This window comes from Stenotrophomonas sp. Ste86, from assembly GCF_024519465.1.
Taxonomy (GTDB): Bacteria; Pseudomonadota; Gammaproteobacteria; order Xanthomonadales; family Xanthomonadaceae; genus Stenotrophomonas.
Genome location: NZ_JALJRW010000028.1, coordinates 1 through 47,570, shown reverse-complemented (window position 1 = coordinate 47,570; position 47,570 = coordinate 1). Strand labels below are relative to the sequence as shown.

Here is a 47,570-nt window from a genome sequence, read left to right as displayed (position 1 = left end):
CGCGTACTTCTTCCTGAAGATCCGGGCGGCCTTCCCCGGAGTTGGGTGAAGAACCAAAAAAAACGCCCCTCTTCCAAGGGGCGTTTTCCAGTCGCGTCATGACTGCGTCGTGCGGTTTACTGCTGTACGAAGCCGATCTTCTTCATCTGAGCATTCTTCGCGGCAGCCAACACCTTGGCCATCACGTCGTACTCGGAGTCCGGGCTGGCGTCGATGCGCAGTTCCGGCTGGTTCGTCGGGTCCTTCTGGACCTCCTGTTCCATCCGCTGCTGCAGCTCGCCGGTCGCGACCGGGCTGTTGTTCCACGAGACCTGGTTGCTGGCGTCGATCTTGAGTTCGATCGGCGGCGGCGGCTCGACCAGCTGCGGCGGTGGGTTGAGCACGCGCTGCGGCAGGTCCACGGCGATCGGGTACGTCATGATCGGCGCGGTGACGATGAAGATGATCAACAGCACCAGCATCACGTCCACGAGGGGCGTGACGTTGATGTCGGCCATGGGGCCTTTATTACCACCAGTACTGAACGCCATGGCTTACTGCCCCTTCTCTTTGGTGGCAACGAAGCCAACGTCGAGCATGCCCTGTTCCTGCGCGATCTTCGTCATCTCGTTGATGACGCGCATCTTGGTGGTGCGGTCACCACGCAGGTTGAGGGGCGGCTGCGGAGTCTGCTGGGCGGCGGTCGACAAGCGGGACTCGAGGGTCTGCTTGTTGATTTCCTCGTCGTTCCAGTAGATCGAGCCGTCTTCCTTGACTGCCAAGGTGATCGGGCCCGAACGCTTCTCAGCGTCTTCCGGGTTCTGCACCAGGTTGGCCTCCGGCAGATCCACCTTGACCTTGTGGGACATCAGAGGCGCCGTGATGATGAAGATGATCAGCAGCACCAGCATCACGTCCACGAGGGGCGTAACGTTGATGTCGGCCATGGGGCCGCCGCTGTTACCACTACTGAAAGCCATAACGGGCTCCGTCTAGATCGTGTTGACTACGTTCTCGCTCGGTGAAGCGCGTCGCAATTAGCGGACGCGCGAACCGGTGGCGAAGAAGTCGTGCAGGTCGTGAGCGAACGTATCGAACTTGCTGATCGTGGCGCTGTTGATCTTGCTGAAGAAGTTGAAGGCGAACACGGCCGGGATAGCCACGAACAGACCGATGGCGGTCATGATCAGTGCTTCACCCACCGGGCCGGCAACGGCGTCGATCGAGGCGGAACCGGTGGCACCGATCTTGATCAGCGCGCCGTAGATGCCCCACACGGTACCCAGCAGACCGACGAACGGAGCGGTTGCACCGACGGTGGCCAGCAGGGTCATGCCCGACTGCAGGTTGTTGCTTTCGCGGGTCACGGCCTGACGCAGGGCGCGATCGACGAATTCCGAACGGCTCAGGTTCTCACCCAGGCCACCGGTTGCGCCGCCTTCGGCACGCTGGTGGTGGGCAGCTGCCTGGGCAGCGTCGAGCGCGATCTTGGAGAACGGCTCGGAAGCCGGCTGTTCTTCCATGGCACGGATGGCATCCTGCGCGTTCGGGGTATCCCAGAACAGGCTCACGACCTTGTCGGCCGCGCTCTTCAGGCGGGTAGCACGGAAGATGTTGATGACGGTCCAGTACCAGGACATGGCCGACATGACGATCAGGGTCAGCAGCACGACCCAGGAGACGGCGAAGTCACCCGGCTGGGTGGTCATTTCGTGGATCAAGTGCTCGAAGCCCATCTGCGAGAGGGCGTTCGACGGGTTGCCCCCAGCAGCAGCGGCGATGAAGAGTTCCTGCAGCATGACGCTTACCTTTGTTGTGTGTGGTGATGAATGGTGTTGCTACAAATAACCGACGGGGCGGTGGCCGGCGGGCCACCGCGAACCATCAGTTCAGCGCAAAGTTGACCGGGACGCGAACGCGACCTGCGACCTTCTTCCCGCCCGACTCCGCAGAACGGAAGCTCCACTTGCGAGCTGCTTCCATTGCGGCGCGGTCGAGGTCACGGTTACGGCTGGACCGTTCGACCGACACATTGGTGACGTTGCCATTGGCATCGACATCAATGATCAGGATGACTTCACCCTGGATACCTGCACGGAAAGCGGCCGGCGGGTAACGCGGGGGGTTCATGTTCTTCGAGGAGATATCGACACTGGCCTCGATCGTGCTCGGCGGCGCGGGCGGCGACGGCGGGCTCGGAGGAGTGACGATGTCGTTCGCACGCGGTTCCGGCACGTCGACCACAGGAGCCTGCGGCGGTGGCGGCACCGGCGACGGCTTCGGCGGCGACAGGTTCTTGACCGGCGGCGGCGGCGTTTCAGTCGGCGGCGGCGGCGGCGGCGGCGGTGGGGGCGGCGGCGGAGCGTCGACCAGGGTCACCATGATGTTGCGTTCCTTCTCCGCAGCAGCCTTGGGGGCCACGGCGGGGATCAGAAGCATCATGAAGGCGGTGAGATGCAGTGCGATTACAAAAGCGATACCCACGATCCGCGGCCAGCTGAAGCCGGTGTCATCGCGTTGTTCGTACCTGTGAACGACTAGTTGTTCCGTCATGCGCCAAGAGCTCATTAGTGGGGCCGGGATACCCGGGGACAGGTAGCCCATGATCAGCGGTGCATGACACCGCAGGAACCTCCAAGCTTATACCAATCCTGAGCGCCTGCGCATCACTGTGGCAGGCATTCAGGCGTTATTCCCACTTACTTCAGGTTGATGATTTTGTCAGCATCCTTGGGGTTCTTCACGCCCTTGGCTTTCGCCTGGCGCGCCGCTTCCTTGGCCTGCGGGATACGACCTTCCTGATACAGCACCTTGGCCAGGTTCAGGTAGGTTTCACCGTCCTTGGAAAGCGGGGCGGCGTTCTGCCACGCCTGGATGGCCTTGTCCGTCTGTTGCGGATCGGAGTAGTAGTACGCCTGGGCCTGGGCCAGGTACACCTGGTAGTCCGGCTTCAGGATGCCCTTCTGCAACCCATCATTGATAACGGCAATTACGTCCTTTTCTTTGCCCTCGGTGTTGGCATAGATCGAATACAGCTGCTTGTACTCACGTTCGTCGGTGAGCTGACCGGCCGTGTACAGCTTGCCCATCACCGCGCCGGCCTTGTCCATCTGGTCAGCCTGCATGTACATGCTGGCCAGATTGAGCTGGGCCTTCTTGTCGGTCGGGTTCTTGGTGGCCAGCGCTTCGGCCTGCTTGACCGCTTCACCGGTCTGGCCGGCTTCGGACATGGCCGCCATCAACAGCTGGTTCCAGTTGTCCTTCGGCTCGGGCGAGCCGGCGATGGCCTGCTGCAGCACCGGGATGGCGTCGGCGTAGCGCTCGGCCTGGTACAGCGCCTAGCCCTTGATGATCAGTTCTTCCGGCTTGGTCGACTTGCTTTCGGCCAGGTACTTGTCCAGCGTGGCCAGGCCCGCGGCGGTCTCGTTGTCCTGCAGCTGCAGCTGGGCCAGCATCAGCATCGACTGGAAGTGGCCGTTGTTTTCCAGGCCGTTGAATTCCAGCACCTGCTGCAGGTACTTCTTGGCCGCAGCGGAGTCGTCGGTGTTGTAGGCGGCCTGGGAGCCCAGCTGCGCGGCCAGCGACTTGTCGTAGGTGTTGGCGGCGGGGTTGGCCAGGATTTCATCGGCCAGGGCCCGGGTTTCCGGGAACTTCTGGTCGTTGTAGCTGTCAATCAGCTTCTGCAGCTTGCTGCCGAGCTTGGCCGACGCCTTGAGGTTCGGCTCCTGGCGGGTCGCGTTCGGGTAGAGCGCCTCGGCCTTGGCCTGCTTGTTGCCACCGCTGCGGCCACCACGCTCGGACGAGCGGGAGGACTGGGCGAAGGCATCGGTGACCACGGCGCCACCAATGGCGGTCGCGATGAGGACGGAAAGGACGGCTTGCTTGTGATTGCTGAAAATCATCTTTCACCTCGATCGAACCGCCGCAGCGGCATCAAAACGGACTGTCAGAAAAATCTGAGCCGCCAAACGTATCAGAAACTGATGGCGTGAGAAATCGTTTCCGATGCTGCAATACAGCATCTTTTGCGCTGATCACCCGCACTTCGGCTTCCGTCCCGCTGCCTGCGCCTGCTGGTACACCCCGGCGAGGGCCGGCGCGTCGCGCTGCAGTTCGCGGATACGGTTGGCCGGGTCCGGGTGGGTGGACAGCCATTGCGGGGAGCGCCCGCCACTGGCGGCCATCATGTTCTGCCACAGGTTGACCGCCTGGCCGGGGTCGAACCCGGCCTCGGCCATCAGCCGTTGACCGACCACGTCGGCTTCGCTTTCCTGGGTTCGCGACCCGGGCAGCAGGAAGGCGGTCTGCGCGGTCATGCCACCCAGTTGGTTGACCGTGCCGGCAGCGCCTTCGCCGTAGGCCGCACCGGCCAGCGCGCCAAGTACGGCCAGCCCCGTCTGCGCGCCCAGCTGTCGGGTCAGTCGTTCCTCGTGGTGCCGCGAGATGACATGGCCGATCTCGTGGCCGATCACCGCCGCCAGCTGATCCTGGTTCTTGGCCACGGTGAAGATGCCGGTATTCACCCCGACCTTGCCGCCTGGCAGCGCAAAGGCATTGGGTTCCTTGTCGACGAACACCGCCGTCTCCCACCGTACGCCACGGTACTGTGGCGGCAACTGGGCGACCAGCGCGTTGACCACGCACTGCACATAGCCGTTCTGGCGGCCATCGGTGCTGATCGTTTCCTTCTGCTTGGTCTCGGTAAACGCCTGCGCGCCCAGTTGGTCGAGTTCGGCCTGCGACACACCGCCCACCATCTGCCGGCGCCCGGTGGGCGAGGTGGTGGTGGCGCAGGCACTGACCAACAGCGCAAGCGCAACGCCGAACAGCACTGGTTTCATCGCAGGTCCCCCGTGTTCATGTGCCCAGTGTGTAGGGGCCGGATGTAAATTTTCGTCAAGCGGACGCGACGCTCAGTGAAGGCCAAGGAACACCAGCGCAGCCAGCGCGATCGCGTTGTTGAGTCCATGCGCCACGATCGGTGCCCATAGCGTGCCGGTGCGCTGGTACAACCACGCAAACGCGGCGCCCATGCCGCCGTAGACCAGCCACAACTGGGCGATTTCCCAGGGGCCATTGGCGCTGGTGCCGGGAATTTCATGGATGAGCGCGAACGCCAGACTGCTCAGCAGCATGCCCAGCCACATGCGGCCGGCCTGCCACAGGCGCCCGAACAGGACGCGACGGAACAGCAGTTCTTCGTAGGCCGGCGCAAGCACAACCGCAAACAGCGCGAGGAACCACGGGAAGCGGGTGAGGGCCTGTTCCATCAGCGCCAGGTTGGTCGGCACCGGTTCGATTCCGGCCTGCTTGGCCAGATAGGCGATGAGGTTGCTGCCGATCACCACGCCGGTGGCGACCAACAGCGTCCAGCCCCAGGTGGAGGGACGGCGTGCGGCCTGCAGCGAGGCGTTGCGTTCGCCGGCATCAGCACGGCGGCGCAGGAAATACAGCAGCAGCGCAGTACCGCCGGTGGCGACCAGCGCCATGACGATCTGCGCCAGAGCACCGGGTTGGCCCAGTTGCTGGGCCAGGGCGCTGGCGTCGATCGCGTTGCCTTGACGTGCCGCTTCGGAGCCGACGACGGCGCCGCGGTACAGACCCCAGATCAGCCCACTAAGCAGGCTGAGCCCGAACAACGCCACGATGGCGATGCCCAGGTCGATGAAGAAACCCGCGACGGGCGATCGCCGCTTGCCGCCGGATGCGGTGGTTGAGGCAGGGGGCAGCGGAGGCGTGGTGGACGCCGGGGCAGTAGCGGACATCGGATTCCTGGCATCGAAAGGCGATGGCCGGCACGGTTGCAGGTCGCAACCGGCCGGCACTGCTTCGATTGTGTCAGATATCCAGGTTGGCGACCTTCAACGCGTTGTCTTCGATGAAGTCGCGACGCGGTTCGACCACATCGCCCATCAGGGTGCTGAAGATCTGGTCGGCAGCGACCGCATCTTCGATGCGCACCTGCAGCAGGCGGCGGGTGTCGGGGTTCACCGTGGTATCCCACAGCTGTTCCGGGTTCATTTCGCCCAGGCCCTTGAAGCGCTGGATCTGGCGACCCTTCTTGGCTTCATCGAGCAGCCAGTTGCGCGCGTCGGCGAAGCTTTCGATCTCCACCGACTTGGCGCCGCGGCTGATCTTGGCGCCGTTGCGGACCAGGCCGTGCAGCAGCAGCGAGGACTGGTGCAGAGCACGCAGTTCGCCGGTTTCGAAGGCCACCAGCGGCAACACCTGGATCATCTGTTCGCCCATGTGGCGACGCGTGACCAGCAGTGCGGCCGGGCGCTCGTCGGTGGGTTCCTGCAGTTCCAGGCTGAAACGCGGCGAGCCCAGGCTGCCCTTGTTGAGGCGGGTAGCCAGCGCGGCCAGACCTTCGTCTGCGCCGGCCTTGCGCAGGTGCTCCAGGTCCATCGGGGTGAAATCGATCAGGGCTTCGAGCACCTGGCGATCGTAGCGATGGGTGTTGCGCGCGATGGTTTCCTGCGCCGAGGCGTAGGAAAGCAGCAGCTTCTCCAGGGCGACGCCTTCGATGCCCGGCTCGCCTTCGGCCGGAATCAGCGACGCGTTTTCCACCGCGCTGCTGGCCAGGTACGCATCCAGCGCCGGGTCGTCCTTGAGGTACTGCTCCTGTTTGCCCTGCTTGATCTTGTACAGCGGCGGCAGGCCGATGTAGATGTGCCCGCGCTCGATCAACTCCGGCATCTGACGGTAGAAGAAGGTCAACAGCAGCGTACGGATGTGCGCGCCGTCGACGTCGGCGTCGGTCATGATGATGATGCGGTGGTAGCGCAGCTTGTCCGGGTTGTACTCGTCGCGACCGATGCCGGTGCCCAGCGCGGTGATCAGCGTACCGACCTGGTCGGAGGCCAGCATGCGGTCGAAACGCGCGCGTTCCACGTTGAGGATCTTGCCGCGCAGCGGCAGCACCGCCTGGTTCTTGCGGTTGCGGCCCTGCTTTGCCGAGCCACCTGCCGAGTCACCCTCGACGATGAACAGCTCGGACAGCGCCGGATCCTTTTCCTGGCAATCGGCCAGCTTGCCCGGCAGGCCGGCGATATCCAGCGCGCCCTTGCGGCGGGTCAGGTCGCGCGCCTTGCGCGCGGCTTCGCGGGCACGGGCGGCATCGACGATCTTGCCGGCAATCGCCTTGGCCTCGTTCGGGTTTTCCTGCAGGAACTCTTCCAGGCGTTGGCCGAACGCGCTTTCCACGGCCGGGCGCACGTCGGAGCTGACCAGCTTTTCCTTGGTCTGACTGGAGAAGCTCGGATCCGGCACCTTCACCGACAGCACCGCGATCATGCCTTCGCGCATGTCATCGCCGGTCAGGTTGATCTTGGCCTGCTTGGCGATGCCGTTCTGCTCGATGTAGTTGTTGAGCACGCGGGTCAGCGCACCGCGGAAACCGGCCAGGTGGGTACCGCCGTCCTTCTGCGGGATGTTGTTGGTAAAGCAGTACATCGTTTCCTGGTAGGAATCGGTCCACTGCAACGCCACATCCACGGTGATGCCGTTGGATTCGCCGGTTACCGAGATCACGTTCGGGTGCAGCGGGGTCTTCAGCTGCGCCAGATGCTCCACGAAGCTGCGGATACCACCTTCGTAGTGGAAGTCATCGCGCCGGCCGTCGCCACGCTCGTCGGCCAGGACGATCTTGACGCCGGAATTGAGGAAGGACAGCTCACGCAGGCGACGGGCCAGGATGTCGTAGTGGAACTCGACGTTGTCGTGGAACGCCTTTACCGACGGCCAGAAGCGCAGGGTGGTGCCGCGCTTGGTGCTGGCTTCGAGCTGCTTCAGCGGATTGACCGCGGCGCCATCGGCGAATTCCTGCTGGTAATGGAAGCCGCCCTGGAAAATATCCAGGACCAGCTTCTGCGACAGGGCGTTGACCACGCTGACGCCCACGCCGTGCAGACCGCCGGAGACTTTGTAGCTGTTGTCATCGAACTTGCCGCCGGCGTGCAGGACGGTCATCACCACTTCGGCCGCGGAGACTTCGCGGTCGAGCTTCTTGCTCATCTGCTCGTGCTTGCCGGTGGGGATGCCGCGCCCGTTGTCGGACACCGAGACCGAACCGTCGGCGTGGATGATCACCGATACGGCGTCGGCGTGGCCGGCCAAGGCTTCGTCGATGGAGTTGTCGACCACCTCGAACACCATGTGGTGCAGACCGGTGCCGTCATGGACGTCGCCGATATACATACCGGGACGCTTGCGAACCGCCTCCAGGCCTTCCAGGGCGGTAATGCTGTTGGCGTCGTAGTTGCCGCTATTTGCCGGGGTGTTCTGTTCTTCAGTCATTGCGCTTGCCGTAGGCTCCGCAGGTCGGGCCGCCACCGTGAGGCGGGGCGCCGAGTAATAAGGGGTTGCAACAGCAATTATACCAGCCGGGCACCGTAGCCCTCCGGGAGCCCACTATGGCACAGGCTGGACCTGTCCATGTTCCACGTGGAACCGGGTGATATGCGTTGCGTCGATAAGCGCTGCCGGTATCTCGGTGGCGGTGATGAATATCTGCGCGGGCCCTGCCTTCAAACGGTCCAGTACCCGCGCCTGGTGGGTGCGGTCGAGCTCGGATGCGAGATCGTCCAGTGCAATCACCGGCCATTCCCCACGCTGCTCGGCGTAATCCTCGGCCTGGGCGAGCAGGCAGGTGAGGGCGGTGAGCTTGGCCTGCCCGCGCGACAGGGCGTCACGGCCGGGGATGCTGGCAAAACCCACGCTCCAGTCCGCGCGATGCGGACCCACCGAGGTGTAGCCGGCCATGCGGTCGCGTTCGCGCGCCAGCAGCAGCGCATCGGACAGGGACAGTTCCTGCTTGCGCCAGCCCGGATTGAGCGTCATCGACTGGATGTCCAGGTTGGGCGCAAGCGCTTCGGCCAAGGCGATGGTGCGGTCCTGCAGGCGTTCGAGGTAATGCTGGCGACGCGTGGTCAACGGTTCGCCGGCCTCGGCCAGTTCGCGATCCCAGGCGTCCAGTGCGTGGGGATGCCCGCCCTGCTTGAGTAGCGCATTGCGCTGCTTGAGGGCACGCGAGTAGCGCCGCCACAAGGAGAGGAAGTCTGGTTCCACGTGGAACAACCCCCAGTCGAGGAAGCGCCGACGCGGTTCACCGCCACCGCTGACCAATGCGTGGCTGCCCGGCTCGAACGTCACCACGGCCAGCGCAGCGCAAAGATTGCCGAGCTGGGCAACATCCTCGCCATCCAACCGGCCTTTCCAGTCCTGACCGCTGTGGCGCAGGCCCGCTTTACGCCGCGTGGAACTGGGGGCGCCTTCGCGCTGCTCGTCCCACTCGACGAACACCTCCAACGCCTCCTGCCCTTGCCGCACCAGGCCATCGCGCACCCGTCCGCGGAAGCTGCGCCCGTACGCCATGACATGCAAGGCTTCCAGCACGCTGGTTTTGCCCGCCCCGTTGTCGCCGGTAATCAGGTTGATGCCCGGTTGGGGCGCCAGTTCCACGTGATCGAAGCGGCGAACCTGGTGCAGGGACAAACGGCGGATGTGCATGCGGTCGATCAAGGCCGCACGAGGCGGCAGTCGGGTAGGGGGAATCGATCAGCTTACTGCATCGGACCGGTTCCACGTGGCCGGCGATGCAAACGCCGCACTTGGGCCGATATGCCGGCACTGGCGGCGTATGCCCGGAAGGACGTCTGTCAGCGCCCGTTCTGGGCACCCCGAATTCTTTGAAATCTGAGGCGAGAGCAGGGCGGGTGCCGTGCAGATTTGAAGAAATTGCGCGCGTTTTACGCATCGCTCTTCTAGGCCGAACGTCGGCTTGGGCGCAAATCCTTCAAATCTGGACGGGCTACCCAGGCCTGCATATCCAGATCTGACGAGATTCAACGCCTTTGCCGCTGGCTGTCCACAGGGGTCATGTATTGCTTCTGCACAACTACTGTAGGGGCTGTGGATAAAAAGTGCCCTTTTAGAAGGGCTGAAAGATATCCACAGGATGACCCCCAGGCCCAGACCCCCTTTTACAGGGGGTTTCGAGGTCGATTAACCCTTATATTTCAAACAGATAAGGTACTTTTCAACCAAATCTGGCCCTACCACCACCACCTAGCTTTAGATTTATATACAGTTTTTAAAGCATAGAGCTGTGATCCAGCGGGCGAATCCGGAGCCGTCCAGCAAAGGATCAGCCTGACGAGAGAACTCACGCACTGCCGCCCCAAAGCGCGAAGCGTTGACGCGATGGTGTGTTCGCAATCGCGTGGATCTTTCGACGCCCCTGTTCGAGGACTGAGGTGACCCATTCGCGAGGCGTCCAATTTCAAGAACCCATCGCTGACGTTCAAACCGATGCCGATGGCTGTCGGGAATTGATCCGGGCAGCGATTCCAATGCTCCACGTGGAACATGCTCCTTCCCATCGCCCAAAAAAAACCCGGCGCCAGGCCGGGTTTCTTCAAAACATCGGTTCCACGTGGAACCAAGCGCTCAGGTCACAGGCGCAGCGGCATCACCACATGACGCGACTTCTCGCTGCTGGCCTCGCGGACCAGGGCCGAGGAGTTCGAATCACGCAGCTGGATCACCACGAACTCATCGCGCAGTGCTGACAACGCGTCCAGCAGGTAGTTCACATTGAAGCCGATGGCCAGATCGCTGACCGTGGTATCGGCCTCGATCTCTTCCTGGGCTTCTTCCTGCTCCGGGTTGTGCGCGCTGATCTTGAGGTTGCCCGGCGAGACTTCCACGCGGATACCGCGGTACTTCTCGTTGGACAGGATCGCGGCGCGCTGCAGCGAGGCACGCAGTGCTTCACGATCGACCTTCACTTCGCGATCGGCGCCGATCGGGATCACGGCCTCGTAATCGGGGAAACGGCCGTCGATCAGCTTCGAGGTGAAGGTCACATCGTCGCGCTTGACCCGCACGTGGCTGCGGCCAACTTCCAACTCGATCTCGCGATCGCCGCTTTCCAGCAGACGCTGGAGTTCGGTCACGCCCTTGCGCGGCACGATGATCTGACGCTTGGCGCCGCTGGCCTTTTCCAGGTCGGTCTCGCACAGCGCAAGACGATGGCCGTCGGTGGCAACGGTTCGCAGGGCATCGCCGCGCAGGTCGAACAGCAGACCGTTGAGGTAATACCGCACGTCCTGCTGGGCCATCGCGAACGCGGTGCGCTCGATCAGCTCCTTCAGGGTGGCTTCGCCGATCGCCACGCGCTCGGTGGCTTCCACTTCGTCCACCGACGGGAAGTCGTTGGCCGGCAGGGTTGCCAGGGTGAAGCGGCTGCGGCCGGCCTGAACGGTGATCTTGTCACCGGTCTGCGAGACGGTGATCCGGCTGCCGTCGGGCAGGGCGCGGATGATCTCGAACAGTTTGCGGGCGGGGATGGTGGTCTCGCCGTCCTGGGCATCTTCCACCGCGATCCGCGACACCATTTCCACTTCCAGGTCCGTACCGGTCAGCGACAGCTGCCCGTTCTGCACCTGGACCAGGAAATTAGCCAGAACCGGCAGGGTCTGGCGGCGTTCGACCACGTTGACGACTTGTGCCAACGGCTTGAGAAAGGCTTCGCGCTGCAGTGTGAAACGCATGTGGTTCCGTGCCCCTATGCTTTAAAAAAATGTGGAATAAATCAAAAGCTTGGTGGTGATGGTAGCGCCAGAATCGCGGGAAAACACAGCTAAGTCTTTGTAAACAAAAGGGTTTCAGGCGTCGAAACCCTCTGCATTACTGGCCCCGAAGGGGAGGGCAATGCTGTGGATAACTTCGCGCCCAGATTGAACGTCGTTTTTATCCACACCCTGTCCCCTGCTTACTACCGGATTCTGCACCGTTTTATGCGATGACGCCTTAGCGGCGTACATGCATCATTCGCTCAACTTCCGGATCAGCTTGTCCCAGTCTTCCCGCAACTTGCCGTCCGCTTCCATCAACGTCCGGATCTGCCGGCAGGCATGCAGCACCGTGGTGTGGTCCCGGCCGGCAAAGGCGTCGCCGATTTCCGGCAGGCTGTGCTCGGTCAGTTCCTTGGTCAGCGCCATGGCTACCTGGCGCGGACGGGCCAACGACCGGGTCCGGCGCTTGGACAGCAGATCCTTGATCTGCAGCCCGTAGTAGTCGGCCACGGTTTTCTGGATGTTGGGAATGCTGATTGCCTGCTGCTGGGCGCGCAGCAGGTCGCGCAGGGTTTCCTGCGCAAAATCAGTGGTGATCGCACGGCCGGTGAAGTTGGCGCGTGCGGCCAGAGTATTCAGCGCACCCTCGAGGTCGCGGACATTGGAGCGCATTTTCTTGGCAATCAGAAACGCCACATCGTCGGGGATCTCGGTGCCACGCTCGCGTGCCTTGGCCAGCACGATCGCGGCGCGGGTCTCGAAGTCCGGCGGCTCGATGGCCACCGACAGACCCCAGGCCAGTCGCGACTTCAGCCGTGCTTCCAGGCCCTCGACTTCGCGCGGGTATCGGTCGCAGGTCAGGATGATCTGCTGCTTGCCGTCGAACAGGGCATTGAACGTATGGAAGAACTCTTCCTGGGTACGGTCCTTGCCGGCGAAGAACTGGATGTCATCGATCAGCAGCGCGTCCACCTGCTGGAACTGGCGCTTGAACTGATCCATGGTTTTTTCCTGCAACGCCCGGATCATCGCGCTGAAGAACTGTTCCGACCGCAGGTACAGCACCTTGGCGCCCGGGTTGGCCTGGCGCATCGCATTGCCGGCCGCGAACATCAGGTGGGTCTTGCCCAGGCCGGTGCCGCCGTACAACAGCAACGGGTTGTGCGCCCGGTCGCCCGGTTTCTGCGCCGCCTGGAACGCCGCGGCCAGGCCCAGCTGATTGCTGCGACCCTCCACGAAGTTGGCGAAGGTGTAGTGGGAATCCAGGTTGCCGGCGAACGGCACCAGCGGCTCGGCCGGCACGACAGGCGCGGAGAAGCCCGGATTGGACGCAATCTGCGCCTCTACGGCGCGCGGACGCGAGCCGATTTCAAGAAAAACGTCGCCAAAGCCGGCGAAGTGCGCCAGCAGTTCCTTGATGCGCGGCAGGTACAGCTCGCGCACCTGGTCGACAATGAAGGCATTTGGCGCATAAAGCACCAGGCTGTCCACGCGCAGATCGGCCTGCAGCGGCTTCAACCAGGTGTGAACATCCTCGGGCGGGAACTCCGCTTCAAGGCGTTCGAGACAACGGGACCAGGCATCCATCGGCAATAATCGTCTGGGGCCAGGGGACAGGCGTGGAAAACCGCCGCACCGCAGGCCGGAAGGGGGAAAGAATGGATGGCGCAGACTACCACCGACGAGGGGGGCCGGGAATGGTTGTCCCGAAGTTATTCACAAAATGATCCACAGCTATTGCACAGCCCAATGAATTCCCGTAGTGACAAGCACTTGACGGCACCTTGATCAGGTCTATAGAATTTCCGGTTCTTTCCGTCCCCTTCATATAGAGGCCCCGCATGGCCACCAAGCGCACTTTCCAACCCAGCAACCTCAAGCGTAAGCGCGACCATGGCTTCCGTGCCCGTATGAAGACCGCTGACGGCCGCAAGATCCTGTCGCGTCGCCGCGCCAAGGGCCGTAAAGTCCTGAGCGCTTGATTGCAATGCCGCTTCCCGCGGCAGACGCAATCCTGACTGTGAGCAGTTCCGACCCGCGCAAGCGATTCCCTCGCTCTGCGCGGGTTCGTACGCGTGCCGAATATACAACGGTCTTCAACGGCGCCCGCCGTGTGTCCGATCCGCTGATGACCCTGCACTGGCTGAAGAGCGATACGCCAGCCAGGTTGGGTCTCGCCGTGTCGCGCAAAGTCGATCCCCGAGCCGTGGGTCGCAACCGAGTAAAGCGTGTGCTGCGCGATGCCACACGCCACCTACGGCCGTGGATGAGTGCCGGCGATTTTGTCGTCGTTGCCCGTAGCGCCGCCCGTACCGCCAGCAACTCAGAACTCCGCCAGGCCTTTGAACGCCTGCTGCGCCGTCTTGGCGCATTGCCCATGCCGGGCGCGGACGGCACAATGCCGCCGCCCCTGGGCGTTGTACCCCTTTCTTCCCAGCCCGAGCCGGCATCGCATGCCGGCCCCGTCGAGCCTGCCCGCTGATGAACCAGACCCGCGTTTTCCTGATTTTTGCCTGGCTGATGGTGGCCGTGTTGCTGTGGATGGAGTGGGGCCGCGACAAGGCCGCACCGACCCCGCCGCCGGTTGCCGCGCAGACCCAGGCAACCGTGCCGGGCGCGGCAGGTTCCATCCCCGGTGCGTCGGTGCCGCAGGCCCCGGGTAGCGCCCCGGCGACCCAGCCGGCCGCGCAGGCCCAGGCCGGCGCCGCCCGCGTCACCGTCACCACCGACGTACTGCGTCTGGTGCTGGACGGCGGCACCGTGCTGGACGCCGAGCTGCTGCAGTTCCCGCAGACCAAGGCGGACGGCAGCCCGCCGGTGCGCCTGCTGACCGAAGAGAGTACCCACCCGTACCGCGCGGTGAGTGGCTGGACCAGCCAGGACAAGGGCACCCCGGTGCCGGAAGCCAATGGCTTCACCCTGGTGGGCGACAACCACGACTTCGTGCTGGGCAAGGGCCAGAAGGAACTGCAGATCCCGTTCGTGTGGAATGGCCCGAACGGCGTCAGCATCCGTCGGACTTACACGCTGGGCCGCAACGAGTACGCGATCAAGGTGAAGGACGAAGTGGTCAACGGCAGCACCGCGCCGTGGAACGGCTACGTGTACCGCACCCTGGACCGCACCCCGACCATCCTGTCGCGCAGCATGACCAACCCGGACTCGTTCAGCTTCAACGGCGCGACCTGGTTCAGCCCGCAGGACGGTTACGAGCGTCGCGCGTTCAAGGATTACCTGGACGATGGCAACCTCAACCGCACCATCACCGGCGGCTGGCTGGCGATGCTGCAGCACCACTTCTTCACCGCGTGGATCCCGCAGGCCGACCAGGCCGCGAACTACGCGCTGTCCCAGCATGACGGTCGCGACCAGATCCAGGCCACCGGCCCGGCCTTCACCGTCGCCCCGGGCCAGCAGGCCAGCACCGAAGCCCGCCTGTGGGTCGGCCCGAAGCTGGTCAACCTGATCGCCAAGGAAGACGTGAAGGGTCTGGACCGCGTGGTCGATTACAGCCGCTTCTCGCTGATGGCGATCATCGGCCAGGGCCTGTTCTGGGTGTTGAACCAGGTCCACAAGGTCGTCAACAACTGGGGCTGGGCGATCGTTGGCCTGGTCGTGCTGCTGAAGCTGGTGCTGTATCCGCTGTCGGCGGTGCAGTACAAGAGTGGCGCCAAGATGCGTCGCTTCCAGCCGCGCATCGCGCAGTTGAAGGAACGCTACGGCGATGACCGCCAGAAGTTCCAGACCGCGATGATGGAGCTGTACAAGAAGGAAAAGATCAATCCGATGGGCGGCTGCCTGCCGATCCTCATCCAGATGCCGATCTTCTTCGCGCTGTACTGGGTGCTGGTGGAGTCGGTGGAACTGCGCCAGGCGCCGTGGCTGGGCTGGATCCAGGACCTGACCGCGCGTGACCCGTACTTCATCCTGCCGGTGATCAACGTGGCGGTGATGTGGGCCACGCAGAAGCTGACCCCGGCCCCGGGCATGGACCCGATGCAGGCCAAGATGATGCAGATGATGCCGCTGGTGTTCGGCGTCATGATGGCCTTCATGCCGTCCGGCCTGGTCCTGTACTGGGTGGTCAACGGTGGCCTGGGCCTGCTGCAGCAGTGGTGGATGACCAAGCGCCACGGCAGCGATCCGGTGCCGACGACCACCACCCCCGTCAAAAAGAAGTAGAGCCGACCGTTGGTCGGCTGCAAAAACACGTAGCGCCGACCGTCGGTCGGCTGCCCTGGAAAACCCGCCACCCGGCGGGTTTTTCTTTGGCGGCGATACAATCGCCGCCACCGTTGCCCCGTTCCCCCGAGCCACTCCATGCCCGCTGCGTCGTCGCTGTTCCGCCTGTCCGTGCCCATGCTGGCGCTCACCCTGGCGCTGGCCGGGTGTAGGGACAAACCCGCGGCCACCGCCGACGGGGTCACCCAGCCCAGCGCGCAGGCCGCCGCCGCCGCCGACCCGGCGGCCGCACCGCTGCTCACCGCGCTGCAGAAGCTGCTCGACGGCCACCGCCGCATCATCGTGCTGCTGGCCGATGAGGCGCAGCAGTCGTCGGCTGACCGCGCGACCTCCAGCCGCATCGGCCAGCAGCTGTTCCACGATGGGCTGGCGCAGCGCGAGGCGATCGCCGCGCAGTTCGACACCCTGCTGCGCGATGCGAGCCCGCAACGCTTCGCCACCCTGGGCACGGTGCTGGATTACATCGAATCGGCCCCGGAGTTGTTCGACGCCGACCGCCTGGCCTTCCGCGAAGTCCTGCGCACCCTGCACGACCGCGTCGGTACCGATTCCTCGCTGCCGGCGGTGAAGCTGCACCAGCGCATCGGCGAAGACCTGGAGGCGCTGGACGAGATCGAGCGCAACTACAACCAGGAAATCACCCGCATCTTCAGCCGCTTCGACCGCACCCGCGCCATCGCGCTCAAGCGCGAGAAGTGGGAGGACTACATCGCCCACCTGCACAAGCAGTACAGCCGCGAGGCGATCCTGCGCGATTACGGGGTGATCGAGCCGTACCCGATGTCGATGAAGGACAGCGACCGCGAGATCTTCGGCCGCGACCTGCCCCCCAAGACCGTGGTGCTGAGCTTCGACGATGGCCCGCACAAGGCCTATACCGACGAGGTGGTGGCCATCCTCAAGCGCTACGACGTACCGGGTGTGTTCTTCGAAGTGGGCCGCAACCTGGGCACGGTGCAGGCCGACGGCAAGGTCACGCTGGGGCCGCTGGCCAGGATCAGCCGCGACCTGATGGAGCAGGGCTACGCGGTGGGCAACCACAGCCTCACCCACGCCCAGCTCTCGCGCACCACCGGCGATGCCCTGCGCGAACAGGTGTTGTCCACCGATACGCTGCTCAAGGATGTGGACGGCAAGCGCGCACCGCTGTTCCGCTTCCCGTATGGCGCGCGCAATGCAGAGGGCCTGCAGCTGCTCAACGAAGCCGGGCTGAAGTCGATCATGTGGAACATCGATTCGATGGACTGGGCCGACCCGGTTCCCGAGTCGATCGTGCAGCGCGTGGTCGAACAGGTGCAGAAGGAACAGCGCGGGATCATCCTGTTCCACGACATCCACGACCGCGCGGTGAAGGCGTTGCCGCAGATCCTGGATCGGCTGATCGCCGACGGCTACCAGTTCGCCGGCTGGAATGGCCGCGACTTCAGCGTTGGCCGTGCGCGCAAGGCGGCTGCCGCCGACACCACGGTCACCAGTGGCTACGAGAAATCCTGGGCCATCGTGGTCGGCATCGACGACTACGCCAAGTGGCCCAAGCTGGAATACGCCAGCCATGATGCGCAGGCCATCGCCGACACCCTGACCGGGCAGTTCGGCTTTCCGTCCTCGCAGGTGATCGTGCTGAAGAACCAGCAGGCCACCCGCAACAACATCCTGGCCGCCTTCCACGACCGGCTGGCCGACGACCGCACCGGCAGGAACGACCGCGTGTTCGTGTTCTTCGCCGGCCACGGCGCGACCCGCCGGCTGGCCTCGGGCCGCGACCTGGGCTACATCATTCCGGTGGATTCGGATCCCAACGAGTTCGCCACCGATGCCATCGCGATGACCGACATCCAGAACATCGCCGAAAGCATGCAGGCCAAGCACGTGATGTTCGTGATGGACGCCTGCTACAGCGGCCTCGGGCTGACCCGCGGGGGTGGATCGTCGTCGGCATTCCTGCGCGAGAACCCCCGCCGCAGCGCGCGGCAGATGCTCACCGCCGGTGGCGCCGACCAGCAGGTGGCTGACAGCGGCCCGAACGGGCATTCGGTGTTCACCTGGGTGCTGCTGCAGGCGCTGGCGGGCAAGGGCGACCTCAATGGCGATGGCCTGATCACCGGCACCGAGCTGGCCGCCTACGTCGCCCCGGCGGTGTCGGCGGTATCGCGGCAGACCCCGGCGTTCGGCAGCCTGCCCGGCTCACAGGGCGGCGAGTTCGTGTTCCAGGTGCCTGACAGCCAGGAATACCTCAACGCCGACACGCACCAGCTCTCGGCCGATGCCATCGCGCTGAACAACAAGGTCGATGCGGCGCAGGATGCCCAGGGGGAAACCCAGGCGCCGGTCACCGTCCCCGACCTGCAGGGAGGCAAGCGCACGCTGGTGGTGCCGGTAGCGCTGCCCACGACCGATCGCCAGCGCGCGCAGCAGGCCAACGACCGCGGCCTGCAGCTGTACCGCGAGAAGCGCTACGACGACGCGGCCGCCCAGTTCACCGAAGCGCTGAAGCTGCGCCCGGACTTCGCCCAGGCTGCCAACAACCTCGGCTTCGTCTACTACCGCCAGCGGCGTTACGCCGAAGCCGCGCGCTGGCTGGAGAACACCTTGAAGATCGATCCCTCGCGCGCGGTGGCCCACCTCAACCTGGGCGATGCGTACTTCCATGCCGGCGACAAGGGCAAAGCGCGGCAGGCCTACACCACCTATCTGGCGCTGCAGCCGCAGGGTAGCGGCGCTGCCCAGGCCCGCGCGCAGCTGGAGAAGCTGTAAGCCATGAACGCCTCCGCCAACATCGACACCATCGTGGCCATCGCCAGCGCGCCCGGCGCCGGCGGCGTCGGCCTGCTGCGTCTGTCCGGTCCGCGTGCGGCGGCCATTGCCACCGCACTGGGCGCGCCGACGCTGCGCCCGCGCCATGCCCACTACGCGCGCCTGCGCGACGCACAGGGCGAGGTGATCGACGATGGCATCGTGCTGTGGTTCCCGGCGCCCCACAGTTTCACCGGCGAAGAAGTCGTCGAGCTGCAGGGCCACGGCAGCCCGGTACTGCTGCAACAACTGGTCGCGCGCTGTATCGCGCTCGGTGCGCGCCAGGCGCGGCCGGGTGAGTTCAGCGAACGGGCCTTCCTCAATGGCAAGCTCGACCTGGCCCAGGCCGAGGCGATCGCCGACCTGATCGCCGCCAGCGATACGCGCGCGGCACGCGCCGCCCGCCGCTCGCTGGACGGGGTGTTCTCGCGCCGGGTCGACGAGGCGGCGGAACAGCTTGTTCTGCTGCGCATCCACGTGGAGGCGGCGATCGACTTCGCCGACGAGCCGCTGGATACCCTCGGTGGCGATCAGGTCCGCGCCGGATTGGGCCAGGCGCTGCGCGCGCTGGTGCAACTACGCGACGATGCCGAACGCGGCCGCCGCCTGCGCGATGGCCTGCACGCGGTGCTGGTGGGACCGCCCAACGCCGGCAAGAGCTCGCTGCTCAATGCACTGGCCGGAAGCGAACGGGCGATCGTCACCGACATCGCCGGCACCACCCGCGACACCCTGCGCGAAACCATCCGCATCGACGGGCTGGAACTGACCCTGGTCGATACCGCCGGCCTGCGCGAAGGCGGCGATGCGATCGAGCGCGAGGGCATGCGCCGCGCCCACCTAGAGATGCAGCGCACCGACCTTGCCATCATCGTGCTTGATGCCCGCGACCCGCAGGCCGGGCACGCGGCGGTGCGCGAGGCCATCGCCGAGGTGCCGCAGCAGCTGTGGATCCACAACAAGAGCGACCTGCTCGCCGCGCTCCCGGCTACCGACGACCCCAACATCGTGCACGTCTCGGCCGCCACCGGCCTGGGCCTGGACCGCCTGCACACGCGCCTGCGCGAACTGGCCAGCGGCAGCGCCGGGGACAGCGTGGAAGGCGAATTCTCCGCCCGCGCCCGGCATGTGGAGGCCATCGCGCTGGCCATCGGCCACGCCGAGCGCGCCGAAGCCGAGCTGGTGCACGAGCATCTGGAACTGGCCGCCGAGGAACTGCGCCTGGCCCACGAGGCGCTGGGTGAGATCACCGGGCGGATGAGCGCCGATGATCTGCTGGGGCGGATATTCTCGAGCTTCTGTATCGGCAAGTAGGGGCGGCTTTCTTCCCCCTGTCACACCGCACCACCACAATGCGCCGGTCCTTTCCACGCCCCGCCGCGTTGGCGCGGGGCGCATCACACAGGGGTTTGCAGTGTCGAAGTCGTCGTGGGGTTGTGTGTTGCTGTTGTCGCTGGCCGTGGCACCATGGGTGGCCATGAGCGCTGAATCCACGTCCCCCGCAACGCCCAAGGCGGCGGTGTATGGCCATCGCGGTGCCAGTGCGCTGTTGCCCGAGCACACCTTGGCCAGCTACGCGCAGGCCATCGCCGACGGCGCCGATTACATCGAACCGGACCTGGTGATGACCAAGGACGGGGTGCTGGTGTCGCGCCACGAGAACGAGATCGGGGGCACCACCGACGTGGCCGCGCATCCGGAGTTCGCCAGCCGCAAGACGGTCAAGACCATCGACGGCGAGCGCATGGAAGGGTGGTTCACCGAAGACTTCACCGTGGCCGAGCTGAAGACCCTGTACGCCCGCGAGCGTCTGCCGCAGCTGCGCAGCACGGCCTTCGATGGGCAGTTCCGCATTGCCACGCTGGACGAGATCATCGCGTTCCTGGTGCAGCAGGCCGGGCGCGCCAACCGCGGCATCGGGCTGGTGCCCGAGATCAAGCACGGCACCTACTTCAAGGGCATCGGCCTGCCGATGGAGGACAAGGTGTTGGCCGCGCTGCAGGGCAACGCGTACACGCGGGTGGCACCGGTGACGATCCAGTCCTTCGAGGTCACCAACCTGCGTTACCTGCGCAGCAAGCTCGGTGCTGACAGCAACATCCGCCTGTTGCAGCTGCTCGGCGACCCGAAGCAGCAGCCGGGCGACGTGCTGGCGGCCAAGGGCAGCCAGCGCTATGCCGACATGATCACGCCCACTGGGCTGGCGCAGGTGGCCGGTTATGCCGATGGCATCGGCCCCAGCCTGCGCATGGTCATTCCGCTGGATGCGGCGGGGAAGTTGGGCACGCCCACCCCTCTGGTGCGCGATGCGCATGCGGCCGGGTTGATGGTCATCCCGTACACCTTCCGCCCGGAGAATTACTTCCAGGCCGCCGAGTTCCGCAAGGGCGAGGCCAACGCACGCAATGCCGACGGCTCGGTCGCCGAGATGCGCGCCTACCTGGCCACCGGCATCGATGCGTTCTTCACCGACGATCCGGCACTGGGCCGACGTGCGGTGGACGGGGATGCGGCGGCGACCGCAGGTAACTGACCGGCGACGATCGCTGCATCCGCAGGCGCGGATGGCGGGACGCCCTGCCGATCAGCACGTGCGTGACCTTGTTGCGATCGGCGACCACGGCTACCGTGGCCGCTGGACACGGAGGTCTGCATGTTGATCGGACATCGCTACGAACGCACGCCAGGCGGCGACCTGCACATCCATTCGCACAACCGCGTGCAGGCAGGCCTGGTGCTGTTCGTGGGCGCGGTCGCGTTGGCGGTACCCGGCGCGTTCGTGGTCGGGGCGCTGGTGAACGAACACTCGCCGTTGTCCCGCCTGGCCCCGTTGTCCTGGCTGCTGGTGGTGCTGGCGTTCCTGCTGCTGGTCGCGCTGGCGGTGGTCCTGCTGGTGTACACCGAGACCAGCGAAACGCTGACCCTGTCGCGCCGCGACGGCGTTGGCCGGCGCCATACCCGCACGCTGTCCGGGCGCTGCACGCAGGTGAATGGCGCCTTCGCCCTGCACGGATTGTCCGCACTCCAACTGCGATGGCACGGCACCCTGCACCGCGGGACCACCCAGCTGTGGCTCGTGCACCACGATGGCAGCGAGACCCTATTGACGCCTGGCAATGTCGCCGTGCTGCCCGGCACGCGGCGCACCGACCGCTGGCTGGGCGTGCTGGCCGATTATCTGCAACTGCCGGTGCCCGTGGAGGTGCTGGACCCACCCCGCGCGGCCCCGGCGCAGACGGGAGAGGAGGGCGCGGACAAGGCGCCATCCGCAGCTGACAAGGCGCCATCCGCAGCTGACAAGGCCGGCGCTGGCGTCCGCCTCTTTTTCGGCCTGCTGGGCGCCTTCCTGGCGGTACTCGAACTCAAGCAGCTGCTCTCGCTGGTGACCGCCCTGGCCACCGCGCGGATCCGGGTCGGCGGCTACCGCGTCAGCGCGCACACCTACTATTGGAGCGAGCAGCCGCTCGCGTACGCGTTCAACGTGCTGTTCGGGGTGGCGATGGTGGTCCTGGTGGGCATGTTCGCCATTGGCTGCCTGCGCCTGGCGCTGTTCGGCCGGATCAGATCCGCCACGTGAGCGCTACTCGCGCGGCTCCGACCGGTCACGCGGCCGGAACGGCAGCACCACGTAGTCCTGGCCTTCGCGCGGTTGCCACAGCACCGGCACGCGCTGCGGTGACGGCGGCTCCAGGTCGCTGTCGCGCTGCAGCTCCAGGTCTTCCTCGTCTTCTTCTTCCCAGCTGTAGCGCTTGCGCGGGGCCATCGGGTCGGACAGGCGGAACAGCAGCGCGCTGAGGATGCCGGCAAAGGCGCCGCCCATGTGCGACTGCCAGGACACGCCCGGCTCGTGCGGGAGGATGGTGATCAGCATGCTCCCGTAGAACAGGAAGGCGATCAGCCCGGCGGCGATGGCCGGACGGTCGCGGCGCAGCAGGCCGAGCACGAACACCAGGAACATCAGGCCGTGGGTGATGCCGCTTGCGCCCAGGTGGTGGCTGCCGATATCGCCGAGCAGCCAGGCACCGAGGCCCGAGCCGATCCACAGCAGCGGCAGCGCGCGCAGCGTGGCGTTGGGATAGACGCTGCCGGCCAGTGTGCCGAGGATCAGCAGGGCAGCCGCGTTGGCGCCCAGATGCTCGACCGAGCCATGCAGCAGCGGGGCACCGAGAATGCCGAGCAGGCCGGCCTTGTCCAGCGGCGACACGGCCCACGGCTGCCAGTTGAAATGACCTTGCGCGGTGAACACCGCCACCAGCACCAGCACGAACGCCAGGCTGGCGTTGAACGCCCGCATCACACGACCGTGGTCGTTGCGGGGGGAGACCGGCGGCTCGCCGGCGGGCAGGGGCAGGTTGTCGTTCATACCCTAAGGGATTGCGTCGCCCGGGCTGAACACAAGGGCAACGCGACGGGAGAGAGTGGTGCCACCGGCGGGACAATCCCGCCGGTGGCACGCCGGGGTCACGCGTCGCCGGTCTTCGGCGGGTTCTTCAGGCTCAGCACCACGGTGGCGGCGATGATCACCGCGACCACGCCCAGCGAGATCGGGGTGGGAATCTTGAAGATGTCGATCAGCATCATCTTGATGCCGATGAAGGCCAGCACCAGGGCCAGGCCGTAGGGCAGCAGGTGGAAGCGATCGGCCATGCCGGCCAGCAGGAAGAACATCGCCCGCAGGCCCAGCACCGCGAACACGTTGGAGGTGAGCACGATGAACGGGTCGGTGGTGATGGCGAAGATCGCCGGGATGCTGTCCACCGCGAAGATCACGTCGGTGACCGCGATCAGGATCAGCACCACGAACAGCGGGGTGAACCAGCGCTTGCCGTCGCGCATGACGCTCATCGCGTTGCCGGCGTAGTCCGGGAGCAGGCGCAGGTGCTTGCGCATCCAGCGCAGCGCCGGGTTGGTCTCAAGATCCGGCTCGGTCCCGGCCGAGAACCACATCTTCCAGCCGGTGAACAGCAGGAACGCACCGAACACGTACAGCAGCCAATGGAACTTGGTCAGCAGCACGCTGCCGGCGAAGATCATGATCGTACGCAGCACGATCGCGCCCAGAATGCCGATGATCAGCACCTTCTGCCGTTGTTCTTCGGGTACCGCGAAGTAGCCCATGATCATCAGGAACACGAAGATGTTGTCTACCGCCAGGGCTTTCTCGACCAGGTAGCCGGTGAGGAACTCCAGCCCGACCTTGTTGGCCACCACCTGGCCGGCGGTTTCGTTGAGGTAGTACCAGAGGCCGCCGTTGAAGGCCAAGGCCAGCAGGACCCAGCCGATCGACCACCACAGGGCCTCCTTGAAGGTGACCTTGTGCGGTCCGCCGTGTCGCATCAATACGAGATCGACCAACAGCGCGATGACCACCACCGCGCCGAAGCCGCCCCACAACCATAAGTTACCGATCGTCTGCATGGGTTTGTCCGTTGGAAAAATGAATGCCTCAAGCCGGAGGGCGAGGATCTGCAACGGAGGATCGGGGGGATCCGGGGAGACAGAGCTTCGCCATACGGCGAAGGTCTCGCTCGCAGTCCCGATGGGTGGGACTGCCGTTGCACCGGAGCCTGCGGGCTCGAATTGACGGCGACAACGTCTGGGAGCTACTCCCCTTCTGAGGCCGATTCTGCGGGCTGCCGGGGCCGGCGTCAAATGCCCGCCGTTTACCTCCCCGCCCGACCGGAACGCCCCGGGGCCAGGGGGCGCCGACGCAGGCGCGGGGGTAGGGCGCGCGCATGGCGGGGGCCGTGGTGTGTGCGCGCAGACCGCGGTCCGGCAGCGCGTACCCGATGCCGCGTCATACAATATGCGGATGAATACCCCTGCCCCCGTAGTCCGCCTCAAGAACGCCTGGCGCTCCAGCCACCCGTGGATCTTCCAGAAACTGGTCGAGAAGCCTGTCGTCCGTCCCAAGCCCGGTGCCATCGTCGACGTCGTCGGCGTGGACGGGGAGTGGATCGGCCGTGGCTTCTACAACGGTCATTCGCGCATTGCCGTGCGCATCCTGGAAACCGATCAGGCCGTTCCGGTCGACGCCGGCTGGTTCTCGCGCAAGATCGCCCAGGCGGTGTCGCTGCGTCGCGAGGTACTCAAGCTGGACGAGGTGTCCAACGCCTGGCGCGTGGTGCACAGCGAGGGCGACGGCCTGTCCGGCCTGGTGGTGGACCGCTATGGCGATCTGGTGGTGGTGGAGTTCTTCGCCGCCGGCATGTTCCGCCACCGCGAATGGGTCTATGAGGCGCTGCGCGAGCAGTTCCCGGGCTGCCGTTTCCACAGCTTTGCCGACGAACACGTGCAGAAGCAGGAAAGCTTCGACTTCCACGGCAACACCACCACCGAAGCGTCGGTGATCAGCGAGTACGGGGTGAAGTTCCGCGCCGATCCTGCCGGTGCGCACAAGACCGGTTTCTTCGCCGACCAGCGCGAGAACCGCCAATGGCTGAGCCAGCAGGTGGAAGGCAAGACCGTGCTGGACCTGTGCTGCAATACCGGCGGCTTTGCGGTGTATGCCGCGGTGCGCGGTGCTGCCGAAGTGGTCGGCATCGACATCGACGAGGACGTGATCGAGATTGCCAAGGGTAACTCGCGCCTCAACAACGTGCGCCCGAAGTTCATCCAGTCCGACATCTTCCCGTGGCTGCGCGATGCGTCCAACCGCGGCGAGCGCTACGACGTGGTCATCCTCGACCCGGCCAAGATGACGCGTGACCGCGACCAGGTGATCACCGCGCTGAAGAAGTATCTGGACATGAACAAGCTGGCCCTTGGCGTGGTCAAGCCCGGCGGCCTGCTGGCCACGTTCTCCTGCACCGGCCTGGTGGCCGAGGACCAGTTCCTGGACATGCTGCGCCGCGCCGCGTTCTACGCCGGCCGCACCATCCAGATCCTGAAGGTATCCGGCGCCGGCCCGGATCATCCGTTCATGGCCCACGTGCAGGAATCGCGCTACCTCAAGGCGGTGTTCTGCCGCGTGCTGGACTGACAGCACCGTGCGTGCCGACCGGCGGTCGGCACCTGGCGGGCTGTGTGCGTGCCGACCAACGGTCGGCACCTGGCGGGCTTTGTGCGTGCCGACCAACGGTCGGCACCTACAGGGCTGTCTGCCGGCCGACCCAGCGATCGACACGCCTGACGGCGTGCCTGCCGACCGTCTACGGCGTTGGGAACGGGTAGAGCCGCGCCATGCTTGGCTGGCCGCGCTCCACGCAGCAGCCGAGCATGGCTCGGCTCTACCGCGTGTCTTCCGACAGCGCTATCGTCCTACGCTTCCCATCACAGGTGAGGCGTCATGACGTTGCGCAGTCTGTCTTTGCTGGTCTCGCTGGCGTTGTGCACGCCGCTGGCCGCCCACGCCATCACGTTCTCCCCGCAGGAACTGGCGAGGGCCGCCACGCTGCAGCAGCGGCTGCTGACCCTGGACAGCCACCTGGATACCCCGGCCAACTTCCACCGCGACGGCTTCGACATCACCCAGCGCCACGACCACAACGCGTTGTCGCAGGTGGACTACCCGCGCATGGTCGAAGGTGCACTCGACGGCGGCTTCTGGGCGATCTACACCGACCAGGGCGACCGCAGCGCGCAGGCGCACCAGCACGACCGCGATGCCGGCCTGCTGCGGCTGATGGACATCCGGCAGATGCTCGCCGCGCACCCGGATACCTTCCAGCTGGCGCTGACCGCGGCCGATGCGGCGAAGATCAAGGCCGCCGGCAAGCGCGTGGTCTACATCAGCATGGAGAACGCCAGCCCGCTGGTGGATGATCCCTCGCTGCTCAGCTTCTACCATCTGGCCGGGTTGCGCCTGCTCAGCACGGTGCACTTCGCCAACAACGAGTTCGCCGATTCGGCCACCGACAAGCACGGTGCCGAGTGGAAGGGCCTGAGCCCGGCCGGCAAGGCCCTGGTGGACGAAGCGGTGCGGCTGGGCATCGTCATCGACCAGTCGCATGCGGCCGATGCGGTGTTCGACGACCTGATCGAGCGCATGCCGGTGCCGTTTGTGCTCTCGCACAGCTCGGCCAAGGCGATCTACAACCACCCGCGCAATCTCGATGATGTGCGCCTGAAGCAGCTGGCCAGGGCCGGCGGGGTGATCCAGGTCAACGCCTATGGCGGCTACCTGATCGACACCGGCAAGACCGAGGCGCGGTCGCAGGCCGAGGAGGCGCTGATGCAGCAGCTCGGCGGCGACTACGACGGGATGACCATCGTCCAAGGCGTGGCGCTGAAAAAGGGGCTGGAAGACATCGACGCGCGTTATCCGCTGCGCAAGGCGACGCTGGACGACTTCTTCGCCCACTTCGAGCACATCCTGGAGGTGGTTGGCCCCGAACACGTGGGCATCGGCCTGGACTGGGACGGCGGCGGTGGCCTGGCCGACCTGCCCGACGTGAGCCAGTTGCCCAAGATCACCGCCTGGCTGCTGCGCAAGGGCTACAGCGAAAAGCAGATTGCCGGCATCTGGGGCGGCAACCTGCTGCGGGTGATGCAGCAGGCGCAGGATCACGCCGCCAAGGTCGCCGCGGCCGCAAAACCCTGAACACCGGCGGCATCCCGCGCGCTGGCCGCTGGATGTCCTGACCGGAGCCAATAAAAAGAAAAGGCTCTTCGCCCAGATGTGGGGCAAGCAGAAGCGTGCTTTGACCCGTTCCAGCCGGGGCGGTCTGTGGGTCGGGCGCTGGGGCCCATGCCCTTTCCGGCGACGCCCCGGGGGTCGGCCTGCGGCCGCCTCTTCCTCCTTTATTTCGCCTCAAGCGGCAGTCGGTGGGTCGGTCGCTGGCCCCCCATGCCCTTTCCGGCGAATGTCCTCCGGCGTCGGCCTGCGGCCGCCCCCTCCCCCTTTATTTCGCCTCCAAGGGCATGGGAACCCAGCGCCCGACCCACCGACCAACGTCAGAAAAAGCCTGGCTTCGGCATGCTCACCGCAAGCCGAGCCCCTTAGCGGCCGGTAGGCCCCTGGGCAAAATAAAGGAGGAGGCCGCCACGCGGCCGGGGGACATTTGCGCCAGGGGCCTACCGGCCGCTAAGGGGCCCACACGCTCGCGACCAGCCCGATCGGAGACGCCAGCCCACATCCCAGCGGCCTGCACACCCGGCCGCCCGCGTAGCGTCGTGCTCATGCTGCGACGGCCCGTGCAGCAAGACGCTCCCCTCAGATGGGGGAAGAACCAAAGAAAAAGGCAGGCCCTTGGGCCTGCCTTTTCCTACCGACGTGCCGCCCCGAAGGTCAGACGGCGCGATGCCTCATTGCTTGCCCAGCACCGCATTGCGCCGCCCGTAGGCGAAGTAGGCGACCAGGCCCAGGATGTTCCAGGCCAGGAAATACAGCTGGGTCTTGCTCGGCAGGCTGAAGAACAGGTACACGCAGCCGATCACCGCCAGCGGACCGACCACATAGGCCAGCGGAGTGCGGAACTTGCGCACGCGGTTCGGCTCGCGCTTGCGCAGCACCACCAGGCACAGGCCCACCGCGGTGAAAGCGGCCAGCGTGCCGGCGTTGGCCAGTGCGGCAATTTCATCCAGGCGGGCCACGCCGGCCAGCGCGGCGACCAGCACCGCGGTGAACAGCGTGGTCGCAATCGGCGTGCCGGTGCGCGCGCTGACCTTGGACAGCCCGCGCGGCAGCAGGCCATCGCGCGACATGACGAAGAAGATGCGGCTCTGCCCGTACAGGAAGGCCAGCAGCACCGTCGGCAGCGCGATCACCGCCGCCGCGCCGATCCACTTGGCCGCGCCCGGGCTGCCCAGCTCGCGCAGGATCAGCGCCAGCGGCTCGGCGCTCTGGCCGAAGATCGTGTAGCTCATCGCGCCGACGGCAGCCAGCGCCACCAGCACGTAGATGATGGTGCAGCCGACCATCGAGCCGATGATGCCGATTGCCAGGTCGCGGTCGGGCTTCTTGGTCTCTTCGGCGGCGGTGGAGATCGCATCGAAGCCGTAGAACGCGAAGAAGATGATCGCCGCGGCAGCCATCACGCCATGCTCGACGCCATCGGCACCCACCGACTTGGCGAAGCCGAACGGCATGAACGGCTCCATGTGGCCGGTGTCGAAGTGCGGCAGGGCAATGGCCACGAACACGGTCAGCGCGATGATCTTGACCACCACCAGGATCGCGTTGAGGGTGGCGCTTTCCTTGGTGCCGGCCATCAGCATGCCGGCCACCACGAAGGTGATCAGCACCGCCGGCAGGTTGATGAAGCCGCCTTCCACGTGCGGGCCGGCGGTCAGCGTCAACGGCAGGTCGATGCCCCAGCCATGCAGGAAGCCGACCGCGTAGCCGGACCAGCCGACCGCCACCGTGCTCACCACCAGCGAGTACTCCAGGATCAGGCTCCAGCCCACCACCCACGCCACCGTCTCGCCGAGCGCGGCGTAACTGTAGGTGTAGGCGCTGCCGGCCGCCGGCATCATCGTGGCCAGTTCGGCATAGGACAGCGCCGCACACGCGCAGACCGCACCGGCGATGGCAAAGGAAATCAGCACGGCCGGGCCGGCCAGGTTGGCGCCCACCCCGATCAGGGTGTAGATGCCGGTGCCCACGATCGCACCGATGCCCAAGGCGATCAGGTGCGGCCAGCTCAGGGTCGGAACCAGTCGCCTGCCGGCTTCATGGACGGTGACTTGGTCTAGGGACTTGCGCCGGAGCAGTGACATGGGGCCTCGCGGTGGATGACTGTTAACGACAAGTCTGCGAGTTTTACCGAACCCGGTGCAGCATTACTACTGCCAAGCGTCCCACGTGGGCGAGGTGTGCACCTGACTGGGATTGGGGTGACGAAACCGGCACAAACGTGGCCGACACCCGGTCAGTCCCAGTGGCAGCCGCTGTCGGTCATCGCAGCGATGTCTTCGCTGAAGCGCGTCTGCCGCCCGTTGCGCGCGTTGGTGTAATCGAAGCCATAAATGCGTGCACCCTGGGTGGTGATCGCGTAGTGCCCGGTCACTTTGCCGTCCAGGTGCTCTTCCCACACCGCGTCGAACTGCCAGGGACGGCCTTCGGCCATCTCGCTGCCTTCGTTGGACAGCCGGGTCAGGCGCAGCCATTGGGTCTTGCCGGCGTAGCGCACGAAGCTCACCGGTGTTGCGCCGGTGTCGCCCTCGGGCAGCTTCCACTCCAAGTGGATCTGGTCGGCGTTGCCGCCGGTCAGGCAGCGGACCTCATCGGCGTGGGCTGGGGCGACGCCCGGCAGCAGGGGGAGCAGGGCAAGCCAGCGCATGGTGGAGGTCCGTTCGGGCGAAGGGCGCGCCATTGTCCCCCATCCGCCCCGGTGTATTGCCGGGGCGGGTGGGCGCACCCTCAGCGATTCAAGATCGCCATCGCCGCTGCCGCGTAGCGTTGGCCGGCGGCGGCGTTGGCCGGGAAGATCGCGTCGATCTGCGCCCGCTCCGCCGCACTCAACTGCACCTGCAGCGCGCCAAGGTTTTCTTCCAGGTAGGCGATCCGCTTGGTGCCGGGGATCGGCACCAGGTCCTCACCCTGCGCCAGCACCCAGGCCAGGGCCAGTTGCCCCGGGGTGATGCCCTTGCCGCGTGCCATCGCGGTGACCGCATCGACCAGCGCCAGGTTGCGGTTGAAGTTGTCGCCCTGGAAGCGCGGCGACTGGCGGCGGTAGTCGTCTGCATCGACGTCGGCCAGGCTGCGGATGGCGCCGGTGAGGAAGCCACGGCCCAGCGGCGAGTAGGGCACGAAGCCAATATCCAGCTCGCGCACGGTCTCCAGCACGCCGTTGTCCTGCGGATCGCGCGACCACAGCGAGAACTCGGTCTGCACGGCGGTGATCGGATGTACCGCATGGGCGCGCCGGATGGTGGCCGCCGACGCTTCGGACAGCCCGAGGAAGCGCACCTTGCCCTGCTCGACCAGCCGCGCCATCGCGCCGACGGTGTCTTCGATCGGCACGCTGGCGTCCACGCGGTGCTGGTAGTACAGGTCGATGTGGTCCACGCCCAGTCGCTGCAGGCTGGCCTCGCAGGCGGCGATCACATACTCCGGGCGACCATCGACACTGCGTGCGGCGCTGTCGCTGGGTTCCTGCTTGATCCCGAACTTGGTGGCCAGGAAAACCTGGTCGCGGCGATCGGCGATTGCCTTGCCGACCAGCACCTCGTTGGTGTGCGGGCCGTACATGTCGGCGGTATCGAGCAGGGTCACGCCGCGTTCCAGCGCACGATGGATCACCGCGATGGCGTCTGCGTCACTGCCGCGCCCGCCGTAGAAGGCGCTCATTCCCATGCACCCCAGGCCGAGTGCGGAAACGGTGGGGCCGTGGCGGCCAAGGGTGCGGGTCTGCATGGGGAAGCTCCGGGGAAGGGAAACAGGACTGGTCCGGCGCCCGTTATGCAGATGGCATGGGAGGTCGCCGGGTGCCCAGCATCCTCCCGTGGACCATGTGGATAAACTGGCTGCTCCTGCATCTTCCTTGAAGCCAGGCTTCACAATGAATCCCCAGCGTCCCCTGCCGGCCGTGGTCGCCTTCGCCCGCGTCGCCCACCATGCCAGCTTCACCCGCGCCGCCGACGAGCTCGGCGTGTCGCCGTCGGCGCTCTCCCAGACCGTGCGCGCGTTGGAGGCGGGCATGGGCGTGCGGTTGCTGCACCGGACCACGCGCCGCGTGGGTCTCACCGAACACGGGGCGCGCTTCCTGGAGGGGGTGCGGGTGGGATTGGCCCAGATCGATGCCGCCTTCGACGCGCTGGACAGCGTGCGCGATGTCCCGGCGGGCAAGCTGCGCATCAACGTGCCGCGCATCGCCGCCGAGCTGCTGGTACTGCCGCACCTGCCCGGTTTTCTCACCTTGTACCCGCAGGTGGAGGTGGAACTGTTCGTGGAGCCGGCGCTGGCCGATCTGGTTGCCGGCGGCTTCGATGCCGGGATCCGGCTGGGCGAGAGCCTGGCCCGCGACATGATCGCGGTGCCGATCGGGCCACTCGAGCGCCAGGTGGTGGTGGCCACGCCGGCCTACCTTGCCCGCCACGGCGTGCCCGCCACGCCGGCCGAACTGGTCGCCCACGAGTGCATCGTGCACCGGCTCAGCACGGGCCGCCGGATGCCCTGGGAGTTCACCCGCGAGGGGCGCGACGTGGAGGTCGAGGTGGCGGGGCGGCTGGTCTTCAACGATGCCGGCCTGATCCATGCCGCGGTGCGCGCCGGGCTGGGCATGGCACAGGGATTCGAGGCGCTGTTTGCCGATGACCTCGCCGCCGGACGGCTGCAATGCGTACTGCAGGACTGGCAGCAGCCGTTTGCCGGTTTCCACCTGTACTACCCGGCGCGCGAGCAGATGGCGCCCAAGCTGCGGGTGTTCATCGATCACCTGCGGCAGGCCATGCACGCGCGCTGACCCGCTCAGTCCGAGCGCGCCGGCGAGCCGGGCTGGAGCAGCGTTCGCAGCCAGTGGTCGCCATCGGGCAGCCCATGCGGAAACATCACCTGCGCATCGCCCGGGAAACGCTTGCAGCGTAGCCTGCCGTCGGCATCGAACAGGCGCCAGCCGTTGGCGATGCGTTCGGCATGGTCGATGTGTCGGCGCAGGGCCAGCACCAGGCTGGCGTGGCAGTCAAAGCGGGAGGTGCGCAGATCGATCCGGTCCAGCGGCTGCAGGCCGGCGAGGATGCGACCGACCGCCGGATGGCCCAGATCGATGCGGCCGGTGGCCATGCCGAGCAGGCGCTCATCGTGGCCGGATACGTGCTGGACGAAATACACCGGGGACATCGGATCTCCGCGTGGACGCGGTGACCGCGACCGTTGGCACCGATTGGACACCCCGAGGGCGTCACGCGGAATCTCAAGTTATCGATTGAAAGATCTTGCTTGGATGATGCTACCTATTCGCGTTTCTGCCCACGCCATCCCCCACGCCGCGCATCGCTACGCAGGGCAGGGCCTCAGCCACTGACGCCGAGGCGCACGCCAAACCCGACCAGGAAGATGCCGGCAACCCGTCTCAGCAAAAGCCCTACACGCGGATGCTGGAGAATCCTACGACGCAACAGGTTGCCTACTCCGATCAGCACCGAGCAGTACGCCAGCCCCAGCACGAAGATGATCACCGCCATGGTCGCGAACGTTGCCACGCCCTGGTGCCGCGCCGGATCGATGAACAACGGCAGGAACGCCATGTAGAAGATGATCGCTTTCGGGTTGAGCAGATTGATCAGCACGGCCTGGCGGAAGTAGTGGCCCGGTTGCAGGCGGATGCCGCCTTCCTCGCCGCTGCTGCGAGGTCGGCGCAGCAGGCCGATGCCGATCCACACCAGGTAGGCCGCGCCCAGGTACTGCACCGCGTGGAACACCAGCGGGTTGGCCTTGAGCAGCGCGGCCACGCCCGCCACCGCCAGCCACATCAGGATCTGGTCGCCCAGCAGCAGACCGAACAGCGCGGTGTAACCGCCGCGTACCCCGCCGCGACCGGTCGCGGTGAGCAGGGTGAACGTACCCGGGCCCGGCAATGCCAGGAACACCAGCACGGCAGCGACAAAGGTCCACAGGTCCTGGATGCCCATCCACGGCATGGCGGCGACTCGACTACGGGGGTGCGCCATTGTCCGGCACGGCCCGGTCCACCGATAGCGTCAGCCGGGCAGGCGGGGCAGATCCTTCAGCAGCGGTTGCAGGCGTTGTTCCAACATCGCATGCAGCTGCCGGATGGCCGGGGAGAACTGCTTGCGATGCGGGCACACCAGGTTCAACGGCAGGCTGTCGCCGGCGCCACCGAGCAGCACCTGCAGGCGGCCGGCGCGGACATCCCCGCACACATCCAGCCAGGACTTGAACACGATGCCTTCGCCGGCCACGGCCCAGCGCCGCACCACATCGGCATCGTCGCAGACCATGTTGCCGCGCACCGGCACCACCACCCGGCGGCCATCAACCTCGAAGTTCCAGCGGTCGTAGGCGCGGCCGGCCAGCTGGTAGAGCAGGCAGTGGTGGTCCTTGAGCGCCTCCAGGGTGGCCGGCGCGCCGTGCCGGGCCAGGTAATCGGGCGAGGCCGCCAGTACCCGGCGGTTGCCCGGCAGCAACGGCAGGGCGACGTAGCTGGCGTTGTCGAAGCGACCGAGCCGGAAGGCGATGTCGACCGGGTCGCGGAACACATCGGCAACCTGGTCGGACAGGTGCAGGCGTAGCTGCAGCCTGGGATGCGCCGCGCGGAATTCGCTCAACCACGGCAGCAGCACGTTGCGGCCCAGGTCCGACGGCGCGGCCACCTGCAGCACGCCGCGCAGCTCGGCATCCTCGCCCCGCACCCGCGCCTCGCCCTCGCTCAGGGTGGCCAGCACCTCCTGCGCATAGGGCAGGTACAGCGCGCCTTCGGCGGTCAGGCGCAGGCTGCGGGTGGACCGCACGAACAGGCGCAGATCCAGCTCGCGTTCCAGCCGCGCCACGGCCGCGGCGACCTGGCCGGGCAGCAGGTCGGCCTCGCGGGCGGCATTGGAGAAGCTGCCCAGCGCCGCCGTACGCACGAACAGCCCCAGGTCGTCGATGCGGACCATTTTCATTCCTGCAGTGAAAGTGCTGCCCGATTTTGCGCCTTTCTGCCGGCCGGGGTGAAGCGCAGGCTGTGGGTCTTCCCGAACGGACTTGCCCTCGATGAAAGCAATCGCCTATACCCAGCACGGCCTGCCGATCAGCGACCCGCGCGCGCTGCAGGACATTACCCTGCCGATCCCCAGCCCCGGCCCGCGTGACCTGCGCGTGGAAGTACGGGCGATCTCGGTCAACCCGGTCGATACCAAGGTGCGCAACGGCGTGGCCGTGGACGAACCGCGCGTGCTCGGCTGGGATGCGGTCGGGATCGTGGACGCGATTGGCAGCGAGGTCAGCCTGTTCCAGCCCGGCGATGCGGTGTTCTACGCCGGGGCGATCGGCCGTCCGGGCAGCAATGCCGAGTACCAGCTGGTGGATGAGCGCATCGTCGGGCACAAGCCGGCCAGCCTGGACGATGCCGCCGCTGCGGCATTGCCGCTGACCGCGATCACTGCCTGGGAGCTGCTGTTCGATCGGCTGCGCATCCCCGAGGGCGGTGGCCAAGGCCAGACCCTGCTGGTGATCGGCGCCGCCGGTGGCGTGGGTTCGATCCTGATCCAGTTGGCGCGTCAGCTGACGCAGCTGACCGTGATCGGCACCGCGTCGCGTCCGGAGACCCAGGACTGGGTGTATGCGTTGGGCGCCCACCATGTGATCGATCATTCGCAGCCGCTTGCCGATGGCCTGCAGCGTCTGGGCATCGAGGCGGTCGCGCACGTGGCCAGCCTCACCCACACCGACCAGCACTACGACCAGATTGTGGCCGTGCTGGCGCCGCAGGGCCAGCTGGCGCTGATCGACGATCCGGGCCAGCTGGATGTGATGGCGCTCAAGCGCAAGAGCCTGTCGCTGCACTGGGAGTCGATGTTCACCCGCTCCAGCTTCAACACCCCGGACCTGCAGCGTCAGCACGACCTGCTCGAACGTGTCGCCGCGCTGGTCGATGCCGGCGTGCTGCGCACCACCCTGGGCGAGCACTACGGCCGCATCAATGCCGCCAACCTGCGCCAGGCCCATGCACTGATCGAGAGCCATCGCGCGCGCGGCAAGCTGGTCCTCGAAGGCTTCTGAGTCCCCCTGCACCCCGCACCCCTGTATCCCCCACGGAACCGATCCACATGACCCTCGCACCGGTGGCGCGCCGCCGCCACACCACCAAGGCCTACGACCCCACCCGCACGCTGCCGCCAGCGGTGCTGCACGATCTGCTTGACGTGCTGCACCACGCGCCCTCGTCGGTGAATTCGCAGCCCTGGCATTTCCTGGTGGCTGCCAGTGATGCGGCGCGTGCGCGCATCGCCCGTGCCACCCAGCCCCACCAGCCGTTCAACACGGCCAAGATCACCGACGCCTCGCACGTGATCGTGTTCGCCACCCGCACCAGCATCGACGATGCCTACCTGGCGCAGATAATCGAACAGGAAACCGCCGATGGCCGTTACCCCAGCGACGAAGCGCGCGAGGGCCAGCGCGGCGCACTGCACCACTTCGTGGACCTGCACCGGCATACGCTGGGCGATGTGGAGCACTGGATGCAGAAGCAGACGTACCTGGCGTTGGGCACGCTGTTGCTGGCTGCCGGCGTGCATGGCGTGGACGCCACCCCGATGGAAGGCTTCGATGCCGCAGTGCTGGACGCCGAGCTGGGCCTGCGCGAACGCGGCCTGACCAGCGTGGTGCTGGTAGCGCTGGGCTACGGCAGCGAGGCCAACTTCAACGCCGACCTGCCCAAGTCGCGGCTGCCGCGCGAACAGGTGTTCACCCACCTCTGAGGGCTGTCAGGGCACGCCGTTGTCCACGTGCAGGGCGAAGCCCGGACGTGGCCGCAGGCGCGCGAACCAGGCGTCCACGGCCGGCAGTGCCGGCTTGTCGCCCGGGGTCAGGCGCCATCGCTGGGTCGACAGGCCCAGCACCACGTCGGCCAGGCTGAACCCGGGACCGGCGACGTGCGCACCGGTGTGCGCCAACTGCGTGTCCAGCACGCCCATCAAACGGTGCCATTGCGCGAGGCTGGATGCCGCCGCCGCCGCATCTGCGTAATCCGGATGCCGGCGGACGCCGGCCATGAACGCATAGCGCCATGCGTTGTTGAGATCGGTGGCCTGCCAGTCCATCCACTGTTCCACCCGCGCCCGTGCCTGCGGTGCCTGCGGCAGGAGGTCGTGCCGCCCTTCGCGGGTGGCCAGGTAGCGGCAGATGCTGTTGGACTCCCACAGCACGAAGTCGTCATCGCGCAGTACCGTGCAGCTCCAACATGGATCCGCCCGGCGCAGCCAATGAGACCGGCTCAGCCTACACTTGCCGTCATGCAAACCGAATTCCTCATTCTCGGCGGCCTGGTCTGTGCCGTCCTTGTCCTGCAGCTGGTGGTCCTGCTGCGGCGTTCCCAGCATGGCGGCCTGGAGCAGAGCCTGCGCGAAGAGGCGCGGGTGGGCCGCAGCGAACTGCGCGAGCAGCTCGAAGGCCTGGGCCGGCAGCAGGATGCGCGGCTGGAGACCTTCGCCCGCGCGCTGACCGAGCTGTCCACCCGCACCGACCAGCGCCTGGACCTGCTGCGCGACGCGCTGGGCGAAGACGCGCGCAAGGCCCGCGAGGAAGGCAGCCAGGCCCAGCAGCGCACCGGTGAGCTGCTGGCCCTGCGCCTGCAGGACATGCGCGCTCAACTGGAGGTCTTCGGCCATCAGCAGCAGGCCCGCATTGAAGCCTTCGGCCAACAGCTGGTGGAGCTGACCACCCGTACCGACGGGCACATGGCCGCGCTGCGCCAGGCCCTGGCCGAAGACGCGCGCAAGGGGCGCGAGGAAACCGCACAGTCGCAGCAGCGCCTGGCCGAATCGCTGGGCCAGCGCCTGCAGGACATGACCCAGCGCAACGAGACGCGCATCGGCGAAATGCGCGCCACGCTCGAGCAGCAGCTCAAGAGCCTGCAGAGCGACAACGCCGAAAAGCTCGATCAGATGCGGGTCACCGTCGATGAAAAACTGCAGACCACGCTGGAAGCGCGCCTGGGTGCCTCGTTCCAGCTGGTCTCCGACCGCCTGGAACAGGTACAGCGCGGGCTGGGCGAAATGCAGCAGCTGGCCACCGGCGTGGGCGACCTCAAGCGGGTGCTGACCAACGTCAAGAACCGCGGCAGCTGGGGCGAAGTGCAGCTGGACAACATCCTCGAGCAGACCCTCACCCAGGAGCAGTACGCGCGCGGGGTGAAGGTACGCCCGGATAGCGGCGAGATCGTCGATATCGCCGTGCGCCTGCCCGGCCGCGGGCATGACGACACCCCGGTGTGGCTGCCGATCGATTCCAAGTTTCCGCGCGAGGACTACGAGCGCCTGCTCGATGCGCAGGAACAGGGCGACGTGGACGGCGTGCGCGTACAGGGCACCCAGCTGGAACGCGCGATCCGCATCCAGGCCAAGTCGATCTGCGACAAGTACATCGCGCCGCCGCACACTACTGACTTCGCGGTGATGTTCCTGCCCACCGAGGGTCTGTACGCCGAAGTGATCCGCCGTCCCGGCCTGGTCGACCTGCTGCAGCGCGAGCACCGGGTGGTGGTGGCCGGACCGACCACCGTCACCGCGCTGCTCAACAGCCTGCAGATGGGCTTCCGCACGTTGGCCATCGAACAGCGCTCCAGCGAAGTGTGGGGCCTGCTCGGGGCGGTCAAGAGCGAGTTCGGCAAGTTTGCCGGCATCCTCGAAAAGGCCGAGAAGCAGATCAGCACCGTCGGCCGCAGCCTCGGCGAGGCCAGCCGCAAGACCCGCACCATCGAACGCCGCCTGCGCGGGGTGGAGTCGCTCAGCGCCGAACAGAGCCAGGAGCTGCTGGAGGAGATCCCCGGCGAGGACGAGGACAGCGCCGCCGATGAGCGTGCCGACGCGGCGGAGTGACACGTGGCGTACATGCAATGCATGCACGTGATCGCGCATGCTATGGCATCTGCCGATCGTTCAAGGAAGCCCGCATGCGCCTGACCCTGTTGTTGTCCCTGCTGTTGGCCCTGGCCGGCTGCGCCAGTACCTCGCCCTCGCCCGAAGACGCCGCATCGGTGGCCGCCGCGACGGCGGCCAAACAGGCTGCCGACTGCGCCGCCAGCGGCGGCGCGCTGCAGCCGCTGGGCCGCCTGCAGCGCGTGCAGTGCGTGGTGGCCTATCCCGATGCCGGCAAAACCTGCAGCGCCAAAGCCGAGTGCACCGGCCAGTGTCTGGCGCAGGGCCAGGTGGCACCGGGCGCCAAGGCCACCGGCCAATGCCAGCGCGATGTCAGCCAGAACTTCGGCTGCCGTCAGCGCATCGACGGCGGCGTGGCGATCGGCACGATCTGCGTCGACTGACATTCCCATGGCATCGCCATCGCGTGCCTCCCTTTTCCAATGCAAGGAACCTGCAGTGCCCCAGACCGTCTACGACATCCCCGTCAACACCATTGAAGGCCAGCCGTCGTCGCTGGCCGATTACCGCGGCAAGGTGCTGCTGGTGGTCAACGTCGCCTCCAAGTGCGGCCTGACTCCCCAGTACGAAGGCCTGCAGAAGCTGTACGCCGACAAGCACGACGCCGGGCTGGAAGTGCTGGGTTTCCCGGCCAACAACTTCCTGGCCCAGGAGCCGGGCAGCGAGGCGGAGATCCAGCAGTTCTGCCAGCTGGAATACGATGTGAGCTTCCCGCTGTTCGCCAAGATCAGCGTGGCCGGTGCCGACACCCATCCGCTGTACCAGCAGCTCACCGCTGCCCAGCCGGCCGCCACCGGCGAAGGCCCGATGCGCGAGAAGCTGCAGGGCGCGGTGGCCAAGTACCCCGAGCTGGTGGTCAACCCGGCGCCGGGCGTGCTGTGGAACTTCGAAAAGTTCCTGGTGGGCCGCGATGGCCAGGTCATCGCCCGCTTCGCCCCGGACGTGCCGGCTGACGATGCGCGCCTGGTGGCGGCGATCGACGCGGCGCTGGCGGCCTGATCCACGCGCAGTGCATCGCGTGGCGCTTGTGCGCGCCACGCGATGCAGCGAGGATGTTCGATGCCGCTACGCCTGCGGTACGCGACTGGGGAACGGGACATGGAGTTGTTGACGCTTGAACACTTTGCCGGCTGCGTGAACGAGACGTTCGCCGCCGAGTTCGATGGCATGCAGATGGAGTTCGTGCTGGTCGAGGCGCGGCCACTGCCGCAGACGCGCGCGGATACCGCACGTGCGCCGTTCTCGCTGCTGTTCCGCAATGGCGCGCCGATCGTCTTTCCGCAGCAGATCTATCCGATGCGGCATGCGCGGGTGGGCGAGGTGGGCATCTTCCTGGTGCCGATCGCGCAGGAACGTGCCGGCTTCCTGTACCAGGCCGTGTTCAACTGAGGGGACGGCCCGTGGGCTCCCAGCGCATGGGCAGGTAAAGTTCGCCCGCCGCCGCCGCCGCCGCCGAGGTGGCGACAAACCCCATCCGCTGGTACAAGCGCAACGCAGCGTGGTTGTGCTGCATCACATGCAGCCGCAGCGCGCGACCGCGTCCCGCACAGGCCTGTTGTTGGCAACCGATCACCGCCGTGCCGATACCGGTGCCGCGCGATGACGGCAGCAGGCTGATGTCCACGATGAGATCTTCCTCACCTTCTTCATCGACATAGAAGCGCCCCACCGGCTGGTCCTCGCGCAGGATCGCCAGGTAATGCGCGCGTGGGTGCCGGGCCAGGTAGTGCTGGTGCTGGGCCACGAACTGCTGCGACAGGAACTGCCGCTTGGCAGCGTCCGGCCAGGGCACCGACCGGAGTTCCTCCTCGCGTGTGCTCGCATACAGCTGCACCAGCCAGGGCAGGTCATCGTCGCGCAGCGCGCGCCATTGCCAGCCAGTGTCCCCGGCGACCCCGGCCAGCGCTGGGCGCCGCTCCGGAGGGAACGGCGCCAGCGTCGCGGGCAGCATCAGTCGAACGCAGGGTAATCGCCCTGCAGGGCAATGCAGAAGTTCACCGCCAGGTAGGGCTGCTGGTTGTTGTGTGGCTGGTTGCCACCGCTGTTGGGTAGCAGCATGGACGGGGACAGCGGCGTGTCCGGCGTTGCATTGCTGAAGGGCTTGACGGCGTTGGACCCGGGCTGGGAAAGACCACCACCGGCAACCGGTACGCCGCTGCGCTTACTGGTGTCGGTCTGCGCGAACGCGGTCAGCGTGTGCGCATGTGCGGGCATTTCCAATGTGCTCAAGGCCACCTGGGAGACGCCGAACGTGTCGCCGATCGAGCGGGGGGTCAGGCCGTTGCCGGTGCCCGTCCCTCCACCCGCGCGGGCGCTGAAGTTGGGCAGCTGGAAGGTGACGGTGCCGTTGCCGCCGTACTGGATGCCGAGCAGCGAAAACAGGGCGGTGTTCTGCTGGATCGCCAGCGTAGCGCCGTTGCAGAACGCCCATCCGTTAGGGGCGAAGTTGAAGCCGAACGGCTGGATCTGTCCGATGTAAGGTTCGGTCATGTCGGTTCTCTGGGCGTAACGAAGGAAGGGTCAGGGCTGCTGCGGGAAGATGCCGGCCCAGGCGATGCAGTACTGCACCGTCAGGGTGGGCATGCAGTTCTCGTGCGCCTGGTTGCCACCGCTGCTGGTCACGGCCAACGCCTCCATCGCCAGTGCGGTCGCCCCGTTGGTGTCGGTGACATAGAAGGTCTCGCCACTGACGGCGCCCGGTATCGCGGTGGCGGCGGGCGCCTCCAGCGTGGCCACCCCGCTGGAGACCGACAGCGCATGGGTGTGGGCCGGCATCTGTGGCAGGGTCAGCGTGACCGACTCGGTTCCGGACACCACGCCCAGCGGGCGATTGCTGAGCCCCGGGCCCTGGCCCATGTGCACCGGCACGCGGCCGCGCATGTCCGGCACGGCGAAGGTGCTCTGGCCGTCACCGCCAAAGGTCGTGCCGAGTAGCGCGAAGAGCACTTCGTACTCTGCGATCGGTATCAGTGCGCCGTTGCAGCCAAGCCATCCACTGGGAACGCGGTTGAATCCGAACATACGGATTTCGCCGACGAAAGGTACGCTCATCTGATCATGCTCCTTGTGAGTAACGCATGGCCGGCAACGGCCGGCCCCGTGATCAACTGCGGGAGGGGAAGATTCCCTGCAGCGCGATGCAGAAGTTGAGCGTGGCGTAGGGCTGCATGTTCGGATGGGGCTGGGTGCTGCCTGCCGGGGCGACCGACGACGGTGCCTGTGCAACCAGCGCGCCACCCTGGGCTGCATACAGCTTGGTCGTGCCGCCGCCAGCGAACGTGCGCCCGGTGGGGTTGCGGTTGTCGCCGGCAGCGGCCACGCCCACGACCTGGTGGCCATGCGCAGGCAACTGCGTGGGCAACAGGGTCACGTTCTCGGTCCCGGCCTGCTGACCGATCTGCATGGCCGGCGGCTGCCATGCTCCATCGGCCGATGGCGCATACGCGACGGGCGTGCGCCCGCGCATATCCGGCAGGCCGAAGGTGGTGACGCCATTGCCGCCGTACTGCACGCCCAGTAGTGAAAACAAAGCCTGGTTCTGGTTGATGGGCAGCAATTGCCCGTTGCATTGCGCGAAATACTTGGGTGCAAAATTGAACCCGGCCATCATGATCTGGCCGATGAAGAATTCGCTCATCTGATCCCCCTTGGATGCTGAGCGCGGCGCCGGACTGGCGCGCAGCTACTCTGAACGCCATTCAGGCTGTTCACAAGTCCCGTTGCTGGGGGCCTTTCTTCGACACGGGGACTCTGTTCCAATGGCGCCAAAGGGGGGAGGCGTGGAATGCCTGCCGCTGGCGACGTCAAGGAACGACGGGAGCATCATGCTCCCGGGGCAGCCGGCACGGGACGCGCACCTCGATGTTGTTCTGCATCCAGGTGGATTCTTTCCAAGGGGGAAAGGTCATGGCACTCCGTACCCGATACGCGCGTACCGCGCGTGTTTTCTCGACCGTGCTCGTCCTGTTCTGCGCCGCGCTGTGCTGGTCCAGCGCCGCGTGGGCCGCGCATACCTCGTCGATCTGTCCGGCCCAGTCGGCAACCGTGGGCAATGGCGGCACCGTGGCGATCAACGTCACCGCCTGCGCCAATCCGATCGCCCTGGCCGGCGAGGGAGCCGTGGACGGCCCGCAGCTGCCATCGCACGGCACCGCCAACCTGCGCATCACCGGCGGCAGCTGGTTCGTCGACTACGGTCACGGCGGCGACACCGCCACCAGCGATGTCTTCGAATTCTCCGACACCGATGGCGACACTGTCCGGGTCACGGTCACCATCACCCCGGCCAACTCCACGATCGTGGTCGCACCGGCCGCGCTCACCCTGACCGCCGGCACGGCGGTATCGCAGGCGCTCAGCGCCAGCGGCGGCACTGCACCGTATACCTTCACGCTGCAAGCCGGTACCCCGCCGGCTGGCATCACCGTCAACGCCGGTGTGATCAGTGGCACGCCCACCCAGCGCGGTGCGTACACCTTCACCGTGCGCGCCACCGATGCCACCTCGGCCACCGCCGACAAGACCTACAGCGGCACGGTGCAGAATCCCAGCCTCACCCTGTCACCGACCGCCGCCACGGCCATCCAGGGCGTGGCGTTCTCGCAGACGCTGACCACCATCGGCGGCGTTGCGCCCTTCGCCTACGCGATGGAAGCCAGCAGCCTTCCCACCGGGTTGTCACTCTCTGCAGGTGGGGTGATCAGCGGTACCGCCACGGCAGCCCCCGGTACCTATCCGGTGACCATCCGCGTCACCGACAGCAGCACCGGCACCGGCACCTACTTCGAGGTGGAGAACTTCACCCTGACGGTGAGCGCGGCGCCCAGCGTCAGCATCGCCGTGGCACCGGCCAGCGTCAGCGAGGATGGGGGGACCAACCTGGTCTACACCGTCACCCGCAGCCTCAACCTGTCCTCGCCGACCGTGGTCAACCTGACCACCAGCGGCACGGCGACCAGTGGCGTGGATTACACCGGCGGCGTCGCCACGGTGTCCATTCCCTCGGGCGCCACCACCGCCACGGTCACCATCAACCCGACCGCCGACGCTACCGTGGAAGCCGACGAAACGGTGATTCTCACCGTCGCTGCCGGCAGCGGCTACACTGTCGGTGCGCCGGCCAGCGCTACCGGCACGATCCTCAATGACGATGTGCCCACGGCATCGATCACGGTGTCCCCGGCCACGGTCAACGAAGACAGCGGCACCCCGCTGGTCTACACCGTCACCCTGGACCAGCCGAGCCTGGTGCCGCTGTCGATCGCCTACACCGTCGGCGGTACCGCCACCAGCGGCACCGACTACGCGGCGGTGTCCTCGCCGCTGTCGATTGCAGCCGGGGCCACCAGCGGGACGATCACCGTCACGCCCACGGCCGACAGCAGCGTGGAAGCCAATGAGACCGTGGTGCTGACGCTGGCTGCAGGCACCGGTTATGGCGTCGGCGCACCGACAAGTGCGACCGGCACGATCCTTGACGACGACCAGCCGGCGTTGAGCATCAATGACGTCAGCCTCAATGAAGGCGACAGCGGCACCACGGCGTTCACCTTCACCGTGTCGCTCAACGCGCCGGCGGGCCCGGGCGGGGTCAGCTTCGACATCGCCACCGCCAACGGCACCGCCACCGCCGGCAGCGACTATGTCGCCCAGGCACTGACCGGGCAGACCATTGCGGCGGGAAGCAGCAGCGCGACCTTCACCGTGCTGGTCAACGGCGACACGTTCAACGAACCCAACGAAACTCTCCTGGTCAATGTGAGCAACGTCACCGGTGCCACCGTCGCCGACGCGCAGGGCCTGGGTACGATCGTCAATGATGATGCGCTGCCGTCGCTGTCGATCAATGACACCTCGGTAACCGAGGGCAACGCCGGCACGGTCACCGCCACGCTGACGGTGACGTTGTCGGCGGCCAGCGGGCAGACGGTCACCGTCAACTACGCCACCGCCAATGCCAGCGCCGTCGCGCCCACCGACTACACCAGCGCCAGCGGCACGCTGACCTTCGCACCCGGCGCGACCACCCAGACCATTGCGGTCACCGTCAACGGCGACACCACGCCGGAAGCCGACGAGACCTTCGCGGTCAATCTGACCGGACCCACCAATGCCACCCTCGCCGATGCGCAGGGCATCGTGACCGTGCTCAACGATGACCAGCCGGTCACCGTTGCGCCGGCGGTGCTGCCGCCTCCGGCGATCGCCGTTGCCTACAGCCAGACCATCGTCGCCAGCGGCGGCAGTGGCAGCTACAGCTATGCGGTCACCACCGGCTCGCTGCCGCCGGGCCTGACCCTGAGCGCAGGCGGGGTGCTTTCCGGTACACCCACCGCTGGCGGCTCATATCCCTTCACGGTGACCGCGACCGATACCAGTGCAGCGCCGGGTCCTTACACCGGTACGCAGGCCTACGTGCTCACCGTGGGTGCACCCACGCTGGTGCTGCCGGGTGGCCCACTGCCGGGGGCGACGCTCGCCCAGCCGTATACCGTCACCGTCGGCCCGGCCAGCGGCGGCACCGCGCCTTACTCCTACGCGATCACCGCCGGCAGCGTGCCGCCGGGATTGAACCTGGCCGGCACCGGTGTGATCAGCGGGACGCCGACCACGCTGGGCACGTTCAACTTCACCGTTACCGCCACTGACAGCAGCACCGGCGTGGGTGCACCGTATTCGGTCAGCACCGCGATGGCGATCACCGTGGCCGATGGCCTGCCGGTCGCTGGCAATGTCAGCACCTCGGTGGCCTACGGTGCGCCGGCCGCGCCGGTGACGCTCGCGCTGTCGGGCGGGGCGGCCAATTCAGTGGCGGTCGGTACCGCACCGCTGCACGGCACCGCCACGGTGACCGGCCCGACCTCGATCAGCTACCAGCCGGCAGCAGGCTTCGCCGGCAGTGACAGCTTCACCTACACCGCCAGCAACGGCACCGGCACTTCAGCGCCGGGCACGGTGACGGTCAGCGTGGGCACCCCGACCATCACCGTCAGCGCCAACAGCGTGTTCTCGGCGGTGGCCGGCGTGCCTTACAGCCAGACCTTCACCTGGTCCGGCGGCGCTGCGCCTTACAGCGGCTACCAGGTGGCCAACCTGCCGGCCGGCCTGTCGATCACCGCGAGCACCGTCGACAGCGTCACCGTCAGCGGTACCCCGACCCAGGCCGGCAGCTTCAACCTGCAGGCCTCGGCGACCGACAGCAGCACCGGCACCGGTCCGTTCACCACCGGCCAGGGCTTCGTGCTGAACGTGGCCAGCCCGACCCTGACAGTGACCCCGGCCACCTTGTCACCGGCCACGGCGGGCAGTGCCTACCAGCAGCCGATCACCGCTGCCGGCGGCGTCGCACCGTACACCTACGCGTTGAACGGCACGCTGCCCAGCGGCGTGGCGTTCGACACAGGCACCGGTGTGTTGTCGGGTACGCCGACCCAGGCGGGCAGCTTCGCGCTGATCGTCACCGTCACCGACAGCACCACCGGTACCCCGGCCAGCGTGGTCCAGAACTACACGCTGCAGGTGGCCACGCCCACGCTGAGCCTGACGCCGGCCGCCGGCGCCCTGACTCCGACCACGGCGGGCAGCGCCTACCAGGTAGCCTTCGCTGCCGGCGGCGGCGTAGCGCCGTACACCTTCGCCATCACCACCGGCACCCTGCCGGCGGGCCTGGCGCTGGATGCCGCCAGCGGTCGCCTGTCGGGGACGCCCACCGCGGTGGGCACGGTTGCCTTCAGCGTGACCGCCACCGACAGCACCACCGGCACCCCGGCCACCGTGACCCAGGCTTACACGCTCAGCGTGGCTGCGCCGGTGCTGACGCTGACCCCGTCGACCCTGCCGGCCGGGTTGTTCGCCAACGCCTACCAGCAGCAGCTCTCCACCAGCGGTGGCACCGCCCCGTACACCTACGCGGTAACCACCGGCGCGCTGCCCGGCGGCCTGGCGCTGGCCGCATCCGGCGCGCTTACCGGCACGCCCACCGCAGCCGGTGCGTCCGCTTTCACGGTGACCGCCACCGATGCACTTGGCTTCACCGGCACGCGCGATTACACCGTGCAGGTCACCCAGCGTCCGGACCCGACCCGCGACCCGGAAGTGCGCGGGCTGCTGTCGGCGCAGGCCGATACCGCGCGGCGCTTTGCGACCTCGCAGATCGAGAACTTCCAGCAGCGCATGCAGCGCCTGCACGGGGCCAGCCGCAGCAACGGCTTCAGCAACAACCTTGGCCTGGCCTATGGGCCGCAGCGCTGCGATCCGGCGATAGGCAGCCTGCCCGGCAGTGACTGCGACGCCCAGCGTCGCCAGCCGTTCGATCGGGAACCGGGGCTGGATGCGCCGGCCGCGACCGGCACTGGCGCGCAGGCAGCGCTCGGCCTGTGGGTGGGCGGTACGATCCGCACCGGCCGGACCAACGGACGCGGCAGTGCCGGCGGTGACTTCAATACCGACGGCGTCACCCTCGGCAGCGACCTGCAGGTCGGGGAGGACCTGGCCCTTGGCGTCGGCCTGGGCTACGGTCGCGACCGCACCGATGTGGGCGAGAACGGCAGCCGCAGCGATGGCCAGGCCTTCACCCTGGCGGTGTACGGCAGCTACAGCCCCGGCCAGCATCTGTTCGTGGATGCACTGTTGGGCCACCAGTTGCTGGACTACGACCTGCGCCGCTACGTGACCAGCGACGGCAGCTTCGTGCATGCCCGTCGCGATGGCAGCCAGTGGTTCGGCTCGCTGTCTGTCGGCGCCGACCTGGTCCGTGGCAGCTGGCAGTTCACCCCGTATGCGCGACTGGATGCCTCGCGCGGCACGCTCGACCGCTATGTCGAGCAGGGCAGCGACCTGTTCGCCCTGCGCTACGGCGACCAGGACGTGGACACCAGCACCGGCAACGCCGGCCTGCGCATCGAGACACGCAAGACCGCTGCATGGGGTGCCTGGACGCCGCAGCTGCGGGTGGAATACCAGCACGACTTCAGCGGCAGTGGCACCGCCACGATGCAGTACGCCGATCTGGTCGGGGTGCCGTTCTACCGGACCTCGCTGGACAGCTTCGACCGGAACCGCTGGATGCTGGGCGCCGGGGTGATGTTCGACTTCGGTCGCGACTGGGGCCTGCGCGTGGACTACCGCGGGCTGGTGGGCAGCGGTGAGGACCGCGACCACGGCGTGCAGATCAGTCTGGACAAGCAGCTGTAAGCGGTACGCGCCACCGGTTACCGGTGGCGCGATGCCGTGGGGCAAGAAGTTCTTCTCCCTCCGTGTGGCTAGTGCGTAGCGCGCTCTGGATTTTTTCGCGGCGGTTGGTGGGTCGGGCGCTGGGTCCATGTCCTTGGAGGCGACGCCGCCGGCGTCGGCCTGCGGCCGCCTCTTCCTCCTTTATTTCGCCTCAAGCGGCAGTCGGTGAGTCGGTCGCTGGGCCCCCATGCCCTTTCCGGCGACGCCCCCGGCGTCGGCCTGCGGCCGCCCCCTCCTCCTTTATTTCGCCTCCAAGGGCATGGG

At 66.6% G+C, this 47,570-nt stretch carries 39 protein-coding genes and 2 pseudogenes; 17 read left to right on the top strand and 24 right to left on the bottom strand.

The features are described from left to right. Window positions 1–116 precede the first annotated feature (116 nt). From NR101_RS17660 to dnaA, 11 genes and pseudogenes are all read right to left on the bottom strand, one after another. Entirely contained in the window at window positions 117–530 is a 414-nt protein-coding gene (locus NR101_RS17660) for a biopolymer transporter ExbD (RefSeq protein ID WP_038691524.1), read from the bottom strand. Window positions 531–533: 3 nt separating this feature from the next. Next, window positions 534–959, bottom strand: a complete 426-nt coding sequence (locus tag NR101_RS17655; RefSeq protein WP_038691526.1) for a biopolymer transporter ExbD — start codon at window positions 957–959, stop codon at window positions 534–536. Between the two features lie 57 nt (window positions 960–1,016). Continuing rightward, on the bottom strand, window positions 1,017–1,778 hold the full coding sequence (gene exbB, locus NR101_RS17650) for a TonB-system energizer ExbB (RefSeq protein ID WP_256776079.1): 762 nt from the start codon (window positions 1,776–1,778) through the stop codon (window positions 1,017–1,019). Between the two features lie 85 nt (window positions 1,779–1,863). Further along, a complete protein-coding gene (locus NR101_RS17645) occupies window positions 1,864–2,421 on the bottom strand; it encodes an energy transducer TonB (RefSeq protein WP_201290289.1) in 558 nt (185 codons plus the stop codon). A 257-nt stretch (window positions 2,422–2,678) separates the two neighbouring features. Beyond that, window positions 2,679–3,881: pseudogene (locus tag NR101_RS17640) on the bottom strand (tetratricopeptide repeat protein). Window positions 3,882–4,013: 132 nt separating this feature from the next. Then, window positions 4,014–4,820: a M48 family metallopeptidase gene (locus tag NR101_RS17635; protein ID WP_256776081.1), complete on the bottom strand. Its 807-nt coding sequence runs from the start codon at window positions 4,818–4,820 to the stop codon at window positions 4,014–4,016. A gap of 72 nt (window positions 4,821–4,892) precedes the next feature. Next, complete coding sequence (locus NR101_RS17630) at window positions 4,893–5,744, bottom strand: CPBP family intramembrane glutamic endopeptidase (RefSeq protein ID WP_256776082.1); 852 nt, start codon at window positions 5,742–5,744, stop codon at window positions 4,893–4,895. A 73-nt stretch (window positions 5,745–5,817) separates the two neighbouring features. Further along, entirely contained in the window at window positions 5,818–8,277 is a 2,460-nt protein-coding gene (gyrB, locus tag NR101_RS17625; protein ID WP_256776083.1) for a DNA topoisomerase (ATP-hydrolyzing) subunit B, read from the bottom strand. Between the two features lie 114 nt (window positions 8,278–8,391). Then, window positions 8,392–9,489 (bottom strand): DNA replication/repair protein RecF, encoded by a 1,098-nt coding sequence (gene recF / locus NR101_RS17620; RefSeq protein ID WP_256776084.1) that lies wholly within the window; start codon window positions 9,487–9,489, stop codon window positions 8,392–8,394. A 944-nt stretch (window positions 9,490–10,433) separates the two neighbouring features. After that, complete coding sequence (gene dnaN / locus NR101_RS17615) at window positions 10,434–11,534, bottom strand: DNA polymerase III subunit beta (RefSeq protein ID WP_256776085.1); 1,101 nt, start codon at window positions 11,532–11,534, stop codon at window positions 10,434–10,436. 276 nt (window positions 11,535–11,810) lie between these two features. Then, window positions 11,811–13,145, bottom strand: a complete 1,335-nt coding sequence (dnaA, locus tag NR101_RS17610; RefSeq protein ID WP_256776086.1) for a chromosomal replication initiator protein DnaA — start codon at window positions 13,143–13,145, stop codon at window positions 11,811–11,813. Between the two features lie 254 nt (window positions 13,146–13,399). Here dnaA and rpmH point away from each other — a divergent pair, with 254 nt between their 5' ends. From rpmH to NR101_RS17575, 7 genes are all read left to right on the top strand, one after another. Beyond that, window positions 13,400–13,540, top strand: a complete 141-nt coding sequence (gene rpmH / locus NR101_RS17605; RefSeq protein ID WP_006404565.1) for a 50S ribosomal protein L34 — start codon at window positions 13,400–13,402, stop codon at window positions 13,538–13,540. A gap of 5 nt (window positions 13,541–13,545) precedes the next feature. Further along, the gene (gene rnpA / locus NR101_RS17600; protein ID WP_256776087.1) at window positions 13,546–14,040 is read left to right on the top strand and encodes a ribonuclease P protein component; all 495 of its coding nucleotides are present in this window, start codon (window positions 13,546–13,548) and stop codon (window positions 14,038–14,040) included. After that, on the top strand, window positions 14,040–15,740 hold the full coding sequence (gene yidC, locus NR101_RS17595; protein ID WP_256776088.1) for a membrane protein insertase YidC: 1,701 nt from the start codon (window positions 14,040–14,042) through the stop codon (window positions 15,738–15,740). Before rnpA ends, yidC begins: the two co-directional genes overlap by 1 nt. A 138-nt stretch (window positions 15,741–15,878) precedes the next feature. Next, window positions 15,879–18,554: a polysaccharide deacetylase family protein gene (locus tag NR101_RS17590; protein ID WP_256777757.1), complete on the top strand. Its 2,676-nt coding sequence runs from the start codon at window positions 15,879–15,881 to the stop codon at window positions 18,552–18,554. Between the two features lie 3 nt (window positions 18,555–18,557). Further along, window positions 18,558–19,907, top strand: a complete 1,350-nt coding sequence (mnmE, locus tag NR101_RS17585) for a tRNA uridine-5-carboxymethylaminomethyl(34) synthesis GTPase MnmE (protein ID WP_256776090.1) — start codon at window positions 18,558–18,560, stop codon at window positions 19,905–19,907. Between the two features lie 163 nt (window positions 19,908–20,070). Next, window positions 20,071–21,126, top strand: a complete 1,056-nt coding sequence (locus tag NR101_RS17580; RefSeq protein WP_256776091.1) for a glycerophosphodiester phosphodiesterase — start codon at window positions 20,071–20,073, stop codon at window positions 21,124–21,126. Window positions 21,127–21,246: 120 nt separating this feature from the next. Next, the gene (locus NR101_RS17575) at window positions 21,247–22,170 is read left to right on the top strand and encodes a hypothetical protein (protein WP_256776092.1); all 924 of its coding nucleotides are present in this window, start codon (window positions 21,247–21,249) and stop codon (window positions 22,168–22,170) included. A 3-nt stretch (window positions 22,171–22,173) separates the two neighbouring features. Here NR101_RS17575 and NR101_RS17570 read toward each other — a convergent pair whose 3' ends face one another. Together NR101_RS17570 and NR101_RS17565 are read right to left on the bottom strand one after the other, a co-directional pair. Further along, window positions 22,174–22,956, bottom strand: coding sequence for a rhomboid family intramembrane serine protease (locus NR101_RS17570; protein ID WP_256776093.1), 783 nt, complete (start codon window positions 22,954–22,956; stop codon window positions 22,174–22,176). A 98-nt stretch (window positions 22,957–23,054) separates the two neighbouring features. Then, entirely contained in the window at window positions 23,055–24,011 is a 957-nt protein-coding gene (locus tag NR101_RS17565) for a TerC family protein (protein WP_256776094.1), read from the bottom strand. A gap of 394 nt (window positions 24,012–24,405) precedes the next feature. Between NR101_RS17565 and NR101_RS17560 the strand changes: the two genes are divergently transcribed. Together NR101_RS17560 and NR101_RS17555 are read left to right on the top strand one after the other, a co-directional pair. Then, on the top strand, window positions 24,406–25,575 hold the full coding sequence (locus NR101_RS17560) for a class I SAM-dependent rRNA methyltransferase (protein ID WP_256776095.1): 1,170 nt from the start codon (window positions 24,406–24,408) through the stop codon (window positions 25,573–25,575). A gap of 306 nt (window positions 25,576–25,881) precedes the next feature. Further along, the gene (locus tag NR101_RS17555; protein WP_256776096.1) at window positions 25,882–27,135 is read left to right on the top strand and encodes a dipeptidase; all 1,254 of its coding nucleotides are present in this window, start codon (window positions 25,882–25,884) and stop codon (window positions 27,133–27,135) included. Window positions 27,136–27,839: 704 nt separating this feature from the next. On the opposite strand, the gene NR101_RS17550 is transcribed toward NR101_RS17555, so the two are convergent. The 3 genes from NR101_RS17550 to NR101_RS17540 form a co-directional block, all read right to left on the bottom strand. Further along, window positions 27,840–29,252 carry an amino acid permease gene (locus NR101_RS17550; RefSeq protein WP_256776097.1) on the bottom strand — a complete coding sequence of 471 codons (1,413 nt, stop codon included), beginning with the start codon at window positions 29,250–29,252 and terminating at the stop codon, window positions 27,840–27,842. Between the two features lie 152 nt (window positions 29,253–29,404). Continuing rightward, window positions 29,405–29,815, bottom strand: coding sequence for a hypothetical protein (locus tag NR101_RS17545; protein ID WP_256776098.1), 411 nt, complete (start codon window positions 29,813–29,815; stop codon window positions 29,405–29,407). A gap of 80 nt (window positions 29,816–29,895) precedes the next feature. Then, the gene (locus tag NR101_RS17540) at window positions 29,896–30,891 is read right to left on the bottom strand and encodes an aldo/keto reductase (RefSeq protein WP_256776099.1); all 996 of its coding nucleotides are present in this window, start codon (window positions 30,889–30,891) and stop codon (window positions 29,896–29,898) included. A gap of 145 nt (window positions 30,892–31,036) precedes the next feature. Here NR101_RS17540 and NR101_RS17535 point away from each other — a divergent pair, with 145 nt between their 5' ends. Continuing rightward, a complete protein-coding gene (locus NR101_RS17535) occupies window positions 31,037–31,939 on the top strand; it encodes a LysR family transcriptional regulator (protein ID WP_256776100.1) in 903 nt (300 codons plus the stop codon). Between the two features lie 5 nt (window positions 31,940–31,944). Here NR101_RS17535 and NR101_RS17530 read toward each other — a convergent pair whose 3' ends face one another. The 3 genes from NR101_RS17530 to NR101_RS17520 form a co-directional block, all read right to left on the bottom strand. Further along, the gene (locus tag NR101_RS17530) at window positions 31,945–32,313 is read right to left on the bottom strand and encodes a hypothetical protein (protein ID WP_256776101.1); all 369 of its coding nucleotides are present in this window, start codon (window positions 32,311–32,313) and stop codon (window positions 31,945–31,947) included. A gap of 173 nt (window positions 32,314–32,486) precedes the next feature. Further along, complete coding sequence (gene leuE / locus NR101_RS17525; protein WP_256776102.1) at window positions 32,487–33,113, bottom strand: leucine efflux protein LeuE; 627 nt, start codon at window positions 33,111–33,113, stop codon at window positions 32,487–32,489. Window positions 33,114–33,173: 60 nt separating this feature from the next. After that, on the bottom strand, window positions 33,174–34,097 hold the full coding sequence (locus NR101_RS17520) for a LysR family transcriptional regulator (protein ID WP_256776103.1): 924 nt from the start codon (window positions 34,095–34,097) through the stop codon (window positions 33,174–33,176). Between the two features lie 91 nt (window positions 34,098–34,188). Here NR101_RS17520 and NR101_RS17515 point away from each other — a divergent pair, with 91 nt between their 5' ends. Beyond that, window positions 34,189–35,196, top strand: a complete 1,008-nt coding sequence (locus tag NR101_RS17515; RefSeq protein WP_256776104.1) for a zinc-binding alcohol dehydrogenase family protein — start codon at window positions 34,189–34,191, stop codon at window positions 35,194–35,196. Window positions 35,197–35,243: 47 nt separating this feature from the next. Beyond that, on the top strand, window positions 35,244–35,897 hold the full coding sequence (gene nfsB / locus NR101_RS17510) for an oxygen-insensitive NAD(P)H nitroreductase (protein WP_256776105.1): 654 nt from the start codon (window positions 35,244–35,246) through the stop codon (window positions 35,895–35,897). 6 nt (window positions 35,898–35,903) lie between these two features. On the opposite strand, the pseudogene NR101_RS17505 reads toward nfsB, so the two are convergent. Further along, window positions 35,904–36,365: pseudogene (locus NR101_RS17505) on the bottom strand (glutathione binding-like protein); the annotation flags it as partial. Between the two features lie 66 nt (window positions 36,366–36,431). Between NR101_RS17505 and rmuC the strand changes: the two are divergent. The 4 genes from rmuC (at window position 36,432) to NR101_RS17485 (ending at window position 39,464) form a co-directional block, all read left to right on the top strand. Then, on the top strand, window positions 36,432–38,015 hold the full coding sequence (rmuC, locus tag NR101_RS17500) for a DNA recombination protein RmuC (protein ID WP_256776107.1): 1,584 nt from the start codon (window positions 36,432–36,434) through the stop codon (window positions 38,013–38,015). 74 nt (window positions 38,016–38,089) lie between these two features. Then, window positions 38,090–38,458 (top strand): hypothetical protein, encoded by a 369-nt coding sequence (locus NR101_RS17495; protein WP_256776108.1) that lies wholly within the window; start codon window positions 38,090–38,092, stop codon window positions 38,456–38,458. Between the two features lie 55 nt (window positions 38,459–38,513). After that, window positions 38,514–39,074: a glutathione peroxidase gene (locus tag NR101_RS17490; RefSeq protein WP_256776109.1), complete on the top strand. Its 561-nt coding sequence runs from the start codon at window positions 38,514–38,516 to the stop codon at window positions 39,072–39,074. Between the two features lie 99 nt (window positions 39,075–39,173). Beyond that, window positions 39,174–39,464, top strand: coding sequence for a hypothetical protein (locus NR101_RS17485; RefSeq protein ID WP_256776110.1), 291 nt, complete (start codon window positions 39,174–39,176; stop codon window positions 39,462–39,464). On the opposite strand, the gene NR101_RS17480 is transcribed toward NR101_RS17485, so the two are convergent. The 4 genes from NR101_RS17480 to NR101_RS17465 are packed head-to-tail and all read right to left on the bottom strand — an operon-like array spanning window position 39,457 to window position 41,712. Then, window positions 39,457–40,026, bottom strand: coding sequence for an N-acetyltransferase (locus tag NR101_RS17480; protein ID WP_256776111.1), 570 nt, complete (start codon window positions 40,024–40,026; stop codon window positions 39,457–39,459). The genes NR101_RS17485 and NR101_RS17480 overlap by 8 nt on opposite strands. Beyond that, entirely contained in the window at window positions 40,026–40,565 is a 540-nt protein-coding gene (locus tag NR101_RS17475) for a tail fiber protein (RefSeq protein ID WP_256776112.1), read from the bottom strand. Before NR101_RS17475 ends, NR101_RS17480 begins: the two co-directional genes overlap by 1 nt. 30 nt (window positions 40,566–40,595) lie before the next feature. Beyond that, window positions 40,596–41,126, bottom strand: a complete 531-nt coding sequence (locus tag NR101_RS17470; RefSeq protein WP_256776113.1) for a tail fiber protein — start codon at window positions 41,124–41,126, stop codon at window positions 40,596–40,598. Between the two features lie 52 nt (window positions 41,127–41,178). Beyond that, a complete protein-coding gene (locus NR101_RS17465; RefSeq protein ID WP_256776114.1) occupies window positions 41,179–41,712 on the bottom strand; it encodes a tail fiber protein in 534 nt (177 codons plus the stop codon). Window positions 41,713–41,981: 269 nt separating this feature from the next. Here NR101_RS17465 and NR101_RS17460 point away from each other — a divergent pair, with 269 nt between their 5' ends. Then, a complete protein-coding gene (locus NR101_RS17460) occupies window positions 41,982–47,267 on the top strand; it encodes a putative Ig domain-containing protein (protein WP_256776115.1) in 5,286 nt (1,761 codons plus the stop codon). Window positions 47,268–47,570: the final 303 nt, after the last annotated feature.

Excerpts from the sequence above, each read along its gene's own strand:
- rpmH (WP_006404565.1), top strand. The coding sequence starts at position 13,400 with ATGGCCACCAAGCGCACTTTCCAACCCAGCAACCTCAAGCGTAAGCGC.
- nfsB (WP_256776105.1), top strand. The coding sequence starts at position 35,244 with ATGACCCTCGCACCGGTGGCGCGCCGCCGCCACACCACCAAGGCCTAC.
- NR101_RS17545 (WP_256776098.1), bottom strand. The coding sequence starts at position 29,815 with ATGCGCTGGCTTGCCCTGCTCCCCCTGCTGCCGGGCGTCGCCCCAGCC.
- NR101_RS17555 (WP_256776096.1), top strand. The coding sequence starts at position 25,882 with ATGACGTTGCGCAGTCTGTCTTTGCTGGTCTCGCTGGCGTTGTGCACG.
- NR101_RS17535 (WP_256776100.1), top strand. The coding sequence starts at position 31,037 with ATGAATCCCCAGCGTCCCCTGCCGGCCGTGGTCGCCTTCGCCCGCGTC.
- NR101_RS17540 (WP_256776099.1), bottom strand. The coding sequence starts at position 30,891 with ATGCAGACCCGCACCCTTGGCCGCCACGGCCCCACCGTTTCCGCACTC.
- dnaA (WP_256776086.1), bottom strand. The coding sequence starts at position 13,145 with ATGGATGCCTGGTCCCGTTGTCTCGAACGCCTTGAAGCGGAGTTCCCG.
- NR101_RS17630 (WP_256776082.1), bottom strand. The coding sequence starts at position 5,744 with ATGTCCGCTACTGCCCCGGCGTCCACCACGCCTCCGCTGCCCCCTGCC.
- NR101_RS17580 (WP_256776091.1), top strand. The coding sequence starts at position 20,071 with ATGAGCGCTGAATCCACGTCCCCCGCAACGCCCAAGGCGGCGGTGTAT.
- yidC (WP_256776088.1), top strand. The coding sequence starts at position 14,040 with ATGAACCAGACCCGCGTTTTCCTGATTTTTGCCTGGCTGATGGTGGCC.
- NR101_RS17495 (WP_256776108.1), top strand. The coding sequence starts at position 38,090 with ATGCGCCTGACCCTGTTGTTGTCCCTGCTGTTGGCCCTGGCCGGCTGC.
- NR101_RS17560 (WP_256776095.1), top strand. The coding sequence starts at position 24,406 with ATGAATACCCCTGCCCCCGTAGTCCGCCTCAAGAACGCCTGGCGCTCC.
- NR101_RS17590 (WP_256777757.1), top strand. The coding sequence starts at position 15,879 with ATGCCCGCTGCGTCGTCGCTGTTCCGCCTGTCCGTGCCCATGCTGGCG.
- NR101_RS17570 (WP_256776093.1), bottom strand. The coding sequence starts at position 22,956 with ATGAACGACAACCTGCCCCTGCCCGCCGGCGAGCCGCCGGTCTCCCCC.
- NR101_RS17465 (WP_256776114.1), bottom strand. The coding sequence starts at position 41,712 with ATGAGCGAATTCTTCATCGGCCAGATCATGATGGCCGGGTTCAATTTT.
- NR101_RS17660 (WP_038691524.1), bottom strand. The coding sequence starts at position 530 with ATGGCGTTCAGTACTGGTGGTAATAAAGGCCCCATGGCCGACATCAAC.
- NR101_RS17480 (WP_256776111.1), bottom strand. The coding sequence starts at position 40,026 with ATGCTGCCCGCGACGCTGGCGCCGTTCCCTCCGGAGCGGCGCCCAGCG.
- NR101_RS17475 (WP_256776112.1), bottom strand. The coding sequence starts at position 40,565 with ATGACCGAACCTTACATCGGACAGATCCAGCCGTTCGGCTTCAACTTC.
- mnmE (WP_256776090.1), top strand. The coding sequence starts at position 18,558 with ATGAACGCCTCCGCCAACATCGACACCATCGTGGCCATCGCCAGCGCG.
- dnaN (WP_256776085.1), bottom strand. The coding sequence starts at position 11,534 with ATGCGTTTCACACTGCAGCGCGAAGCCTTTCTCAAGCCGTTGGCACAA.
- NR101_RS17565 (WP_256776094.1), bottom strand. The coding sequence starts at position 24,011 with ATGCAGACGATCGGTAACTTATGGTTGTGGGGCGGCTTCGGCGCGGTG.
- NR101_RS17550 (WP_256776097.1), bottom strand. The coding sequence starts at position 29,252 with ATGTCACTGCTCCGGCGCAAGTCCCTAGACCAAGTCACCGTCCATGAA.
- NR101_RS17520 (WP_256776103.1), bottom strand. The coding sequence starts at position 34,097 with ATGAAAATGGTCCGCATCGACGACCTGGGGCTGTTCGTGCGTACGGCG.
- NR101_RS17575 (WP_256776092.1), top strand. The coding sequence starts at position 21,247 with ATGTTGATCGGACATCGCTACGAACGCACGCCAGGCGGCGACCTGCAC.
- NR101_RS17460 (WP_256776115.1), top strand. The coding sequence starts at position 41,982 with ATGGCACTCCGTACCCGATACGCGCGTACCGCGCGTGTTTTCTCGACC.
- NR101_RS17655 (WP_038691526.1), bottom strand. The coding sequence starts at position 959 with ATGGCTTTCAGTAGTGGTAACAGCGGCGGCCCCATGGCCGACATCAAC.
- NR101_RS17645 (WP_201290289.1), bottom strand. The coding sequence starts at position 2,421 with ATGATGCTTCTGATCCCCGCCGTGGCCCCCAAGGCTGCTGCGGAGAAG.
- gyrB (WP_256776083.1), bottom strand. The coding sequence starts at position 8,277 with ATGACTGAAGAACAGAACACCCCGGCAAATAGCGGCAACTACGACGCC.
- rmuC (WP_256776107.1), top strand. The coding sequence starts at position 36,432 with ATGCAAACCGAATTCCTCATTCTCGGCGGCCTGGTCTGTGCCGTCCTT.
- recF (WP_256776084.1), bottom strand. The coding sequence starts at position 9,489 with ATGCACATCCGCCGTTTGTCCCTGCACCAGGTTCGCCGCTTCGATCAC.
- leuE (WP_256776102.1), bottom strand. The coding sequence starts at position 33,113 with ATGCCGTGGATGGGCATCCAGGACCTGTGGACCTTTGTCGCTGCCGTG.
- NR101_RS17470 (WP_256776113.1), bottom strand. The coding sequence starts at position 41,126 with ATGAGCGTACCTTTCGTCGGCGAAATCCGTATGTTCGGATTCAACCGC.
- NR101_RS17485 (WP_256776110.1), top strand. The coding sequence starts at position 39,174 with ATGGAGTTGTTGACGCTTGAACACTTTGCCGGCTGCGTGAACGAGACG.
- NR101_RS17530 (WP_256776101.1), bottom strand. The coding sequence starts at position 32,313 with ATGTCCCCGGTGTATTTCGTCCAGCACGTATCCGGCCACGATGAGCGC.
- NR101_RS17635 (WP_256776081.1), bottom strand. The coding sequence starts at position 4,820 with ATGAAACCAGTGCTGTTCGGCGTTGCGCTTGCGCTGTTGGTCAGTGCC.
- rnpA (WP_256776087.1), top strand. The coding sequence starts at position 13,546 with ATGCCGCTTCCCGCGGCAGACGCAATCCTGACTGTGAGCAGTTCCGAC.
- exbB (WP_256776079.1), bottom strand. The coding sequence starts at position 1,778 with ATGCTGCAGGAACTCTTCATCGCCGCTGCTGCTGGGGGCAACCCGTCG.
- NR101_RS17515 (WP_256776104.1), top strand. The coding sequence starts at position 34,189 with ATGAAAGCAATCGCCTATACCCAGCACGGCCTGCCGATCAGCGACCCG.